Annotated in this window: 44 protein-coding genes, 1 tRNA gene and 2 pseudogenes (1 of these 47 running past the window's edge); 23 read left to right on the forward strand and 24 right to left on the reverse strand. The window is 73.3% G+C overall.

Annotation, left to right across the window (positions count from 1 at the left end; genetic code table 11):
• A pseudogene (locus tag ABD901_RS37370) lies at positions 1-278 on the reverse strand (sensor histidine kinase); the annotation flags it as partial.
• Between the two features lie 182 nt (positions 279-460).
• Between ABD901_RS37370 and ABD901_RS37375 the strand changes: the two are divergent.
• The 5 genes from ABD901_RS37375 (at position 461) to ABD901_RS37395 (ending at position 5,060) form a co-directional block, all read left to right on the forward strand.
• Complete coding sequence (locus tag ABD901_RS37375) at positions 461-2,080, forward strand: FAD-dependent monooxygenase (protein ID WP_345134534.1); 1,620 nt, start codon at positions 461-463, stop codon at positions 2,078-2,080.
• A 20-nt stretch (positions 2,081-2,100) separates the two neighbouring features.
• Complete coding sequence (locus ABD901_RS37380) at positions 2,101-2,709, forward strand: CG0192-related protein (RefSeq protein ID WP_345134536.1); 609 nt, start codon at positions 2,101-2,103, stop codon at positions 2,707-2,709.
• 61 nt (positions 2,710-2,770) lie between these two features.
• Positions 2,771-3,934 (forward strand): sensor histidine kinase, encoded by a 1,164-nt coding sequence (locus tag ABD901_RS37385; RefSeq protein WP_345134538.1) that lies wholly within the window; start codon positions 2,771-2,773, stop codon positions 3,932-3,934.
• Complete coding sequence (locus ABD901_RS37390) at positions 3,931-4,554, forward strand: response regulator transcription factor (RefSeq protein WP_345134540.1); 624 nt, start codon at positions 3,931-3,933, stop codon at positions 4,552-4,554. The genes ABD901_RS37385 and ABD901_RS37390 overlap by 4 nt, the downstream gene beginning before the upstream one ends.
• Complete coding sequence (locus ABD901_RS37395; protein ID WP_345134542.1) at positions 4,551-5,060, forward strand: carbohydrate-binding protein; 510 nt, start codon at positions 4,551-4,553, stop codon at positions 5,058-5,060. The genes ABD901_RS37390 and ABD901_RS37395 overlap by 4 nt, the downstream gene beginning before the upstream one ends.
• 4 nt (positions 5,061-5,064) lie before the next feature.
• Here the strand turns inward: ABD901_RS37395 and ABD901_RS37400 are convergent, their stop codons facing one another.
• The 3 genes from ABD901_RS37400 to ABD901_RS37410 all read right to left on the reverse strand — a co-directional run bounded on the left by ABD901_RS37400 (position 5,065) and on the right by ABD901_RS37410 (position 8,425).
• Entirely contained in the window at positions 5,065-6,435 is a 1,371-nt protein-coding gene (locus tag ABD901_RS37400; RefSeq protein ID WP_345134544.1) for a DUF1996 domain-containing protein, read from the reverse strand.
• Positions 6,436-6,539: 104 nt separating this feature from the next.
• Positions 6,540-8,009: a multicopper oxidase family protein gene (locus tag ABD901_RS37405; protein WP_345134546.1), complete on the reverse strand. Its 1,470-nt coding sequence runs from the start codon at positions 8,007-8,009 to the stop codon at positions 6,540-6,542.
• On the reverse strand, positions 8,006-8,425 hold the full coding sequence (locus tag ABD901_RS37410; protein ID WP_345134548.1) for a hypothetical protein: 420 nt from the start codon (positions 8,423-8,425) through the stop codon (positions 8,006-8,008). The genes ABD901_RS37405 and ABD901_RS37410 overlap by 4 nt, the downstream gene beginning before the upstream one ends.
• 134 nt (positions 8,426-8,559) lie before the next feature.
• Between ABD901_RS37410 and ABD901_RS37415 the strand changes: the two genes are divergently transcribed.
• The 5 genes from ABD901_RS37415 to ABD901_RS37435 all read left to right on the forward strand — a co-directional run bounded on the left by ABD901_RS37415 (position 8,560) and on the right by ABD901_RS37435 (position 14,041).
• Positions 8,560-9,768 carry a sensor histidine kinase gene (locus tag ABD901_RS37415; protein ID WP_345134550.1) on the forward strand — a complete coding sequence of 403 codons (1,209 nt, stop codon included), beginning with the start codon at positions 8,560-8,562 and terminating at the stop codon, positions 9,766-9,768.
• The gene (locus tag ABD901_RS37420; RefSeq protein ID WP_345134552.1) at positions 9,765-10,106 is read left to right on the forward strand and encodes a hypothetical protein; all 342 of its coding nucleotides are present in this window, start codon (positions 9,765-9,767) and stop codon (positions 10,104-10,106) included. Before ABD901_RS37415 ends, ABD901_RS37420 begins: the two co-directional genes overlap by 4 nt.
• Complete coding sequence (locus ABD901_RS37425) at positions 10,103-10,756, forward strand: response regulator (RefSeq protein WP_345134554.1); 654 nt, start codon at positions 10,103-10,105, stop codon at positions 10,754-10,756. The genes ABD901_RS37420 and ABD901_RS37425 overlap by 4 nt, the downstream gene beginning before the upstream one ends.
• Positions 10,757-11,203: 447 nt before the next feature.
• Positions 11,204-12,661 (forward strand): DUF1996 domain-containing protein, encoded by a 1,458-nt coding sequence (locus ABD901_RS37430; protein WP_345134557.1) that lies wholly within the window; start codon positions 11,204-11,206, stop codon positions 12,659-12,661.
• A 60-nt stretch (positions 12,662-12,721) separates the two neighbouring features.
• Positions 12,722-14,041: a ferredoxin reductase family protein gene (locus ABD901_RS37435; protein ID WP_345134559.1), complete on the forward strand. Its 1,320-nt coding sequence runs from the start codon at positions 12,722-12,724 to the stop codon at positions 14,039-14,041.
• Between the two features lie 52 nt (positions 14,042-14,093).
• On the opposite strand, the gene ABD901_RS37440 is transcribed toward ABD901_RS37435, so the two are convergent.
• Positions 14,094-15,116, reverse strand: a complete 1,023-nt coding sequence (locus ABD901_RS37440) for a DUF4331 family protein (RefSeq protein WP_345134561.1) — start codon at positions 15,114-15,116, stop codon at positions 14,094-14,096.
• A 228-nt stretch (positions 15,117-15,344) separates the two neighbouring features.
• Here ABD901_RS37440 and ABD901_RS37445 point away from each other — a divergent pair, with 228 nt between their 5' ends.
• On the forward strand, positions 15,345-18,143 hold the full coding sequence (locus ABD901_RS37445) for an AAA family ATPase (RefSeq protein ID WP_345134563.1): 2,799 nt from the start codon (positions 15,345-15,347) through the stop codon (positions 18,141-18,143).
• A gap of 50 nt (positions 18,144-18,193) precedes the next feature.
• On the opposite strand, the gene ABD901_RS37450 is transcribed toward ABD901_RS37445, so the two are convergent.
• From ABD901_RS37450 to ABD901_RS37460, 3 genes are all read right to left on the reverse strand, one after another.
• Positions 18,194-21,637, reverse strand: coding sequence for an ATP-binding cassette domain-containing protein (locus tag ABD901_RS37450; RefSeq protein ID WP_345134565.1), 3,444 nt, complete (start codon positions 21,635-21,637; stop codon positions 18,194-18,196).
• Positions 21,638-21,715: 78 nt separating this feature from the next.
• Positions 21,716-22,507, reverse strand: a complete 792-nt coding sequence (locus ABD901_RS37455; RefSeq protein ID WP_345134567.1) for an SMP-30/gluconolactonase/LRE family protein — start codon at positions 22,505-22,507, stop codon at positions 21,716-21,718.
• Positions 22,504-25,704: an AfsR/SARP family transcriptional regulator gene (locus ABD901_RS37460; RefSeq protein ID WP_345134569.1), complete on the reverse strand. Its 3,201-nt coding sequence runs from the start codon at positions 25,702-25,704 to the stop codon at positions 22,504-22,506. Before ABD901_RS37460 ends, ABD901_RS37455 begins: the two co-directional genes overlap by 4 nt.
• A 60-nt stretch (positions 25,705-25,764) precedes the next feature.
• On the opposite strand from ABD901_RS37460, the gene ABD901_RS37465 reads away from it, so the two are divergent.
• The 3 genes and pseudogenes from ABD901_RS37465 to ABD901_RS37475 all read left to right on the forward strand — a co-directional run bounded on the left by ABD901_RS37465 (position 25,765) and on the right by ABD901_RS37475 (position 27,828).
• Entirely contained in the window at positions 25,765-26,319 is a 555-nt protein-coding gene (locus ABD901_RS37465) for a GNAT family N-acetyltransferase (protein WP_345134571.1), read from the forward strand.
• Positions 26,320-26,362: 43 nt separating this feature from the next.
• Positions 26,363-27,158: pseudogene (locus ABD901_RS37470) on the forward strand (alpha/beta fold hydrolase); the annotation flags it as partial.
• 217 nt (positions 27,159-27,375) lie between these two features.
• Entirely contained in the window at positions 27,376-27,828 is a 453-nt protein-coding gene (locus ABD901_RS37475) for a hypothetical protein (protein ID WP_345134575.1), read from the forward strand.
• On the opposite strand, the gene ABD901_RS37480 is transcribed toward ABD901_RS37475, so the two are convergent.
• On the reverse strand, positions 27,825-28,193 hold the full coding sequence (locus ABD901_RS37480) for a hypothetical protein (RefSeq protein WP_345134577.1): 369 nt from the start codon (positions 28,191-28,193) through the stop codon (positions 27,825-27,827). The two genes, ABD901_RS37475 and ABD901_RS37480, sit on opposite strands and share 4 nt — an antisense overlap.
• A 133-nt stretch (positions 28,194-28,326) precedes the next feature.
• On the opposite strand from ABD901_RS37480, the gene ABD901_RS37485 reads away from it, so the two are divergent.
• Together ABD901_RS37485 and ABD901_RS37490 are read left to right on the forward strand one after the other, a co-directional pair.
• Positions 28,327-28,779, forward strand: a complete 453-nt coding sequence (locus tag ABD901_RS37485; protein ID WP_345134579.1) for a MarR family winged helix-turn-helix transcriptional regulator — start codon at positions 28,327-28,329, stop codon at positions 28,777-28,779.
• Positions 28,763-29,545 carry an SDR family NAD(P)-dependent oxidoreductase gene (locus ABD901_RS37490; RefSeq protein WP_345134582.1) on the forward strand — a complete coding sequence of 261 codons (783 nt, stop codon included), beginning with the start codon at positions 28,763-28,765 and terminating at the stop codon, positions 29,543-29,545. Before ABD901_RS37485 ends, ABD901_RS37490 begins: the two co-directional genes overlap by 17 nt.
• Positions 29,546-29,569: 24 nt before the next feature.
• Here ABD901_RS37490 and ABD901_RS37495 read toward each other — a convergent pair whose 3' ends face one another.
• Positions 29,570-31,354, reverse strand: coding sequence for a galactose-binding domain-containing protein (locus ABD901_RS37495; protein WP_345134584.1), 1,785 nt, complete (start codon positions 31,352-31,354; stop codon positions 29,570-29,572).
• A gap of 273 nt (positions 31,355-31,627) precedes the next feature.
• Here ABD901_RS37495 and ABD901_RS37500 point away from each other — a divergent pair, with 273 nt between their 5' ends.
• Positions 31,628-32,992, forward strand: a complete 1,365-nt coding sequence (locus tag ABD901_RS37500) for a M1 family metallopeptidase (RefSeq protein ID WP_345134586.1) — start codon at positions 31,628-31,630, stop codon at positions 32,990-32,992.
• Between the two features lie 31 nt (positions 32,993-33,023).
• A tRNA-Sec gene (locus tag ABD901_RS37505) sits at positions 33,024-33,119 on the forward strand.
• Positions 33,120-33,350: 231 nt separating this feature from the next.
• Here ABD901_RS37505 and ABD901_RS37510 read toward each other — a convergent pair.
• The 3 genes from ABD901_RS37510 to ABD901_RS37520 all read right to left on the reverse strand — a co-directional run bounded on the left by ABD901_RS37510 (position 33,351) and on the right by ABD901_RS37520 (position 36,006).
• Complete coding sequence (locus tag ABD901_RS37510; RefSeq protein WP_345134588.1) at positions 33,351-34,244, reverse strand: S41 family peptidase; 894 nt, start codon at positions 34,242-34,244, stop codon at positions 33,351-33,353.
• A 386-nt stretch (positions 34,245-34,630) separates the two neighbouring features.
• Positions 34,631-35,137 (reverse strand): barstar family protein, encoded by a 507-nt coding sequence (locus ABD901_RS37515; RefSeq protein WP_345134775.1) that lies wholly within the window; start codon positions 35,135-35,137, stop codon positions 34,631-34,633.
• Positions 35,138-35,358: 221 nt separating this feature from the next.
• Positions 35,359-36,006, reverse strand: coding sequence for a class I SAM-dependent methyltransferase (locus tag ABD901_RS37520; RefSeq protein WP_345134590.1), 648 nt, complete (start codon positions 36,004-36,006; stop codon positions 35,359-35,361).
• Positions 36,007-36,219: 213 nt separating this feature from the next.
• Here ABD901_RS37520 and ABD901_RS37525 point away from each other — a divergent pair, with 213 nt between their 5' ends.
• The 4 genes from ABD901_RS37525 (at position 36,220) to ABD901_RS37540 (ending at position 40,725) form a co-directional block, all read left to right on the forward strand.
• Positions 36,220-36,495, forward strand: coding sequence for a hypothetical protein (locus ABD901_RS37525; RefSeq protein ID WP_345134592.1), 276 nt, complete (start codon positions 36,220-36,222; stop codon positions 36,493-36,495).
• A 577-nt stretch (positions 36,496-37,072) separates the two neighbouring features.
• Positions 37,073-37,498 carry a hypothetical protein gene (locus tag ABD901_RS37530; RefSeq protein WP_345134594.1) on the forward strand — a complete coding sequence of 142 codons (426 nt, stop codon included), beginning with the start codon at positions 37,073-37,075 and terminating at the stop codon, positions 37,496-37,498.
• Positions 37,499-37,629: 131 nt separating this feature from the next.
• Entirely contained in the window at positions 37,630-40,023 is a 2,394-nt protein-coding gene (locus ABD901_RS37535) for a tetratricopeptide repeat protein (protein ID WP_345134596.1), read from the forward strand.
• Positions 40,024-40,518: 495 nt separating this feature from the next.
• The gene (locus ABD901_RS37540) at positions 40,519-40,725 is read left to right on the forward strand and encodes a hypothetical protein (protein ID WP_345134598.1); all 207 of its coding nucleotides are present in this window, start codon (positions 40,519-40,521) and stop codon (positions 40,723-40,725) included.
• Positions 40,726-40,752: 27 nt separating this feature from the next.
• Here ABD901_RS37540 and ABD901_RS37545 read toward each other — a convergent pair whose 3' ends face one another.
• The 9 genes from ABD901_RS37545 to ABD901_RS37585 form a co-directional block, all read right to left on the reverse strand.
• Entirely contained in the window at positions 40,753-41,091 is a 339-nt protein-coding gene (locus tag ABD901_RS37545; RefSeq protein WP_345134600.1) for a hypothetical protein, read from the reverse strand.
• A 39-nt stretch (positions 41,092-41,130) separates the two neighbouring features.
• Positions 41,131-42,561, reverse strand: a complete 1,431-nt coding sequence (locus tag ABD901_RS37550; RefSeq protein WP_345134602.1) for an Hsp70 family protein — start codon at positions 42,559-42,561, stop codon at positions 41,131-41,133.
• A gap of 168 nt (positions 42,562-42,729) precedes the next feature.
• Positions 42,730-45,657 (reverse strand): hypothetical protein, encoded by a 2,928-nt coding sequence (locus ABD901_RS37555; protein WP_345134604.1) that lies wholly within the window; start codon positions 45,655-45,657, stop codon positions 42,730-42,732.
• A 28-nt stretch (positions 45,658-45,685) separates the two neighbouring features.
• Positions 45,686-48,517 carry a hypothetical protein gene (locus tag ABD901_RS37560; protein WP_345134606.1) on the reverse strand — a complete coding sequence of 944 codons (2,832 nt, stop codon included), beginning with the start codon at positions 48,515-48,517 and terminating at the stop codon, positions 45,686-45,688.
• 48 nt (positions 48,518-48,565) lie between these two features.
• Positions 48,566-49,147, reverse strand: coding sequence for a hypothetical protein (locus tag ABD901_RS37565; RefSeq protein WP_345134608.1), 582 nt, complete (start codon positions 49,145-49,147; stop codon positions 48,566-48,568).
• A 40-nt stretch (positions 49,148-49,187) separates the two neighbouring features.
• Positions 49,188-50,171: a hypothetical protein gene (locus ABD901_RS37570; protein WP_345134611.1), complete on the reverse strand. Its 984-nt coding sequence runs from the start codon at positions 50,169-50,171 to the stop codon at positions 49,188-49,190.
• 120 nt (positions 50,172-50,291) lie between these two features.
• Positions 50,292-52,019 carry a selenocysteine-specific translation elongation factor gene (gene selB, locus ABD901_RS37575; protein WP_345134614.1) on the reverse strand — a complete coding sequence of 576 codons (1,728 nt, stop codon included), beginning with the start codon at positions 52,017-52,019 and terminating at the stop codon, positions 50,292-50,294.
• Between the two features lie 4 nt (positions 52,020-52,023).
• Complete coding sequence (selA, locus tag ABD901_RS37580; RefSeq protein WP_345134616.1) at positions 52,024-53,298, reverse strand: L-seryl-tRNA(Sec) selenium transferase; 1,275 nt, start codon at positions 53,296-53,298, stop codon at positions 52,024-52,026.
• A gap of 117 nt (positions 53,299-53,415) precedes the next feature.
• Positions 53,416-53,652, reverse strand: a complete 237-nt coding sequence (locus ABD901_RS37585) for a S1 RNA-binding domain-containing protein (protein WP_345134619.1) — start codon at positions 53,650-53,652, stop codon at positions 53,416-53,418.
• Positions 53,653-53,964: 312 nt separating this feature from the next.
• Between ABD901_RS37585 and ABD901_RS37590 the strand changes: the two genes are divergently transcribed.
• Positions 53,965-55,242, forward strand: coding sequence for a condensation domain-containing protein (locus ABD901_RS37590; protein ID WP_345134621.1), 1,278 nt, complete (start codon positions 53,965-53,967; stop codon positions 55,240-55,242).
• A 3-nt stretch (positions 55,243-55,245) separates the two neighbouring features.
• Here ABD901_RS37590 and ABD901_RS37595 read toward each other — a convergent pair whose 3' ends face one another.
• Entirely contained in the window at positions 55,246-57,561 is a 2,316-nt protein-coding gene (locus tag ABD901_RS37595; RefSeq protein WP_345134623.1) for a putative bifunctional diguanylate cyclase/phosphodiesterase, read from the reverse strand.
• A gap of 85 nt (positions 57,562-57,646) precedes the next feature.
• A protein-coding gene (locus tag ABD901_RS37600) for a hypothetical protein (RefSeq protein WP_345134625.1) crosses the window boundary here: on the reverse strand, positions 57,647-57,671 show its final stretch. Its footprint extends 1,031 nt past the window's final position; only the last 25 of its 1,056 coding nucleotides appear in the window; the start codon falls outside the window, past its right edge; the stop codon is at positions 57,647-57,649.

Below are 57,671 nucleotides of genomic sequence, written 5' to 3' on the forward strand. Positions count from 1 at the left end.
GCGAGGGCGAGGCCGAGCTTCGGCGGCGGCTCGACCGGCACCACGGGCGCGGGCGCGGCGACGACCGCGCCGACCGCCACGACCAGCCCGGCGACGGCGGCCGGCGCGGGCGCGCGGCGGCGCAGCAGGGCGATCGCGGTGGCGGCGGCGCCGCAGGCCAGGCCCGGCAGCCAGGACAGGCCGCCCCAGCTCTCGGCGAGCGCGAACGCGGTGCCGCCGAGCAGCACCGCCGCGCCGGCCGCGAGCGCCCCGTCGACCGTCCGATCCATCCCCGTCACGTGCCCAAGGCTACGAAACGCGAGGTCGGCCCGAACCGGCCGAAAGTAGGGGCCGTTGCATGGAACGCGGCACCCGTTTGGGTTAGCGGCCATCGGGTCGAGCGGCGCGACCGTCGGGCGAACGGCTGTTCACCTCGATCACCAGCAGGAACAACAATCTGCAAAGGATCGGTGAACACAACGTGATCGAGGTCGGTGTGGCTGCGACGGTACTGCGCACTCCCGTGCTGGTGGTAGGTGCCGGCCCGGTGGGCGCGGTCCTGGCCCTCGAGCTCGCCCAGCACGGGGTGCCGTGCCTGGTCGTCGAGGAGGGCGGCGCGCCGGCCGGCCACGATGCGCTCGACCACCTCGGCGGGCGCAGCATGGAGCTGCTGCGCCGCCTGGGGCTGGCCGCGGCGATCCGCCGGGCCGGCGTGGACGCCGACGAGGCCACCGACGTGGTGTGGAGCCGCCGGCTCGACCGCCCGCCCGTCCTCGTTGCGCAGCGGCCCTCCGTCAACCAGCTGCGGCAGCGGTACGCCACCGTCAACGACGGCAGCGCACCCGCCGAGCAGCACCAGGCCGTCTTCGGCGGCCACCTCGCGCAGCAGTTGCGCACCGCGCTGCGCGCCTCGCCGCTGGTCGACCTGCGGGAGGGCTGGACGTGCACCCAGCTGCGCATCGACGGCGACGGCGCCCTGGCGACGCTGCTCGACGGGCGCGACGGCGCCGTGGCCACCGTCGCCGCGCGGTACGTTGCCGGGTGCGACGGCGCGCACAGCACCGTGCGGGCCGGCGCCGACATCGGGCTGGACGGGCTGGGCGCGCCCGTGGCGTACCGTGCGATCTCCTTCCGCAGCAACGACCTGGCGCTGCGCTCCCGCGGCCCCGGCCTGTCCACGCTCGTCGTGGGCCCCCTGACGCTGGTGTCTCGCGACGAACGTGACGCCTGGGTCGCGCACCTCGCCGTCCGGCCCGGGGACCGCGGCGACCCGGCCGCCCTGCTGCGCGGGCTGCACGGCACCGGCAACGGCGCCGCGCCGCCGGAGGTGCTCGGCGTCGAGGACTGGGACGACGGCCTCGAGGTCGCCCTGGTGTACCGCCGCGGCCCCGTCTTCCTGGCGGGCGAGGCCGCGCACCGGTTCCATCCGGCCGGCGACACCTCCGACACGGGCATCGCCGACGCCGTCGACCTGGGCTGGAAGCTCGCCGCCGTGCACCACGGCTGGGGCGGCCCGGCGCTGCTGGACAGCTACGAGGCGGAGCGGCGCCCGCGCGCGCTCATGGACCGCGAGCTGCTGTCGAGGGTGCTGGAGACGCGGCGCCGCTTCGGCCGCCTCGCCGCCGCCGGCGCGCCGCAGGACTACCTGGCCGGCGTGCTGCGCCAGGAGCTGCACCTGGCCGACGACGTCGGGATCGGCTTCGGCGGCCGCTACGCCACCTCGCCGGTCGTATGGCACGAGCGCGGCACCCCGCCGAGCCTGCACGGGCAGCGCATCACGCCGAGCACCTGGCCCGGCGGCCGCCCGCCCGCGGTGCGCCTGGCCGACGGCGGCCAGCTCTTCGACCGCCTCGGACCGCAGCTCACCCTGGTCGACCTGACCGACGACGGCGCCGGCGCCCCGATGTGCGCGGCGGCGCGGGCGCGCGGCGTGCCGGTGGTGCACCTGCCGCTGTCCGACCCGGCGGTGCGCGCCTGCTGGGGCCGCCGCCTGGTCCTGGTCCGCCCCGACCAGCACGTCGCCTGGCGCGACGACACCCCGCCGGAGGACTGGGACGCGGTCCTGGACCTGGTCCGCGGCGCCGGTCCGGCAACGCGGTAGCGCGCCGGTACCATCTCGGCATGGCGCTGCTGTACCGTGCGGATCTCACTCCCGGCAAGCTCGACCTCATCGCCGGGTGGCTGCCCGGCCGCCCCTGGTATCGCGGGCCCGCGGCGCCGCAGCCGGAGCGGGTGTCCGCGTTCCGCTTCGACGACCCGGCCGGCGAGGTCGGCGTGGAGACCATCCTCGTGCGCGCCGAGCCCGACGGCCCGGTGTACCAGATCCCGCTGACCTACCGCGACACGCCGCTGCCCGGCGCCGAGGCCTGGCTGCTGGGCACGTCGGAGCACTCGGTGCTCGGCACCCGCTGGATCTACGACGCGGCCGGCGACCCGGTCTACGCCGCCGTGCTCGCCGCGGCGATCCTGGCCGGCGGCACCGAGGCCGCCGAGGAGATCTCCACCGACGAGGGCCTGGTCTCGCGCACGCCGGCGATGTCGGTGCGCGGCACCGGGACGCCCGGCGCGGACGTGCCCGCCGTGACCGCGGTCGCCGCCGTCAAGGACGCCGACCCGACCGTGATCACCACCGACTCCCTGACGCTGGCGCTGGCCCGCGTCCTCGACGGGGCACTCCCGGCCGGTCCCGCGTTGCTCTGGGGCGAACGGGCCTTGGCCGCGGTGGTCTGAATCGGGACGTATAAATAGTTCGGCACATATAAAAAGTCGCGAAACTCGGTACAGTCCGTGCATGACCGTCGACCGGGCGGTGGCCCCCGCCGCCCTCGGGCGGGCCGTGCTGCTCGGCCGGGGCGTCGCGACGCTCGCCGCCGCCGGCACCGGGCTGCGGCTCGCCGATGATCCCCGGCCGCCGCTGCTCGCCGCGGGCATCGCCGCCGCGAGCGCGGCCGCCGGGCTCGCCGTGCTGGCCCGCAACCCGTACGTGGTGCGCCACCCGGCGCCGCTGCTCGCCGCCGACGGGCTGCTCGTGCTCGCGGTGCTGGCCGCCGACCCCGGCATCGCGTACTTCTGCGCCGCCGTCGGCGCCGCGGCCCTCGCCGGGGTCGTGCTCGGCCGGGCCGGCATCGCCGTCGGCGCCGTGTACGCCGCGCTCGGGTACGCCGTCGCCGCCCGCGTGCTGGCGCTGAGCACCGCGCACGCCGAGTTCGTGCTCGCGTTCCCGATCGGGTGCGTGCTCGCCGCGGCCGGCGCATCCGTCGCCACCGAGGCCCTCGCCCGGCACGTCGAGCTGTCGGTGTCGGTGGTCGCCTCCGCGCAGCGCGCCGCGGCGGCCGGCGAACGCGCCCGGCTGGCCCGCGAGCTGCACGACTCGGTCGCCAAGACGCTGCGCGGGGTGTCGTTCGCCGCGCTCGCCCTGCCGCAGAGCCTGCGCCGCCACCCCGACCTCGCCGAGCGCCTCGCCGGCACCGTCTGCGAGGGCGCCGCGGCCGCCGCCCGCGAGGCCCGCGACCTGCTCGACGGGCTGCGCGCCGACGAGCCCGACCGGCCCTTCGGCGACGTCGTCGCCGAGCTGTGCGCCCGCTGGGAGCGGGCCACCGGCGTGCCGGTCCGCCTCGACGCGGCGCGGGTCGAGCCGCCGACCGCGGTGCGGTACGAGCTGGCCCGCATCCTGCAGGAGGCGCTGCGCAACGCCGCCGCGCACGCCGGCGCCTCCGCCGTGTCCGTGCGCCTCGCCGTGACGCCCGCGGGCCGGGTGCGCCTGCGCGTCGCCGACGACGGCCGCGGCTTCGCGGTGCCGGCCGAGCCGTCCGCCCTGCGCGCGCGGCACCACTACGGCATCCTCGGCATGCGCGAGCGCGCCCGCGCCGCCGGCGGTTCGCTGCGCGTGCGGTCAAGCCCCGGCAGTGGTACCTCGATCGAAGCGGAAATCCCGGCCACGGCGGCGCCCGCATGATCGGCGTGCTGGTCGTCGACGACAACCCGATCGTCCGCGCCGCGCTGCGCGGCTACCTCGAGGGCACGCCGGACGTCGAGGTGCTCGGCGAGGCCGCCGACGGGCTCGAGGCCATCGCCGAGGCGCGCCGCCACGCCCCCGCGGTGACGCTGCTGGACCATCGGATGCCGGTCGCCGACGGGCTGTCCGTCCTGGGCGACCTCGCCCGGCTGACCTCGGTGCTGGTGCTCACCAGCGACCCCGACCCGGCCCTCGTCGCGCGGATGCTGCACGGCGGCGCCCGCGGGTACCTCATCCACGGCGCCTTCACCCCCGGCGAGCTGCACCGGGCGGTCATCGCCGTCGCGGCCGGCTACGGCTGGCTCTCACCCGCCGCCGTGGCCGTCGCCACCGCCACCATGCGCGCCCGGCCGGCGATGCGGCCGCGCCCGCGGTACGGGCTGACCCGCCGCGAGCAGGACGTGCTCGACCTGCTGGCCGAGGGGCTGTCCAACGCCGCGATCGCGCACCGGCTGCTGCTGACGGAGAAGACGGTCAAGAACCACCTGCACCGCGCGTACGCCAAGCTGCGCGTCACCAACCGCACCGAGGCGCTGCTGCGCTGGACCGGCCGCTCGTGAACCGCCGGTGGCTCGGCTGGGCGGCGCTCGGCCTCGCGGTCGCCGCGACCGTCGCGTTTGTACCGCCGCTGCTGTTGCCTGGTGAAGGGGGATCCGCCGGCCTTTCCCCCGCCCCGCCTTCGCCTTCGGCGTTCTGGGTGAGCCTGCACGCCGCCGACGAGGCCAACCTGCGCAGCGGCGCGCGCGCCATCGACTGCGCCTCCTGCGACGGCGGCCGGCGGGTCGGGTACATCGGCGGCCCGAACACGCTGGCGATCCGCGTCGCCGGCGTCCCCACCGCCGGCGAGCGGACCCTCCTCATCGTGTACGAGACCCAGGACCCACGAACCCTGAAGGTCGCCGTCGGCGACGGCCCCGTGCACGCCTTGTCGCTGGCCGGGGCCGGCGACTACCTCATACCCGCTCGCACCTCCCTCACCGTCTTCGTGCCCGCCGGCACGAGCTGGATCCGCTTCTTCAACGACGCAGGTGACGCTCCCGACATCAACCGCATCGAACTACGCTGATGCCCTAGAAGGTGCCGGCGGTGTTGCACTTGGCCTTCTGGACGATGCAGTTCTTGACCCGGTGCCCCTGCGCCGCGTTGTCCCAGGCGAGGACCGCGTCGCCGTGGAACGACGACGCCATGCCCGACGAGAGCGTGAAGCCGTCCGCGGTACCGCTGGTGGGGTAGGCGAGCAGGAACGAGACAGACGGGATGGCGACCGGGTACGCGCCGCCGCACGCGCCGTTGTACGTGTACGCGACGTGCGACTTGTGGTCGGGGCTGTCCAGGTGCGTGCCGTCCCAGCAGTCCGGGAACACCAGCTGGAACATGAGCGTCGCGCCGGGCGCGCACAGCGGCCAGTTGCCGTCGGCGCTCCGGCCGGTCTCGCCGCCCGGCCCGGCGCAGTAGAACTGGTTGACCGAGCCCGCCGGCGTCGCCTGCTGCAGCCTCGCGTCGCCGGCGATCATCCGGAAGCCCTGCGGGAACGGCACCGTGCCCGTCGGGTCCGTCAGCCGCGAGCCGTAGTACACGACGACGGCCTTCGGCTCGACCGCCACGCCGTGCTCGTACAGCGTCGGCACCCAGTACGCCGACAGGTCCGGCGCCGGCGCGCAGCTCGTGCCGGCGTTGGCGAGCAGGGTGTCGGTCGTGGTGGCGGCGTTGGTGCTGTGGTTGCCGATGAACGAGTGCATGTGCGAGGCGCCGGGCAGCCCTGGGAAGACGATCGGGTCGTCCTTGAACGAGTGGCTGTAGGTGCAGGAGGCATTGAACTCCGAGACCCGCACGGTGCCCGCGGGCGCCGGGTCCATGGGCATCGCACGGAACTCGGCCAGCTGCGCGTTCCACTTCACCGGGTCGACGTCGACCCAGCCGGCCGCTGTGTTTCCCCCCGCCCCGAAGGAGAACCAGTTGATGTTGACGAAGTCCCGGCCTCCCGTGGTGTTGCGCATGACCGCATAGACGGTCTGCGCGCCCGTCGGGCGGCTCGCGGAGGCGGTGGCGCTCAGCGTGGTCCAGGACTGCCAGCCGCCGGTCGGTGCGATGGTGGCCTGGGCCAGCAGCGGCCCGGTGAGCGAGCCGGTGCGCAGCTCGACGGTGCCGGTGCCGCCGGTGCCGGCGGAGGCGACGCGGAAGCCGACGCTGAGCGGGCCGGCGGGGCCGAGGTCGACCCCGTCGTAGCGCAGCCAGTCGCCGTCGGCGAGGTACCCGACGTCCTGCCCGCCGCCGGCGTCGACAGTGGTCTCGACCTGTGCGCCGGACTGCGCGGCGAACGCCTCCGCCTGCACGGTCACCGGTGTTGCGGCATCGGCGTCGGTCGCCATGGCGGCGGCGACGGCCAGCAGTGTGGCCGCCGCGACGCCGGCGGCGGCCACGGGGCCTCTGACGTTTGGCACGAGGATCTCCTTACGTGCTGCGTGCGCGAACGATGGCGGGGCGCGCACACGGTACGGTCGATCCACTGAACCGAAAGTCCCTGGTCGAGGTCCCAATTTCCGGGTTATTGCTCCACGGTGAAGTCGCCCATCATCGCCATGTCCTCGTGCTCCAGGTTGTGGCAGTGCAGCATGAACGTCCCCGTGTAGTCGGTGAAGCGCACCGCGATCTCGAGCGCCTCGGCCGCGCGCAGGTCGACGGTGTCCTTCCATCCGCCGTCGTACGGTCCCGGCTCCTGCGCGTTGCGCGAGACCACCCGGAAGTGGTTGAGGTGCAGGTGCACCGGATGGTGGAAGTCCGTGACGAACCGCCACCGCTCCACCTCCCCGAGCTTCGGCCGGGCGAGCGCCCGCCCCGGTCGGTACTCCAGGTCGTTGATCCGCCAGGTGCCGTCCCGCGCCTCGGAGAACTTGAACGAGCGCGTGCGCACCGGCTCGGGCAGCGTCGTCGCCGCGGCGCTCAGCCGATCGGGCACCGCCGAGTCGTCGCCGCGCTCACCTCCGGTGACGTCGAAGCGCATGACGTCACCGCCGTCGCGGTCGACGAGCTTGACGCGGGTCCCCGGCTTGTACCGCCCGAAGTCCACGACCACGTCGAACCGCTCGGCCGGCGCGATCTGCAGCGTGTCGTGCCGGACCGGCCGCTCCAGCAGCCCGCCGTCGCTGCCGATCTGCACGAACGCGTCCCCGCCCGGCGGCTGCGGGTCCAGCCGCAGCCGGTACCGCCGCGCGTTGGACGCGTTGAGCACCCGCAGCCGGTAGCGGGCCGGGTCGACCTCGTGCACCGGCCAGGGCAAACCGTTGACGAGCACGACGTCGCCGAGCACGCCGCTCATGTACGCCTTGTCCCCCGCCGGATACCGGAAGGACCCGTCGGCCTCGAAGGCCCGGTCGGTGATCATCAACGGCAGCTCCCGCTCCCCCCGTGGCAGCGGCAGCGCGTCCTCCTCGTCGTCGCGCACGAGGTGGAAGCCGGCGAGGCCGCGGTACACGTTGGGGCCGGTGAAGCCCATCCGGTGGTCGTGATACCACAGCGTCGCCGCGCGCTGGAGCATCGGATAGTTGTAGGTGCGGCTGCCGTTGCTCACGTCGCCCGTCATCGCGGCCATGTCGTGCCCGGCCATGTCGTGGTGCGTCTGGCCCTCCGGCATGATGAGGTCGATCGGGTAGCCGTCGCTCTTGGCCGGCGTGTGGCCGCCGTGCAAATGCACCACGACGGGCTCGGGCAACTGGTTGCGGTGGGTCACGGCCGTCGGCCGGCCCGAGCGGGAGACCACGGTCGGGCCCGGGAAGCTGCCGTTGTACGTCCAGGCGCGGGTCGTCAGCCCCGGCAGGATGTGCAGGTCGGCCTCGCGCTGGACGATCTCCTCGCCCTGCAGCACCGGCGGGATCGCGAGCCGCGCCTGGAACTTCGGCGGCAGCGGTGCCCGGCTGCGCAACAGCCGGCCCGTTGCCTTCGGCGTGAGGATCGACCACCCGAGGCCCGCGGCGACCAGCCCGGCCGCGCCCACCCCCAGCACGGCGCGGCGCTTCATGCCGTTGCTCCTACTTTTTCGGCCGGTGCCCCTGCCTTTGCTGTTCGGGCCGGGAGTGGTGTTCGCCACAGCTCGGTCGCCATCTGGGTCAGGCCGACCGCCATCAGCACGCCGATGGGCACGTGCAGCTCGAGGATTCGGAACACGCCCAGCACCCCCTGCAGTGCGAGCGCGAACGGCACCGCGATGCCGTGGCGCAGCACGGAGGCCCCACGCTCGCGCCGCCCCGGCAGGAAGACCAGGACGAGCTGGACCAGCGCCAGCACCACCATCGTGAAGCCGGTGATCATGTGCCACTGCAGCACCGGGTAGTGCCCGCTCAGGAAGCTGCCGGCCAGCAGCACCTGCACCGCGGCGAGCACCGCGAGTGCCGCGCTGCTCCCCCGCAGCGCCATGTGGACCGTTCGTGCGTTCATGGACGGCAATGCTTCGCCGCCGGACGGCTCGCGTCGTCAGACCTGGGTCGAGACCTTGTACGACCGTGACCGTACGCCACGGATACCACCCTGGGCCGACGCGCCTGCGCCCCCGATCGCCTAACGTCAAGACCATGAACAGGCAAGCGTGGCGAGATGTCGGCCTGGCCGTGGCGGTCGCCCTGGTGGCCGTGGCCAGCGCCGCGACCGCCCCGGCGGCCCGGACGCCGCTGGACGCGCGCGGCATCGCGTTCCTCGTCGCCGCCGGCCTGGTGCTCGTCGCCCGCCGCCGGTTCCCGCGCCTTGTGCTGCTCGCCGCCGCCGCGTGCCTGCTGGCCTACCTGCTCCTCGGCTACCCCGGCGTCGGCCCCGCCGTGCCGGTCCTCATCGCCATCTACGGCACGGTCCGCATCGGCGAGCGCCGCACCGCCGTCGCCACGATCGCCACGATCCTCATCGGCGGCGTGGCGGGCGAGGTGTTCGGCAACGGCGCGCCCCCGCCGGACGTGTTCCAGCGCTGGTTCCTGCTGATCGGCTGGATGGTCGCCGCCGCGGTGCTCGCCGAGGTCACCCGCGCCCGCCTCGCCTACCTGGAGCAGGTCGAGCAGCGCGCCGAGGAGGCCGAGCGCACCCGCGAGGAGACGGCCCGCCGCCGCGCCGACGAGGAGCGCCTGCGCATCGCCCGCGAGCTGCACGACTCCCTGACGCACAGCATCAGCATCATCAAGGTCCAGGCCGGCGTTGCCGTGCACCTGGCGCACAAGCGCGGCGACGCGGTCCCGGAGGCCCTGATCGCCATCCAGGATGCCAGCGGCGACGCGATGCGCGAGCTGCGCAACACGCTGGAGGTGCTGCGCAGCGACCCACCGGCGCCCCCTCCCGCCTCGGCCACCGAATACCGCGCGACTCCTGCCGACGGCAACGGGACCACCATCGGCAACGGCGCGAGCGGCCTGCAGCACCTCGACCGCCTCGTCGAGGGCGCGCGGCTGACGGGCCTGCCGGTCACGGTCCGGATCGCCGGCCGCCGCCCACCGCAGCTGCCGGAGGCGGTCGACGGCACCGCCTACCGGATCGTCCAGGAGGCCCTCACCAACGTCTCCCGCCACGCGGGCCCGGCCACGGCGACGGTCTGCATCGAGTACGGCCCCGATTGCCTGACGCTGCGCATCGAGGACGACGGCCGCGCCGGCCGCGGCGCCCCGCCCCCCGTCCCGGGCGTCGGCCTGACCGGCATGCGCGAGCGCGTAACGTCCGTCGGCGGCACGCTGACCGCGGCCCCTCGCCCCGACGGCGGCTTCTCCGTCCACGCACAGCTCCCCCTGGCCACGGTGCGCACATGACGCCGGCCCTTGCTCCCGACCGCCGCACCTCGCCCGCTCGCGGCGCCGCGCCCCGGACGCCACACGACGCGCGCTCACCGCACGACGCGCGGTCGGCGCACGACGAGCGGTCGGCGACTTGTGCGGCCCCGACGCCGGCCGTCGCGGTGGACCGCACCCGCTTCCGCTACGGGTCCTCGGTCCGCACCTCCGCCGCCGCTCACCGCGACGCCCCTCGGGCTGCGCGCGATACGCGGCCGGCGACCGGCGCGGACCTGACGCCGCCCGGTGCGGTGGATCGCACTCGTTTCCGCTTCGGGTTTTCGGTGTCGCACGGGTTGTGGGTGATGGCGGCGTGATCAGGGTGTTGCTCGTCGACGACCAGGCGCTGATCCGCGCCGGGTTCCGGGCGCTGCTGAGCGCCGAGGAGGACGTCGAGGTCGTGGCTGAGGGCTCTGACGGCGCGCAGGCGATCGAGCTGGCCCTCGAGCACCGGCCCGACGTCGCGCTCATCGACATCCAGATGCCCGGCGTCGACGGCATTGAGGCGACCCGCCGCATCGCCGGCGACCCCGCCCTCGACGGCGTGCACGTGGTGATCCTGACGAACTACGGCCTGGACGAATATGTCTACGCCGCCCTGCGCGCCGGCGCCGCCGGCTTCCTCGTCAAGGACACCGAGCCCGCCGACCTGATCTACGGCGTCCGCGTCGCCGCCCGCGGCGACGCCCTGCTGTCCCCGGCGATCACCCGCCGCCTGATCGGCGAGTTCGTCGCCCGCCCACCGCGCGGCCCACTGCACGGCGCCGTGAACGCCCTGACCAACCGCGAGCGCGAGGTCGTCGCCCTCGCCGCGCGCGGCCTCTCCAACGACGAGATCGCCGCGCGCATGGTCATCAGCCTGGCCACCGCCAAGACCCACATCAGCCGCGCCATGACGAAGCTCCACGCCCGCGACCGCGCCCAGCTCGTCGTCTTCGCCTACGAGTCCGGCCTGGTCACCGTCTAAAGCCCGCACGGGCAGAGCTCGGCGCCCGCCACCCGAGGCCGGCGTCGCGACCCGCGCGTCCTCCGTCTCGCTCGGCGGCTTCACGCCTCGCGCACCGTGGGCTAGGGCCGACCGGCCAGGGTCCCGCGGCCCAACCGCTCGCCCACGCTCCGTGCGCCGCGGGCGAGGGAGGCGGCACATCCGGCCCGGCCGATGCGCCAACGCGGACTGCAGATGCTGGGGCCGGGTGCCTGATCCTGCGGAATGTCACCGAACGAATCCGGTTCGATTTTAAGCCAAACTTAATCCGGAAAAACGTAATCGAATGGGGTCGCAGACCCGACCAGCGGCACTCGAAGAGTGCTTTTCTAAGTCTTCCTTTGCGTCTTGAACTAAGGCTCTGACCTGCCGTAACTTGCTGACCGCACCGATTACACGACGTCAGCCCAGGACGGCGGAGACAGACGTATGCGCAACGATTCCCCCAACCCGCGCAAAAGGCGCCGGGCCCGGAACATCATCATCGGCGCCGCCGTCGTCGCGGCGGTCGGCGCGAGCATGGCCTACCTCGCGACGGCGAACGCCGACGAGGCCGCGCCCGGCAAGATCGAGGCGGAGAACTGGCAGGCCCAGCACGGGGCGCGGACCGAGAACACGGCCGACAGCGGCGGTGGCAAGAACGTCGGGTGGCTCGCCGACGGCGACTGGATGCAGTACAACAACGTGACCATCGGCGCCCAGCTGAGCGCCCGGATCGCGGCGAACAACCGGGCCGGCGGCTCGATCGAGCTGCACCTCGGCTCGCCGGCGGGCGCGCTCGTGGCGACGTTCCCGGTCGCGTACACCGGCGGCTGGCAGAAGTGGACGACCGTCACCGCCACCGCGGCGAGCGTCCCGTCCGGCCCGCAGACCCTGGTCGCCGTGATGAAGAGCGGCCAGAAGAGCGACTTCGTGAATGTCAACTGGTTCGCGCTCGGCTCCGGCACGCGCCCGCCGGCGACCGCCACGGTCGCGCCGCCCGCGCCGAGCAGCGCCGCCCCGACCGGAGGCGTCTCGCCCACCGCCTCGGCCCCGGCCGCCGGCTGGGTCGATGTCGATCAGGCCAAGTGGCAGGCGGAGCTGGCCGCGTTCAACCAGCTCAAGCAGCTGCCGGTGCCCGCGGGCACCACCCGGGTCGCCGAGTTCCACACCGACTGTTCGGTGTCGAACGAGGCCAAGGACGACCCGATCGTGCTGCCCGGCCTGCCCGGCGCGTCCCACATGCACACGTTCTTCGGGCCGACCGTCGACGCCGCCACCAAGCCGGCCGACCTCTTCGCCCGCAAGACCACCTGCAACGCACCGGGCGACAACAGCGCCTACTGGGTGCCCCAGCTGCTCAAGGACGGGCAGCCGGTCAAGATCAAGAGCTTCCGCGTGTACTACGGGTCGCGTCTTCCCGACCCGTCGGCGACGGTACCTTTCCCGCCCGGCCTCGTCATGGTCCACGGCGACGCCAAGCGCCAGGTCGCCACGCAGAAGGGCGCCCCGGGACAGTTCTGGTGTGCCGGCAGCGCCGAGGTCGGCCGCAGCGCCGACGGCAACTGGCCGGTCTGCGCCCCCGGCGGCAACCTCATCTTTCAGCTGACCTTCCAGGACTGCTGGGACGGCAAGCACATCGACTCGCCGGACCACAAGTCGCACATGGGCGGCGCGAAGGACGGCAAGTGCCAGGGCGACTACCCGGTCGCCATCCCGAACCTGTCCTTCATGGTGAACTACGAGTCCCTCGGCGGCGACGGTCTCGCACTGTCGTCGGGGATGGCCTCATCGATGCACGGCGACTTCGTCAACGCCTGGAAGCCGGAGAACCTCGGCCCCCTGGTGAAGGTCTGCCTCGACGCGAAGGCGAAGTGCGGCATCACCCCGTCCTTCACCGGCGGCTGATCCTCGTCCCTCCGAACGGCCCCGCCCCCGGTGGCGGGGCCGTTCCTCGTTCCCATTGGGGTGCTTGTGCGTACCGCGGCGAAGCTCTTTGCGGCGTCCAGCCTGGCCGTCACCACCGTGCTGTGGGCGGCCGGCCTGCCCACGTCCGCCCCCGGCCTGGCCGCCGCCGGCCGCCTCGCGGCGCTGTGGTCCACCGACCTGCTGCTGCTGCAGGTGCTCGGCATGGCCCGGATCCCGTGGCTCGAACGCGCCTTCGGCCAGGACTCCCTCGGCCGCTGGCATCGCTGGACGGGTACCGCCTCCTTCGCTCTGTTGCTCGCCCATGTCGCCCTGGCCCTGGTCGCGTACGCCGAGCGCACCGGCACCGACCCGGCGCGGCAGATGTGGGCGTTCCTGACGGTGTACCGCGGCATGGTCCCCGCGACCCTGGGGCTGCTCGCCGTCGTGCTGGTGACGGCGACGTCGGTGCGCCCGATCCGCCGGCGACTGCGCTACGCCACGTGGCACCTGCTGCACCTGTACGCGTACGCCGGCATCGCCCTCGCGATCCCGCACGAGCTGTGGCTGGGCAGCGACTTCGGCACCCCGTTGGCGTCGGCGTTCTGGTGGGCCATGTACGGCGCCGCCGCCGGCTCCACCGTCGTGTTCCGCCTCGGCATGCCGGTCTGGCGCACCCTTCGCCACCGCCTGCGCGTCGACCGGGTCGTCCAGGAGGCGCCCGGCCTGGTCTCGGTCTACCTGCGCGGCCGCCGCCTGGACCGCCTCCCGGCCCGCGCCGGCCAGTTCTTCGTCTGGCGCTTCCTGGACGGCGAGGGCGGCTGGCGCGGCAACCCGTACTCCCTCTCCGGCCCGCCCCGCGCCGACCGCCTCCGCATCACCGTGAAGACGGTCGGCGAGGCCACGGCCCGGGTCGCCGCACTGCGCCCGGGCACGAAGGTGGTCATCGAGGGACCGTACGGCCGGATGACCGCCGACACCTACCGCGGCGGCTCGGTCACCATGTTCGGCTGCGGCGTCGGCGTCACCCCGTTGCTGGCACTGTTGTGGGACCTGCCGTACGGCCAGGGCAAGGCGACCCTGGTGTACCGCACCCGCCACCCGCAGGACGTGGCGTTCCTGCCCGAACTGGAGTGGCTGGCCCGGGAGCGCGGCGTCCGCCTGGTCCCGCTCGTCGGCCCGCGCGCAGCCCCCGGCTCGTGGCTACCGGTGGTGTACGCCGACTACGACGACATCGCGGCGCTGCGCTCCCTGGCCCCGGACCTGGAGGACCACGACGTCTACGTCTGCGGCCCCGACCCGTGGACCGACGCCGTCCTGCGCGCCGCCCGCCGCGTCGGCGTCCCCGCCCCGCGCCTGCACCGCGAGCGCTTCGCCTGGTGAGGCGCGGGGCTGGGAGAGGACGAACAGGCCGACGATGGCGTGCGGATTGCCCCTACGCTGGAACGACGTACGGGAAGCCCTTGTCGCGCAGACTCGCGGATACCGAAGGCTTGAGCCCCGACGCGATCGCCGTCCCGGCGACCATCGACAGCATGACCTCGGGTGCATTGTCGGCGAGTGTGCGGCCGTTGCGCGTGGCGAAGCCATAGCTCGCCGGCGTACCGACGATGTAGGGCAGGACATCAGGGAACAGCTGCCGCGCCACGGTCTGGCCGTAGCCCTGCGGGTCGTCGCTGGTCCCACCGGCCCGCACCACGGCCGCGACCCGGTCGGCGATCGCGTCACCGTCCGCCGCATAGTCTTCGGACGGGTGCCGCGTGTTCGCCGGATACGTGAACCGGGTGTCGTCGGGCCAGAAGATAGGCCACATCATCGGATGTCCCGCGCGGTTGATCTGCCGCCAGCCGCCCGCGTCGGTGGCGAGCTTGGTCGCGCACCAGACGCCGATACGGGTGCCGGGCCTCAGCTGCGGGTGCTGGTGGGGTACCTCGAGCACGATCGATTCGACCGTGGTCCCGGTGAAGCTGTTCTGGGCCTGCTCCGGGTACCACTGCGACAGGTCAACGGCGGTGCCTTCCTTCACCGCCCCGTTGACCTTGAACAGCAGCGACAGGTCGATGTAGAACGAGTCGGCGATTCGGCCCGCCCACAGGCGCGTGTCGCCGCCGGCGGATGCCTCGCCGGTGCGGCCCCGCAGCACCAGGTCGCCGACCGCGGTGTCGTCACCGGCATCGTCGCCGGTCAGCGCGTGGAGCTCGAGGGTCTGCCGGCCATCGGCATCGGGTTCGCCGAAGCTCACGCGGTAGGTCAGGGCCTCGGTGTCGGCTCCGTCGAGGTGCACCTTGAATTCGTAGCGGGCCTCGGGGTGGAAACCGGGCTGCACGTCGGGCCCGGTGATCGTGGAATTGACGTTCATGACGAACACGGTGCTGGCGTCGCCCGGGAAGACGTACAGGTCGTCGATGTAGAGGCGGCCGTTCTGGCGCGCCAGTGGAGTGTCGAGGTGGTGTGACATCGCGCTCTGTCCTTACGTTGCGTTGCGATCGGGCCTGGCGTCGAGTCTTCAACGGGCGAAGTCCGAGCCGCGAGCGTCGGATGGCGGCGATCTGCGTGTACGTCACTTGACGTACACGCAGATCCGCGCGACCAGACAACGGCTGCCGGGGTAGGCGTGTTACGTTCCAAATGAGCGCTGCGGTCTTGCGCGGGATCGGTGCTGTCCTCACCACGAAGGGTGAGCCAGATGTCAGCTGAACCGGGTGGGGGTCTGCGACCTGGGCCGGCGGCGGCGCACCGCCTGGTCGGGCGTGATAGCGAACTTGCCGTGATCGGCGGCTTCCTGGACCGGTCGGCGACCGTCGGCACGGCGATGCTGCTGGTCGGTGAGCCCGGGGTCGGCAAGACGGCGTTGCTCACGACGGCCTCGGCGCTTGCGCAGTCGCGCGGCTTCACCGTGGTGCAGGCCGGCGGAACCGAGGTGGAGGCCGGCAGCTTCTCGGGGCTGGCCGCGGCGGTCGTGCCGCTGATGGCGCACGCCGATCGGCTCACTGCGACCCAGCACAGGACCGTGTCGGTGGCCTGCGGTCTGCGGGACGGCCGGCTTCCGCAGCCGACTCGGGTCGCACAGGCGGTGCTGACGCTGCTGGGGACGGCGTCGACCGACCATCCCGTCGTGATCATCGTGGACGACGTGCAATGGCTCGACGCATACAGCGCCGAGGTGCTCAGTTTTGTCGCCGGCCGGCTCGGGGGAAGCCACGTCGGCCTGCTCGCGGCCTCCCGAACCTCCCCGGCGGGACCGTTGCGCTGGGCCGGAATGTCCCGTCACGATGTCACCGTCCTCGATGCCGGCGCATCCGACACGCTGCTGCGCTCACGCTTCCCGACGCTGGCGCCACGGGTACGCCGGCGGTTGCTCGAGGTGGCCGAAGGCAACCCCCTGGCGCTGCTCGAGCTGCCGCCCGCGTTGACCAGGGACCAGAGAGCCGCCCTGCAAGACCTCCCTGCGGTCCTTCCCCTCAGCGAGCGGCTGCAGGCCGTATTCGCCTCCCGCATCTCCCGCCTCCCTTCCGAGACACGGGAGCTGCTGTTGCTGGCAGCCCTTGATGCCACCGCCGACCTGCGTGTCCTGCGGAGCGCCGCTGGTGCGCCCGTGCTCGACGACCTCGCCCCCGCGGAGCGGGAGCGGCTGCTGCACGTGGACGAGGAGCAGCACCGTGTCACGTTCCGGCACCCGCTGACGCGGTCGGCCGTCGTCGAGATGTCCACCGCAGCGCAGCGGCGCGTGGCTCACTGCACACTGGCGGTGGCACTGGCAGGCCGGCCGGAGCATCGCGCCCGGCATCTTGCCGCATCCGTCGATCAGCCTGACGAGGATGTCGCCGCGCTGCTGGAGCACTGCGCACGCCAGATGATCCAGCGCAACGACGCGGCCGGCGCGGTCGCCGCGCTGACTCGAGCGGCGGACCTGAGTCCCGCACCGGGCGAACGCAGCCGCCGGATGGCCGCCGCGGCGCAGACGGCGGCCCGCGGATCGTGGCAGCTGACCGCGGTGGCGCAATTGCTCTTTCACGCCCAAGATGCCGACCTGGAGCCGGCCGCCGCGCTGCACGTCGCCGCGGCGGCCGCCATCGCGATGGCCAACGGGGACTACGACATCGACACCATTCACCGGCTTCTGGTGGCGGCCATCGAAGCCAACGCGGGTACGTACGACTCATCCGACGAAGGACTGATGGCGGCGATCGACACCCTCTCGGTGTTGTGCCTGTTCGGCGGACGTCCGCAGCTGTGGGAGCCGTTCTTCACGACCCTTGGCCGGTTGACGCCGGCAGTCCCGCGCGGCCTGCGTCTGCAAGCCGGCGCTCAGGCGGACCCGGCGCACATCGGGCTGCCGGTGCTGGCCGAGCTCGACGCGGCGATCGCGGAAATGCGCGACCGATCCGAGCCGGAGGATCTGCTGCGCATCCCGGCAGCTGCCGTCTACGCCGACCGCCTCGCCGGATGCCGCGACATTCTGCGCCACCAGATAGCCGGGGGCGACGAAGGACGAGCGCCCGCCCGGGCGACGATGGCCCGGCTGATGCTATGGCCGGACGCATTCGGCAGCGGTAGATGGGACGAAGCCGACAGGCTCGCCGCGGACGCCCTCGCGACATGCACCGCCACCGGCGCGTCGGCCTACGCCCAAATCTGCACGTACGATCTCGCGCTGCTTGCGGCCGCTCGCGGCGACACCGGCACCACCGACAGCCTGACCACGCAACTGACGCAGTGGGCAACTCCCCGCGGCTCCCGGCTGGGTCTCGTTTTCGCGTGGCACGCTCGTGCGCTCGCGGCGAACGGCGAAGGTGACTTCGAAACGGCGTACCAGAATGCGGCCGCGATCAGCCCGGCGGGAACCCTGGCCGCGTACGAAGCCACCGCGCTGTGGGTGTGCCTGGACGTCGTGGAGTCCGCGGTCCATACCAACCGCCAGCAGGCCGCCCAGGCCCATGTCGCCGCCATGCACGCCCACGGCCTCCCTGCCATCTCACCCCGCCTGGCGATGATTACATACGGCTGCGCCGCGATAGCCGCCGTTGCCGACGACGAGGCGATTCGCCTGGCTGACCGGGCCCTCGCCGTGCCCGGCGCCGAACGCTGGCCCTTCGATCGCGCCCGGGTCGCCCTGGCCTGCGCAGAACGGCTTCACGAGGGGGGTGCCGGCCCGCAGGCACATCGCCACCTCGAAGCGGCGCTGGCGACCTTCGAGCAGCTCGATGCACACCCGTGGGCGCAACGCACCACCCAGGCCCTGCGGATCATGGGCGTACCGTGCGTCTCGGGCGACGCAGAGGTGCCCCGGGCGAACGATGTACTCACCGCCCAGGAGCTCCAGATCGCCGAACTCGCCGCCGCCGGCTACAGCAACAAGCAGATCGGGGCGCGGCTGCATCTGTCGCACCGGACCGTGAGCACCCATCTGTACCGGCTGTTTCCCAAGCTCGGCGTCACGAGCCGGGCCGCACTTCGTGACGCGTTGACCGCAGGCCGGCGCTGAGGGGGTACGCCGGCGCCGGGTCTGTGGCCCGGCGCCGGCGCGTGGGGCGGTCAGCCGGCCAGGTGGCCCCAGCTCGACTCGAGCTCGCGCCAGGTGCCCTGGGCCGCGGCGCGCCCGGCCTGCAGGACGACCACGCGGTCGGCCTGGGTCAGGGCGGCGCGCTTCGATGTGGAGCCGATGACCGTGACGCCATGCTCGCGCAGGGCGCGCCACAGGGCCAGCTCCGTCGTCACGTCCAGCGCCGATGACACGTCGTCGGCGATGAGCAGCTCCGTGCGCGGGGCCAGGGCGCGGGCCAGGGCGAGGCGCTGGAGCTGGCCGCCGGACAGGCGCGTGCCCTTGTGGCCGATGAGCAGGCCGAGGCCCGCGCCGGCCGCGGTCAGGTCGTGCTCCAGCTGGGCGGTGGAGACGGCGCTGTCTGCGTCGACCTCGTGGCCCAGGGAGATGTTGTCGGCGACCGTGCCGGACAGCACGCGCGGCAGCTGCGCGACGTAGCCGATCTGGTTGGGGCGCAGGAACATCTCCGGCTCGGTGACCGGCTCGCCGTTCCACCGGAGCTTGCCGGTGTGGTGGACGATGCCGGCCAGGGCGCGCAGCAGCGACGACTTGCCCGAGCCGACCGGGCCGACGACCAGGACCAGCTGGCCCCGCTCGACGGACAGGTCGAGGTCCTGGACCGCGACGGTGCCGTCCTCGTGTACCGCGGCGAAGCCGTTCAACTCGAGGCGGCGCAGCGGGTGCCGCGGCGCGGTCGGCGGTGCGGGCGCGGTGCCGGCCGAGAGGTCGACGCCGGGGACCGCCGCCGCGTACTCGGCCACGCCCGCCATCTCCACCGTCCGGCGGGTCCAGACGCGGGCCGACGGCAGCTGCGAGATGAGCGACGCCGTCGTCCACGCGAACCAGCGCGCCGAGCCCAGGGTGGACACGGCGACGAGGGCCGCGCCGGCGGTGAGGCGGCCGGACAGCAGTAGCGCCCAGGCGCCGATCGGCAGCAGGCCGCTGGCCAGGGCCGGGGTGGAGCGGGCCCAGACCTGGACCGCGATCTCGCGGCGCAGGAAGTCGCTGCGGATGCGGTCGAGGCGGGCCAGGTGGCCCAGGACCGGTGTGGTGGCGCCGGCCAGCTTCACGGTGCGCGCCGCGGACAGCGACGAGACGAGCGCGGTGGCGAACGCCGCCCGGGCCGCGACCGTCTTCTGCGCCGAGCGCTTCAGCGACGGGCCGAACAGGGTCGCGGCGAGGCCGGAGAGCACGATCGTGGCCGCCATGAACAGCGCGGGCACGAACGAGCCGGAGACCACCGTCATCGAGACCAGCACGAACACGCAGATCCACTGGTCGATGAGGTTGTCGGCGAGCACGACGACGCGCTCGGTGTCGCCGCCCTGCGACACGACCTCGGCCGGGGTGTGCTTGCTGACCCGGCGGGCGCCGGTCTGGCCGTGCACGAGCCGCAGGCCGATGCGCAGCAGCTGGCGGACCCACCACTCCGGGAAGAACTTGCCGGTGTAGTACGGCAGGGCCATCGGCACCAGCAGCGCCGCCGCGATGGCCAGGGCCGGCCACAGCGTCTCGCCGGCGCCGTCGACGAGGTCCGCCCACAGCCACGGCAGCACCGAGCCGTCCAGCCCGACGAGGGTCATCAGGGCGAACATGACGACGGACACGATGCCGAAGCGCCAGTCGTTGGTCGCCAGCTTGAAGATGTTCCACATCGTGCGGGCCTTGGGCACCGCGGGCAGCGCCGGCGGGTCGGCCTTGACCGTGGCGCTGGTGACCACCGGCCGCGCCGAGGCGAGCGCGGGCGCCAGGGCGATCGGGGGCGCCGGCGCGGTCGAGGCCGCGGACTTGGCGAGCAGCTCGGCGAAGCGGGCCGACTCGGCGAGCGGGCCGGCCTCCACCACGGCGCCGTCGGCGAGGACGACGACCTCGTCGCACTGCTGTACCGAGGAGAGCCGGTGCGCGACGATGATGCCGATCCGCCCGGCGAGCAGGCGCGCGGTCGCCCGCTGCACCTGCGCCTCGGTCACCGGGTCCAGCCGCGCCGTCGCCTCGTCGAGGATGACGACCTGCGGGTCGCGGACCACGATCCGGGCGAACGCGACGAGCTGCTCCTGGCCGGCGGACAGCACGTGGCCGCCGTCGCCGAGGCGCGTGTCGATGCCGTCGGGCAGGTCGGCGACCCACCTGGTCAGGCCGAGCTCCTCGACGGCGCGGGCGGCGGCGTCGAGCAGTTGCGGGTCGAACAGCGCGATGTTCTCGGCGAGCGTGCCGGCGAGGATCTCGGTGCGCTGCGGCACGACGGCGATCCAGCGCCGCAGTGCCTCCACGTCGATGTCGAGCACGTCGGCGCCGCCGAGGAAGACGGTGCCGCGCGGCACTTCGACGGCGCGGGTGAGCACCTTGGCGAGTGTGGACTTGCCGGAGCCGGTGCGCCCGATGAGGGCATAGGAACGGCCCCGGGCGAACGTGAGGCTCACGTCGCGCAGGGCCGGTTTGCGGGCCGTCTCGGAGTACCTGAAGGTGAGATCGCGTACCTCGAGATCGCCGGCGGCCGGGGCTTGCCCGCCGACCGGTTCCTGTTTGGAGTCGCGCAGCAGCTGCACGCGGGCCCAGGCGCCGAGCGCGTACTGCAGCTCGGGCACCATCCGGCTGGTGTGCTCGACGGTCGCGCCGAAGCCCAGCGCGAGCAGCCAGACGGCGCTGAGCCGCGCAACGTCGATGCCGCCGGTGGCGAGGCCCCAGACGCCGCCGAGCACGACGACGGCGATGCCGAACCGGACGAAGCCGGACGCGACGGAGGTCACGGCGGCGGAGCGGACCCACACCTTGCGGCCCCGCGCGAGCGTGGTGGCGGCGCGGCGGGCGTAGAGGCGCAGCACATAGGGGCGGGCGAGCGAGGTGCGCACGTCGTCCTGGCCGTGGACGCTCTCCTCCATGACGGCGGCGAGGTCGGACCAGGCCTCCTCCTCGCGCATGCGCGCGTCGGCGATCTTCGCGGTCGGCTTGCGCAGCGCGAACGTGAGCACGACGGTGATGACGATCATCGCGACGCCGGCCGGCCACCACACGAACAGCGTGGTCGCCACGGACAGCACGGTGTAGCAGGCCGACTGCGCGATGCGCACGCCGGCGTTGCGCAGCTCGGAGGCGACCTGGTAGACGTCGCCGTCGATGCGGTCGAGCAGCTCGCCGACCGGCGTGGTCTCCAGCGTCGGCAGGTCCTGGCCGAAGGCGACGCGGCAGAGCCGCCGGCGCACGTCGGCGGCCCAGTCGGCGGTGAGCCGGGACATGATGAGCCCGACGCCGAGGTCGGTGAGCACGGCCGCGGCCAGGGCGGCCGCGAGCACCGCGAACATCGCCCACGAGCGGTGGATGAGCACGGATCCGCCGACGGCGGACGCCGTGGCCTGCCCCGCCGCGCCGAGCACGATGAGGAAGGCCACGAGCGCGGTCCGGCGCGGCGACGTGGCCCAGAGGTCACGGATCAGTCGCATGGTGTGGTCCCCCGGATGAGTTTGCTGCGACTCACCAGCGTGCTCCGGGACCCGGGTTTGGACAACGCATTTACGCCGCTAGAGAGTGACGGGGACCACTCGTCCGCTGCCGGGGGTCGGGCCCGCCGGGCCCCATCCGGCGGTGAGCATGTAGAGGGTCGAGCCGCCGACCACGCACGAGAAGCAGCCGTCCGCGGCCTCGACGACCCGGTCGACGTCGCCCGATGGCGAGACGCGGACGCAGCGTTTGCCGGGCACTTCGGCGTACCAGATGAAACCCTGATCGAGGCAGATGCCGTCGGGCGCGGAGTCCGGCACGCTCGCCAGCACGCGGCGGTCGGTCAGCTCGCCGCCGGGCGCGATGCGAAACGCGGTGAGCCGGGCGGCGTAGGACTCGGCGACGACGAGCTCGCCGCCGGGCGTGACCACCATCCCGTTGGGGAACATGAGGTCGCCGGCGACGCGGCGGGCCTCACCGTCGGGCGTGACCACCGCCACCAGGCCGGGCACGAACTGCCCGCCGGGGAAGTCGAAGCCGATGCTGTTGACGTAGGCGTTGCCCGCGGCGTCGACGGCGATCTCGTTCCACGGCGCGTCGGCGATCGGGCGCAGGTCGGCGAGCGTGGTGAGCGTGCCGTCGGGCTCCTGGCGCAGCAGCCGCCGCCCGCCGCCGTCGACGACGAGCAGCCGCCCGTCGGGCAGCCAGTCGAAGCACAGCGGGATCGTGTCGAGGCGCAGCATCACCTCGGCCTTGCCGTCCGGGTCGACGGCGAGGATCTCCCCGGCGCCCCAGTTGCCCAGCCACAGCCGCCCGTCGTGCCAGCGCGCCGACTCCGGGATGCCCAAACCGTCCATGAGTGTGTCAGTCATGCCGGTACGTCGCCGCCGCCTCCGGCGTTCTCGACATCCCCGGCGGAGAAATATTCGAGGATGTTCTCCATGGTCGCCTTTCGGCCGTGCTCGACCGCGGCGGCGGCGTCGGCGTCGGTCAGCGCCGCGCGGGCCCGCTCGGCGACCGCCGCCGCCCACGGGCGGGTCTGGTCGGGGCCGCCGCGCACGGTATCGGCGACGCTGCACAGCGTCAGCGCGCGGTAGGGGTCGCCGGCGAGCAGGGCGGCCTCGGCGCCGTCGTCGATCGCCGCGCCGGCCATGGCGGCGTCGAACGCGGCCCGCCCGTAGGCGATCGCGGTGCGCAGCCCCTCGGCCGCGGCAGCGTGCTCGCCGTCGTGCGCCAGGACCAGGGACCGGCCGCTGTGCAGCAGGCCGAGCATCTGCGACGAGACGCGGTTGCCGCCGACGAGCTCGAGAGCGCGGGCGAAGCGGATGCGGGCCTGTTCGATGTCGCCGGCGCGCAGGAAACGGTCGGCGAAGGCGTACTCGACGAAGGCGATGCTGTCGGGCACGCCGGCGCGCAGCGCGGTGCGGCGGGCCTCGGCGAAGACGGCGTCGGCGCGCTCGGCGTCGCCGACGAGCAGGTACTCCTGGCCCAGCCGCACCTCGGTCACCGGCCGGTCCTCGGTGGCGCCGAGCGCGCGGAGGTTGGTGAGGGCCTCCTCGTAGTACCCGATGGCCTCCCGGTGCCGGCCCTCGCGCCCGGCGACCTCGGCCAGCGCCGCCAGCGCGAACGACATGCCCCAGCGCTCGCCGATGCCGCGGAAGCGGTCCAGCGACGCGCGGAACGCGACCTCAGCCTCGCCGAACTTGGCGCCGACGTTGATCAGGGTGTGCCCGACGAGGAGCCGGCCGAGGCCCGCGATCCACGGGTCGGGGTCGTCGGACAGCGTGCCGATGCGCTCGAGCACGCCGCTGGTCGGGCCCTCCCGGTAGAGGAACGCCACGACCTGGAAGAGGCGGAACATGGGGTGCGCCCCGGTGTACCCCATCGCCTCCTGGAACCAGCTGTCCAGCATGTCGGTGTCGCCCAGCCCGTCGAAGCCGTTGACGGCGGCGACGCCGCACGCCATGGCGCGGGCCTCGCGGTCGGACGGGCCGGGCATCGACAGCGCGGCGACGGCCAGGGTGGCGCCCTCGACGCGGTGCCCGCCGAGCCACCAGTACCAGCCGACGACCGAGACGAGCCGCACCGCGAGCTCGGTGTCGCCGGCGGCGATGGCCCGGCGCAGCGCCCCGTGCAGGTTGTCGTGCTCGGCGTTGAGCTCGTCGAGCGCCTCCAGCTGCCGGTCGGTGCGCAGCAGGGGCTCGAGGCGCTCGGCGAGCGCCAGGAACCAGGCGCCGTGCCGGCGCCGGACCTCGTCGGTCTCGCCGTGTTCGTCGAGGCGTTCCAGGCCGTAGGCGCGGATGGTTTCCAGCATGCGGTACCGCAGATCGTCGCCGGCCAGCAGCAGCGACTTCTCGGCGAGCGTCGTGAGCAGCTCCTCCGGGTCGCCGAGGCGCCCGTCCGGGTCGCACACGGCGGCCGCCGACTCCGCGGTGGCGGCGCCCGGGAAGATCGCCAGCCGGCGCAGCATGGCGCGCTCGGGCTCGCCGAGCTGGTCCCAGCTCCAGTCGACGACGGCGCGCAGCGTCTGGTGCCGCGGCAGGGCGGTGCGGCTGCCCCGGGTCAGCAGCCGGAACCGGTCGTCGAGCCGGTCGGCGATCTGCGCCGGTGCGAGGGTGCGGCAGCGCGCGGCGGCGAGCTCGATCGCCAGCGGCATGCCGTCCAGCGCGCGGCAGATGCGCACCGCGGCGTCAACGGTGGCGGCGTCGAGGACGAGCCCCGGTCGTACCGCCGCGGCCCGGTCTCGAAACAAACGGACCGACGGGAACGTCTCGGCGTCGGCGGGCTCGGCGTCGACCGGCGGCAGGGACAGCGGCTCCACGCCGTAGAGCACCTCGCCGGTGATGCCCAGCGGCTCGCGGCTGGTCGCCAGGATGCGCAGGTGCGGCGACTCGCCCAGCAGCCGCTCGGCGAGCGCGGCGGCGGCGCCGATGACGTGCTCGCAGTTGTCGAGGATGAGCAGCAGCCGGCGGTGCGCGAGCGCGTTGGCCAGCCGCCGCGGCGCGTCGGCGGCGTCCGGATCGGGCCCCGCGCCGATCAGCCCCTGCTTCGGGCGCCCGGCCGGGTCGCGCAGCCCGAGCGCCGCCCACACGGCCTGCAGGACGTCGTCCGCGTCGGTGACCGGCGCCAGCTCGACCAGCCACACCCCGTCCGGGATCTGCTCACCGAGCGTGCGACCGGTCTCCACGGACAGGCGCGTCTTGCCCGCGCCGCCCGCCCCGACGAGCGTGACGAGCCGCCCGGCCCCGACGAGCCGCCGGACCGCACCGACCTCGGCGTCCCGCCCAACGAAGCTCGTCAGCGGCGCGCGCAGGTTGCCGGCGGCGGGCTCGCGGCGGTCCCGCTCGGCTTCGCCCCGCAATATCCCTAGGTGTACGTCCACAAGCTGCGCCGACGGGTCCGCGCCCAGCTCCTCGGCGAGGCGGCCCCGGCAGCGCTCGAACGCCGCAAGGGCCTCGGCTCCGCGCCCGGCGTCGGCGAGCGCGCGCATGAGCAGCCCGACGAGCCGCTCGCGCAGCGGATGGGCCGCGACCAGGGCCTCGAGCTCGGCGACGACCCGCTCCCCGATCCCCAGCTCGGCCTCGAGCCGGTCCTCGGTCGCGGCGAAACGCAGCTCGTCGAGGCGGGCCCGCCACGGCCGGGCGAACGCCGCGTCGTCGGCGTCGACCAGCGCCGGCCCGCGCCACAGCCCCTCGGCCGCCCGGAACAGCGCGACCGCGGCCGCCGGCTCGCTACTCTGGGCAGCCCGAGCCTGGCGGACCAGTTCCTCGAACCGCACGTGGTCCACGGCGGAGGGCTCGACGTCGAGCAGATACCCGGTGGGCCGCGCCTGCAGGACCCCTTCGGGCAGCGCCCGGCGCAGCCGCGAGACCAGCGACTGCAGCGCGTTACCGGCCCCCGACGGCGGGTGCTCGCCCCAGACCCCGTCGACCAGCCGCGCGGCGGGCACCACCCGCCCCGGCTCCAGCGCCAGCAGGGTGACCAGCACGCGCAGCCGCGTCCCGCCGACCTCGACGGGCGCGCCGTCGCCGGCGCGGACCTCGAGCGGTCCCAGCAGGCCGATCCACACGCCCCCGATTGTGCTCTCCCGTCGGTGCGGCACCTGCGGAGCTGGTCTAGGGTGCCGTTCGTGGTCCTGCAGCCGATCCACACGGAACGGCTCGTGCTCCGCGAGCCTACCGTTGCCGACGCCGCCGACGTCCTGCTGTTCCGCGGCGATGCGGAGGTCCAGCGGTACAACGACGAGCCGCTGCGCACGGTTGAGGAGTCGGAGGCGTTCATCGAGCACCTCCTGGCCGAAACCGCCGACCTGCGCCGGCACTGGGCGCTGGAGCTGCACAGCCGGGTGATCGGCCTGATGGGCCTGCACAGCTGGCAGCGCTGGCACCGGCGGGCCGAGCTCGGCTACGACATCGCCCGCGAGCACTGGGGCAACGGCTACGCCGCCGAGGCGGCACATTCGATCCTGCGCTACGGCTTCACCACGATGCGCCTGCACCGCATCCAGGCCCACACCATCGCCGACAACCACCGCTCGGTGCGCCTGCTCACGTCGCTCGGCTTCACCCGCGAGGGCACGATGCGGGACTTCTCCCTGGAACTCGACGGCCACTACCACGACAGCGCCGTCTTCGGCCTGCTCCGCCCGCAGTGGTCGGCCACCCTCATCCAGCGCGGTCCGTAGGCAACGGCGGAAAGTGTCGTACCCGGCGACTAGGGTCAGTTGCATGACGTACGCCGAGGTGAACGGGGTCTCCTTGTGGTACGAGGAGCATGGGGACGGCGAGCCGCTGGTGCTGTTGCACGGCGGGTTCTGGACGATCGAGCTGTTCGGCGGGTTCCTGACGGCGCTGGCGGAGCGAAGGCGGGTCATCGCCGTCGAGCTGCAGGGACACGGGCACACGGCGGACGTCGACCGGCCGTTGCGATACGAGACGATGGGCGACGACATCGCCGCGCTCATCCGCCACCTCGGCCTCGGCCGCACCGACGTGCTCGGCTACTCCCTCGGCGCGGGCACGGCCCTGCGGACCACGATCCAGCACCCGGACGCGGTGCGGCGCCTGATCGTGGTGTCGACCCCGGTGCGGCGCACGGGCTGGTTCCCGGAGGTGCTGGCCGGCATGGCCCAAATCGGGCCGGAGTCGGCGGAGGTCATGCGCGCCTCACCGCTCTACGCCGGCTACGAGCGGGTGGCCCCGCGGGTCGAGGACTGGCCGGTGCTGGCCACGAAGATGGGCGACCTGCTGCGCCGCGACTACGACTGGTCGGCGGAGGCCGCCCGCATCACCGCACCCACCATGCTGGTCTACGCCGACGCCGACTCCATCCCGCCGTCCCACATGGCCGAGTTCTACGCCCTGCTCGGGGGCGGGCTGCGCGACGCGGACTGGGACGGCTCGAAGCGCGGCCTCAACCGCCTCGCGATCCTGCCCGGCCACACGCACTACGACATCACGACGGCCCCGGCCCTTCCCGATCTGATCGAGGAGTTCCTCTCGACTTCCAGCTGACCCGCCGCCCGGGCCGCCGGCCGGTCGGGCAGCACCCAACGCGGCGCCGCACGTGCTCGACCAGCTGCCCGCCGCCTGGGCCGCGGACCGGCGAAGGAAGCACCAACGCGGCGGCGCACGTGCTCGAACGGGGGAAGCCGATCGTCCGGCGGCCAACGCGACGATCGGCAGCGCACGGCGGCCGCGGCGCCGATCAATTCCGGTTTCCGCAGGTAGACGATGCGGCGATGACCATTCGCCGTCTCATCGTCGCCCTCGCCGCGGCGTCCGTGACCGCCACCGGACTGGCCGCCTGCGGCCCGGACGGGACGTCGGCCCAGCACACGGGCTGGCTCGTCGCGGGCGCCTCGGCATCGCCGTCTTCCTCGGCATCGCCGTCGGCGTCGGCGTCGCAGGAGATGTCGCCGGTCCCCGCGGCCACTGCCACGGTGCCGACCGTCGCGCCGCCGAGTGTGCCGACTACGGGGCCGGCCGGGAAGAACCCCACTCCGGGGGCGCCGCACACTACCACCAAGCCGCCGGCGCCGAAGACCACGCCGCCCGCGCCGCCGGCCGGAAAGCCGGTCACGCCGGGGGCGTTCTGCTCACCGGAAGGGGCGATCGGGTACACATCGGCCGGCACGCTGATGCAGTGCATCCGCAAGCCCGGCGAAGCTCGCGCCCGCTGGCGCAAGCCCTAGCCGGCCGGGATCTTCGTGGAGTCGGGCGGTGCCGGCCGCAGGTAGCGATCCCAGATCTGTGCACGTCGGTACAGGCCGTCGCCGGCGGCGTCGAGCTGTGGGGTGTCGAAGCTGACCCAGTACTTGAGCTCGCCGGGGCGGGCCATGGCGTGCACCACCGGCTCCGGCGCGCCGACCGTGTCGATCACGCCGAGGAACTCGGCCTGCCAAGGGCCGTCCCACTCGGGGTCCTTGACGACCCGCACCCGGGTTCCGGCGGGTAGCGCGCCCGCGGGCCATTGCCGGCTCAGCGGGCGACCCAGCACGTGTTCGGCCGCTTCGCGATCTCGACGCGCTCGCGAGCCCTCCGGCGGTTCACTGTTCATCGGGGCGATGATCCTACGGTCCTCGCGTGGAGGACGAGGAATTTCGGCCGTCGGCCGCGCTCGTCGAGGCTGTTCCCGCGTCACATGAGGTACCGTTGCGGGAAACATAGCCGGCTATTCGAAGGAGGGCTCGGTGTCGTCGCCGGGCGATCATGCGCCGGTCGGGTATGCGCTGGCGCTCGTGGCCTTCGCGCACCGGGGGCGGATGCAGAGGCTGCTCGCCGAGCAGGGGTTGCACCTCGGGCAGGAACGCGTCGTGTTCGAGCTGGCGCAGACGCCGGGGATCTCGCAGACCTCGCTCGCCGCGCGGCTCGGGGTCGAGCAGCCGACCGTTGCGAAAGCCGTCGCGCGGATGGCGCGGCAGGGCCTCGTACGGGTCGAGCGGGAAGGGCGCGGCAGCCGGCTGTTCCTGACCGAGCGCGGGGCGGGGCTGCTCGACGGCGTCGTGGGCTGCTGGCGCGAGGTCGAGGACGTGATGGTTCGCGATCTCAGTGCGGACGAACGGGTGCAGCTACGGGGACTGCTGCGGCGGTGTGCCGACAACCTGACGGGGAAGGAGCCGGACGACGATGGATCTCGGGCTTGAAGGGCGCTGCGTGCTGGTGACGGGGGCCAGTTCGGGCATCGGGCGGGCGACCGCCGTCGCGTTCGGGGCGGCGGGGGCGCGGGTGGCGGTGGGGTACCACATCAATGAAACGGGAGCGGCGGAAACGGTCTCGGCGGTCGAGACGGGCGGAGGGACGGCCGCCGCGGTCCGGCTCGATCTCGGGGACGAGCGCTCAATCGCGGGCGCTGTCGAGCGCATCGGCGAGATGTGGGGGCCCGTCGACGTACTGGTGAACAATGCCGTTGCATGGCCGGGCTTCCCGGCGGCCGGGGAGACGTTCGAGACCGCGCCCGTCGAGAAGATGCGGGCCTCGCTGCGGGCCAACCTCGAGGGGCCCTACCTGCTGAGCCGGGCGGTGGTCGGCGGCATGCGCCGGCGCGGGTGGGGGCGGATCGCGCACGTGTCGACGGGGCTGGTCGAGGACGGGATGCCGGGCAGTGCCGCGTACGTCACCGCGAAGGCGGGGCTGCACGGGCTCAACCGGGTGATGTCGCGGGAGCTGGCGGCGGCCGGCATCCTGACCAACGTGGTCATGGCCGGGTTCGTGCCGGCCGGGAAGCCGATCCCGCCGGCGGTACAGCAACAGGCCGCCGACGCCGCGGCGATCCGGCGCGTCAGCGAGGCCGGCGAGGTCGCGGAGGTGATCGTGTTCCTGTGCTCGGCGCGCAACACCAATGTCACCGGGCAGGCCGTGCGGGCCGACGGGCATTTTCTCACGCCGATGCCGAAGGGCGCCGGGACCTGACGGGCCCGGCGCCCCCGTGGCGGGTCAGGTGCCGTAGACCTGGAACTCCCACAGCGAGTAGCCGTAGGCGGTGGCCCGCTGGGTGCCGTTCATGCGCACGTAGCGGCCCGAGCCGGTCACGTTGAGCGTCTGGTTGCCGCCCGTGCCCGTGGTGGTGCTGTAGATGGTGGTCCAGGTGGTGCCGTCGTTGGACGTCTGGACCTGGAAGGCGCGCGCGTAGGCGGCCTCCCAGTTCAGGTTCACCTTGCTGATGCTGTGCGTGGCGCCGAGGTCGACGCTCAGCCACTGCGGGTCGCTGAAGGCGCTCGACCAGCGGGTGCCGGTGTTGCCGTCGGTGGCGAGGGCCGCCCCGGTGCCGGCGTTCTCGGTCGACGACGCGGTGGTCGGGTGGCCCTGCGAGAGCAGGTTGGCGCCGCCGGTGCCGCCGCCCGGGGTGCCGGCGAGGCCGAACTCGTACAGCGAGTAGCCGTACGCGGTGGCCCGCTGCGTGCCGTACATGCGCACGTAGCGGCCGGAGCCGGTCACGTTGAGCGTCTGGTTGCCGCCGGTGCCGGTCGTGGTGCTGTAGATGCTCGTCCAGTTGGTGCCGTCGTTGGACGTCTGGATCTGGAAGGCCCTGGCGTAGGCGGCCTCCCAGTTCAGGTTGACGCTGGTGATGTTGTACGACTGGCCCAGGTCGACCTGCAGCCACTGCGGGTCGCTGAACGCGCTCGACCAGCGGGTGCCGGTGTTGCCGTCGGTGGCGTTGCCGGCGCCGAGGGTGGCGTTCTCGCTCGAGGAGGCCGTGGTCGGCTTGCCCTGGGCGATGTTGTTGCCGGGCGGGGGCGTGGTCGTGGTGCCGCCCTTCTTGTTGTACACGGCCACCCAGTCGATGTTCATCTGCGCGCCGGAGATGGTGCTGGCGTTGGGGCCGCCGCCGAACGCATCGGGGAAGCCGCCGCCCATCGCCAGGTCGTAGATGATGAAGAACGGGTGGTGCACGGCGTTGTTCCACGTCGTCGCGTCCACGCGGGTCGCGGGCAGCGTGAAGTAGTTGGCGCCGTCGAGGTACCAGCGGATCTCCTCCGGCGACTTGGACCGGTCGATCTCCACGGCGTAGGTGTGGTACCCGGTCTGGCAGCCCGCGCAGGCGCGCTCACCGCTGCCGAGGCCGGTCGACTCGTTGCACGGGCCGCCCGGGTTGGTACCGCAGTGCAGCGTCCCGAAGACCGAGCTGCGCCCGTTGATGTCCTCGAGGATGTCGACCTCGCCGCTGGTCGGCCACGGGGTGCCGCTGCGCAGCGTCGAGCCGAGCATCCAGAACGCCGGCCAGTACCCGGCGCCGTTGGCGGTCGTCACGTTGGGCTGCTGGATCGAGGACTCCATGCGCACCACGTCGCCCGCGTCGGCGCCGAACGTGGCCGCCTGCGTCTCGATGCGCCCGGAGGTCCAGCCCGCCCGCGGGTCGGTGCCCGAGTGCAGGGCGCGCAGCACCAGGTGCCCGCCGCCGTCCTGGAAGACGTTGGCGGTGCTGTTGGTCATGGTCTCGATCTCGCCGGTGCCGAAGCTGCTGCCCGGCCCGGTGTCGTACTTCCACGTGCCCGTGTTGACGCCGGTGCCCGCGGCCCCGTTGAACTCGTCGCTCCAGGTCAGCGTGAACCCGGGCGGCGGTGCGGGTGCTGCCGCGGCCGCGGCGACGGCGGCGCTGTCGCTGCCGGACGTGCCGGCGTAGGCGACCGCGGTCAGGCCGACCAGCGCCACCGTGGCAGCGGCGGTGATGGCGGCGGTCCACACGCGGCGGCGTGGACGCTCTTGATCGGGGTTGTGCATGGCTCTCCTCGTGGGGTGTGCGCCCGACCGGCCGCTCGGTTGGGGTGCCGACGGCGGATCGGCACGGCCCCGGGCGGGCGCTGTGAGAGTGAGATAGAGAGCGCTCTCTCAGTCGCACGCTACCCCCATCGCCCCCAGGGCCGTCAAGTGGGGAGAGCGATTTCCTGCCGGGATCGGCCCGGCTTCGGCGAGGGTCCGGCAGGGGTGGCCATTCATTGACATTCATCAGTGCCGCTCGGATCCTGACCGCACCCCCCACGAAGGGAATCCAGGATGAGCCACCGCATCCGGGCCGCGTTCACCGCCGCGGCCGCCACCGTCGTCACCGCCGTAGCCGTCGGGGCGTTCGCACCCGCCGCGCATGCCGCGGTCGACACGACCCGCACCCCGGGCCTGGCCAGCTACACAGTCACGCTCACCAGCAACAGCACCGGCGCCTCGTGGACCGGCCACGAGGCGGTCACGTTCACCAACACCTCACCCACCGCCTTGGCGGAGGTCTACCTGCGCCTGTGGGACAACTACCACGGCACGTGCCCGTCGAGCACTCCGATCACGGTCAGCAATTTCTCCGGGGGTACCGCGGAATCGCTCACCGTCGGGTGCACAGCGCTCAAGGTGACGCTGCCGGCGCCCCTGCCCCAGAACGCCTCCGCGTCCATCGGGTTCGACCTGAGCATCACGGTGCCGAGCGGCGCGGACCGGTTCGGCCGCGACGGGGCGTACAACTTCATCGGCAACGCCCTCCCGGTGCTCGCCGTGCGTGACGGCACGGGTTGGCACCTCGACCCGTACACGAACAACGGCGAGTCGTTCTACAGCCTCATCAGCGACTTCGACGTCACCCTGGACCACCCGACGTCGCTCGCCGTCCCCGCGACGGGCACGTCGACCGACACCCCCGGCGCCAGCGGCCGCACGTTGACCCACGCCGTCGCAGCGCAGGTCCGCGACTTCGCCTGGGCCGCCGGCCCGTTCACGAAGATCACGGGCGTCTCCGCGGCCGGTTACCGAGTCAACGTGTACCGCACGAGCTCCATCAGCTCGTCCAGCGCCCAGTCGATGCTCACCACGGCCGAGAACGCCTTGGACGCGCACTCGTCGCGCTTCGGCGCGTACCCGTACACCGAGGCCGACGTCGTGCTGGACAACAACTTCTGGTTCGGCGGCATGGAGTACCCGGGCTTCGTCCTGGACGTGGTCTCGAGCAACGCCCTGGCCCACGAGCTGGCGCACCAGTGGTTTTATGGGATCGTCGGCGACGACGAGTACACCACACCGTGGCTGGACGAGGCTTTCACCGACTACGCCACGGACCTGTACTTCAACCGCACCGGCACGAACTGCTGGAACTCGGTAACATGGCAGTCCTCGAGCGAGCGCCTGACCAGCTCGATGGCCTACTGGGACGCCCATTCCAGCCGCTACTCCACCGTCGTCTACGGCTACGGCAAATGCGCCCTGCACGACCTGCGCCGAACTTTGGGCACGACGACGATGACGAACCTGATGCACTCGTACGCCCAGTCCCACTGGTACGGCGTCTCCACCGTCCCCGACTTCAAGGCCGCCGCCCAGGCCGCCGCGGGCTCGACGAGCCTCGCGTCGTTCTGGACCACGCACCGCATCGACGGCTGACGGCCGGTCCGGTTGCATTAGTCTGTTCGGCGGAGGCGTGAGGGCGGCTGGTGCCCCTCCCGGTCTTCAAAACCGAGGTGGCCCGGCACCCGGGCCAGGCGGGTTCGATTCCCGTCCGTCTCCGCCACCTGCAAGGTCGCGCGAAAGCCGCGTGACCTGCGCATCTACGGCAAACGGAGCCTGGGACCCGATCGGGCCATCGAATCCCACTGAGCCATTCCGCGTAACGGTGGGTGACGTTGGGTAGTCGCCTGTCCACCGGCTTCGGTGACACGCCGAACCTGTAGGTTTCGGCGTCCATGCGGGGCTCGGGTCGACCCGAGCCCCGCGTTCGAGCGAACGCCGCCGACGCGGCCGCCTATGCGCCCGAGGTGGCCGAGATGGCCTTGAGTGCCGTGTCGAGTGCCTGGTCTGCCGGGACGGGTACATCGGGGACCACTCCGACGCCTTCCCAGTTGCTGCCGGTGACGCTGTTGATGGTCCGGGCGGTCGGCACGGTCACGAGGATGTGTTCGGTGACCGCGTAGCGGGCCGTCGGATGCGCGCCGCCACGTGTCGTCTCACCGACGACGACGGCCCGGCCGTGCGCCTGAAGGGTGTACGCCACGTCCTCGCCCCCGGAGAACGTAATCGCGCTGGTGAGCACGTAGACCGGGCGGTCGGCATAGCGCGGCGCGGGAAGGTGCGCGGTCGTCCAGAACTGGCGTGTGGCGCCGGTGGACCGCTCGTAGAAGTCGTTGAGGTGCACCTGGTCGTCGCGGAAGAAGTAGCTGCACCACATCGCGGCTCCCTCCGGTGCTCCGCCGGAGCATGCGCGCAGGTCCAGGACGAGCGCGGAGCTGTGGGCGACCAGTTGCATGGCCCCGCCGATCGCGCCGGCGCCTTCGACGGCGTACGCGATGCGCCGCAGGTCGATGAGCCCGACGTTCCCGTCCAAGTGCTCGACACGGCGGATCCCCTGGTTCTCCGCCCTGAGCAGCGCGAGGAACGCGGCCCGCCCCTCGTCCTCGTCCGCTGGATCCAGCGACTGCGGCTGGTCCGCCCACAGCAGCCGCAGATGCTTGTCCGGGCACACCTGCTGAAGGTCAGCGGTCACCGTCTCGCAGAGCACCGGCCCGTCCAGGTCGTCGTACTCGCCTGCCGCGAGACGGCGCCGGATCGCGGCGTCGATGTCCCCGACCTTCTCGGGAAAGACGTACCCTGCCTCGATGCGATCCAGGGCCTGTCCGATTATCTGTTCGTTTGTGAGCACGGCGGGCCATGGTAGACCGCAAGCAGCCTGATGACCGCCGAATTTTCGCGCAGGCCCAGGCGCCACGAGGTGTGGCCGTCGGCGCCCCCGCCCGCTGGGAACCTCCCATGAAGGCCAGGGCGCAGGCGTTATTGAGACCACGTGTTACCTAGATGGTGGGCTTGATCAGTCGCTTGTAGCAGCACAGCGCTGCGACGAGACCGAGGAAGGAAGGCCAGGTAGTTGCGGGGGTCGTGTTCGTAGCGGGGCCGAGCGTGCGGTAGCCGATCAGCCAGGGAAATTGGCCGCTCGATGACCATCGGTGCCGTCCCAGCCGCTGTGTTGGGCTTCACTTGAACTCGCCCAGATCAGTCTCGGGACGTGGGTGACACGTCCGGGCTAGACGATCATGCGATCGGAGGGTGTGGATCGCTGCCAGGCTGCCGGCGTGCATCGAGCCATTCGCGGTGGTTCCACAACACCGGCATAGCGCCCACTGGTTCGAACGCGATCTGCGGATCGTCGCTCTGGACCAGGCACAGCATCCGGTGGCCGATCAACGCCGCCGACCGGGCCTGCCCGGCAATGATGTCCAAGACCTCGGCGGCGCACCGAGGATCTGCCTCAGCAAAGGCGTGGTAGCCGTTGAAGGCGATAAGGAGACCGGTTGCTTCCCGTGTGGTGCCGTACCGGTAGGCGACGACATCCCGCAGGCAGTCGTTAAGCGCGTCGAGGTTGTGTCCGTAGTAGTCGGGAAAGTCCAGAGCGCTGGCAACCTCACGATGCATGTCTGCTTCCGTCGCCCAGCGTCGCGCGTCGAGATGCACGACCGTGTATCCATGGCCAGCCAGCCATTGAACGGCCTCATCGAAGACGCTGGGACGCCAGAACAGCGTCACGAACGTGTTGGCCATCAACCGGTAGTCAAGCCGCCGAGCATCAGCATCACGATCAAACGCGGTCACCGCCACACGATAGGCGAACCGGGCCGACACAACCTACCGATCTTGTCACCGAGGTCCTGATACCGATGTGTCACGGAGGTCCTGAGACCGGACAAAGACTACGGTCCGGCACCGCCACCCTGCAGAGCCGGCACCAGGTGTCGGCGAGCGTTGCTCGCCGCCGAACGGCGTCAGGTGGTGGGGCGAGCCTCGCCGCGGACCCAGTCGGGACCGTCGCGATGGATGGTGCATGACCAGCCCAACTGGCGCAGGTCGAGGGTCAGCTGGCCCGGATCCACGAAGTTCTTGACGATGCGGAACGTGGTGCCGTCGTTCAGGCGGCGTTCGACGATCTCATCGCGGCCCGGGACGTACGCCTCCTTGCCGCGCTCGCCCACATGCTCGTCGATGAACAGTACCCGCCCGTCGGCGGCGAGCAGGCCGCGCAGCGTCTGCCAGAACTGTGCCATCCGGTCGGTCGGGACGTGGGAGAGCCACGCCGAGAAGAACACCACGTCGAAACGGATGCCCGGCTGCCACGTGAAGATGTCGGCGACCTCGAAGGTGACGTTCGCCGAGCGGACCCGGTCGCGGGCGATCGCCAGAGCCTCGGGGGCGGCGTCGGTCGCGGTCAGGGTGGCGGCGTGGTGGGCCAGGGCCTCCGTCCACAGGCCGGTCCCGCAGGCGATCTCCAGGACGTGGCCGGCGGGGTGCATGTCCGCGACCAGGCGGGCGATGCGCGCTCGGGCCGCCGTGACGTCGCCGTATGCCGTCGCGTCGTACTCGGCTGCCCGGCGGCGGTAGTAGTCGACCTGGCCGGCCAGCACCTCGTCGATCATCCCGCCATCATGACACGGCACCGCGCCGAGGAGACGCCGAAGTACGGGCGCCTAGCCGGAACCATGACAAGTTCATGCAGTTCAGCGCGCAGGGTCGACAGGGGGTGTCGACGGCAACTCGACGACCACACCGCGCCGCGGTCGTTGGCATGCGCATCAACAGCCTATCGAGGTGGATAACCATGAGCGTCGCCACCGCGATACGCTGCTCGTATGCGCGCCATCGCCGCGGTCGCCATCAGTTTGGCGGTCTCTCTCGTCGGCGCAGCTCTGGTTGTCAATCTACGCGGCTTCACCGCCTGGTTCGCCCGAGAATCGGTGCGCCATTCCCCAAACAACCTGTTCAACCCGTGGGCCTCGCCGCCTGGCCCGCGGGAGGTCGCCGGACGGGTGCGGGACGCGATGGCGCTCGCCCGCATCGTCGGCCTCATCTTCGCCGGGGCCGGCCTGTTCATGCTCAACGACGCCTTTACCCTGCTGGATGGCTGACCCCGCTCACAATTCAAGCGGTGGCCGGACCTCGCGGCTAACACGGCCGCTGGCGCCGCCGCAGGCCACGGCAAATCGGCGGCAACAGCAACCCGGCGGACGCCTGTTGTCGCTGCCAGCGTTGCGCGGCGTCCGGTCTTCACACCGAGATGGCCCGGCATCCGGGCCACGCGGGTTCGATTCCTGTCCGTCTCCGCCACCCAGATCCGGACATTATCGTCGCATTCGACGGCGAGTTCGGTGTCGCTGACGGTCATGGTGACGGTTTGCCGGCGTGGGCGAGGCCGGGTGCGATCTTCTGCCCGGCGATCACGATCCGCCGCTGTTGCTGGCCCGCCGTTCGACCTGGACCGGGCCCGTCGCCAGCTGCGGTGCGGGACCGGCGCGCCGGGCGGACCGTAGCCGGGCAATCTCGGCCGGGTAGGGGTTTGTGCCGGGCGGCGCATCCGGAACGACCGATCCGAATGGTTGCCTGGTCTGTCGGCACGGACCGGAGTCATCGCCTGCTGGTGTGGTGACGGTGCGTGCAAGGGTGTGGTACTCATCGGCGGGAATGTCTTGCGAGTGGGAGTCCGACATGGATGCGGATCTGGTCAGGGCGGTCGTGCCGTACGTGACGGCAGCGGTCGCGGCGTACGGCACGGCGGTGGTGGACCGAGTCCGCGACGCGGCCGTGGACGCCACTGCGGATGCGACTGTAGGCATGGGGCGACGGTTGCTGCACCGCATCCTGCACCTCGACAGGCCGGACGAGGCCGCTGACTCGCCGGTTGGGGCGGCGGTGGCGGATCTGGCCGAGCAACCCGACGACCCGGATCGGGTGGCAGCATTGCGGGTGCAGTTGCGCAAGGCCATCCTCGCCGATCCGGCCCTGGCCGCCGACCTGGCCTCGCTGCTGCCGACCGGCCCGGCGGCGTCGGGAGAGCGGTCGGTGGCGGTGCAGCACAACAGCGGGATCGTGCAGACCGGCGACGGCGCACAGGCGTGGCAACGCCAGGGGTAGGCTCCCCCGGCCACGACTCGACCCCCGCCGGCCGAGGCCCGGTCGTGTGGGTGCCGGGGCAGCGTGCGGTCGGGGTCGGCCACAACGCAGGCGTCGTGCAGACCGGTCACGGCGCCCAGGCACAGGTGCGGGTGCAGCAGCTGGCCGGGGCGGTTACCCTGCGATCCCCGGCGGCGGTGCCTGCGCCGCCTGGTGGACTTATCGGGTTGCCCAAGCCGCCCACGCGCAGTTTCGTCGGCCGGGACGCCCAGCTCGATGAGCTGGACCGCCTGGTGCAAGCGGGGGCGGGGGTGGTGGCACAGGCGGTGCACGGCCTGGGCGGGGTCGGCAAGAGTGAGCTTGCGCTGCAGTACGCCCACCGGCACCGGGGCCGGTACCAGGTGGTGTGGTGGGTGCTGGCCGACAGCCCCGAGGCGGTGGAGGCCGGGCTGGCGGAGCTGGCGGTGCGACTGCATCCGGACCTGGGCGCGGTTGGCACCGGGCAGGCCGACGCGGCCGGATGGGCGACTACATGGCTGGGTTGCCGTGACGGATGGCTGCTGGTCCTGGACAACGTCGAGGCCCGCGCCGATGTCGAGGCGCTGCTCAGCAACGCCGCAACAGGGCATGTGCTGATCACGACACGGCGGGACGTCGGCTGGCAGGACATCACCGACGGCTGTTTGCGCCTGGACGTGCTCACACTCCCCGATGCAGTCGCGTTGCTGCTGCGCCTTAGCGGCCAGACTGACACCGCCACCGCTGGGGTGCTGGCTAGGGAGCTGGGCTGTCTGCCGCTGGCGTTGCAGCAGGCCGGGGCCTATCTGCGCCAGACCCGCACCCGGATCGGCGAGTATCTGCAGCGGATGCGCAGCGACCCGGGCGCGGTGCTGGCCACGGTCGCCATCGGTGACGACGCGCAGCGTGCCGTGGCCCGGACTTGGTCGGTCACCATGGACGCCATCACTGCCCTCGATCCGCTCGCGCTGCGGCTGCTGCGGCTGCTGGCCTGCTACGCCCCCGAGGACCTGCCCCGCGACGTGCTCGCGCTGGTCGGAACCCCGGCCGCGGTTGATGCGGCGCTTGGAGTGCTGGTCTCCTACAACATGATCACGCTTACCGGCGAGGCGATCACCACACACCGGCTCGTGCAGGCCGTCACCCGCAGCCAAATGCCGCACCCCGCAGCCCAGACCCCCACCGGCACCGACCCAGCCCGCGCCCCGTCGCCCCCACCGCAACCCGGCACCGCCGACGACGATGCACGGGCGGACATCCTGCGCGCTGCCATCGATCTGCTGTGCCAGGCCGTGCCACCCGCCAATCCGGAGAAGGACGTGGCCGGATGGCCACGCTGGACGGTGCTGAGCCCGCACGTGACCGCTCTGGCCGAGCAATGCCCCGACCAGATCGGTGAACTCGACCTGGCCTGGCTGCTCGGCCAGCACGCGACCTTCGAAGACTCGCAGGGCCGCTACCGACAGGCGTTGCCGCACAAGCAGCGGGCACTGGCTATCACCGAGACCGCTCTCGGCCCCGACCACCCCGACACCGCACTCAGACTGGACAACCTCGCGGTCAGCCTGCGGGCGTTGGGCCGGGCCGACGAGGCCGAAGCGCTGCGGCGGCGGGCGCTGGCCATCACCGAGACCACCCTCGGCCCCGACCACCCCGACACCGCACTCAGACTGGACAACCTCGCGGTCACCCTGCGGGCGTTGGGCCGGGCCTACGAAGCCGAACCCCTGCAACGACGCGCGCTGGCCATCACCGAGACCACCCTCGGCCCCGACCACCCCGACACCGCGACCAGACTGGCCAACCTCGCGGCCAGCCTGTGGGCGTTGGGCCGGGCCTACGAGGCCGAACCACTAGAGCGGCGGGCGCTGGCCATCACCGAGACCACCCTCGGCCCCGACCACCCCAGCACCGCGCTCAGACTGGACAACCTGGCGGTCACCCTGCGAGACCTGGGTCGGGCCGACGAAGCCGAACCCCTGCAACGACGCGCGCTGGCCATCACCGAGACCACCCTCGGCCCCGACCACCCCGACACCGCGACCAGACTGGCCAATCTCGCGGCCAGCCTGCGGGACCTGGGACGGGCCGACGAAGCCGAACCCCTACTACGACGCGCGCTGACCATCACCGAGACCACCGTCGGCCCCGACCACCCCGACACCGCCGCCAAACTGAACAACCTCGCGGTCACCCTGCGAGACCTGGGCCGGGTCGACGAAGCCGAACCCCTGCAACGACGCGCGCTGGCCATCACCGAGACCACCCTCGGCCCCGACCACCCCGACACCGCGACCAGACTGGCCAATCTCGCGGTCAGCCTGTGGGACCTGGGACGGGCCGACGAAGCCGAACCCCTGCAACGACGCGCGCTGACCATCACCGAGACCACCCTCGGCCCCGACCACCCCGACACCGCACTCAGACTGGACAACCTCGCGGTCACCCTGCGGGACCTGGGCCGGGCCGAGGAAGCCGAACCCTTGGAGCATCGGGCCGCGGCGATCCGGAACCGACGCCACCGGTGATACCAAGTACGGCTGAGAAGTAAAGCGGCCGACGGCACCGAACCGCACAACATCAGGCTGCAGCACCAACACAGGCGTCGAACGGGAGCTCGCAGCGGCATCAGACCAACACTTCACACTGAGGGGCTGCGGTGCCCGACGGCCGTCGGGAGCGATTGCAGGTCAACGGCGAAGGCGGCCCACTCATGAATCGACGGTGACAGGGGCACGCCGAGCTGCCGGCCCAGCGCGTCGACAGGCTCTGGCAGACTCGGCGGACATGTGGAACGCGCGGCGAGTGTGGGGCATCGGGGCGGCGGTCGGCGTCGTGCTGGCCGTGTGCGTCGGCGCGGTCGTGTGCGTCGGCGCGGTCGTGTACGCCGTCACGCGGCCCTCGACCGCGTACCCCGAGTGCTTCCAGCGCGCCGCCTTCGACCGGGTGGTGGAGCGGCTCGGGCCGCCGGCGACCGGTCCAGACCTGTTCGACCCGATCGACGCGCCGGACAGGATCGGCTCGTGCAAGATCTCCGGGTCGTACGCGGTGAACGGCGGCTACATCTTCTACGCCGAAGACTCCGGCGGCCGGTCTCCCCTCGGCTTCAACGACTTCGGCTGGGCTACTTCCCCGACGGCCCGAGCGACGACCTCGGCAACGGCGCCTGGGAGGGGCCTCAGTTCCAGGCGATCGACGCGCCCTGGTACTCCTGGACGGCGAGCTGGTAGAAGGCCCGGCGTAGCCGAGGTCATCACTTACGACACGGCGCGCCGAACTCGGCGGTTGTGCCGGGCGTACGGCACGGCCAGGCCCACCACGAACACGACGGCGGCGAACGGTACACCCCACAGGATGTCGTACGGGTTGCTGCTCCCTCTGCGCCAGAAGCCTTCGGCAACGAACAGCGTTCCGAAGATCTGCGAGCCGTTCGCGAGCATCTGCAGCCACTCGATTCCCCGCGGGTTGTTCGGTGGTCGCCTGAACCACGGCAGGCGTGCGAAGGGGTTTGCCGCGGCGAGTTTCGCGCTGACGAGCAGCCAGAGCATCGTGCTGATGACGTACATGGCGCCGGCGAGGTACCACCACACGTTCATGCCGTCATGGTGACACGGCTGTGCACGCAGGTGACGTGCTCAGCCGGCCTGCGGTGTGACCGGGGTCAGCCGGGCGGTCCACGCGTCGACGAGCGATTGGTAGTTCAGCGACCACGTGGTGATCTTGCCCTGGACCACATTGTCCTCGTCGGTCCACTCGATGGTGAACAGGGCCTGGGCCGTGCTGTACATGACGTACCGGCCGAGGGGCCGGCCGTCGCGGACCAGCTGCCCGTGGTTCACGATCGTGTAGCCGGCGGGTGTGAACGTCGCCGCCACCGCCAGCGCGACCGCGGCGATCGGCCGCCAACGCCGGCGCCGAGGCGCTGCTACGGGCTGTATCTGCGGTACGGGGACGGGCCCTGGAACCGGCTCGACTGCCGGCGGCGGGTCGGCCGCGACAACGCCGAGGATGCTGCCCTGCGCCACCACGAGCTCCGGCTGTTCCAGCACCGTCGGCGCGATGCCGAGACGCCGGTGCAGCAACGTGGCGGCCAGCGGGATCCGGCTCGACCCACCGACCAGGAACACGCCGGCGGTTCGGCCGGTGCCGCCGCAGCGGCGCACCACCCGTTCGGTGACTTCGACCGTGCGCTCGAGGATCGGCTGGGCCAGGCGCTCGAACTCTTCCCGCCCGACGTGGACATCCACACCGGCGAGGGGGATGTGCAGGGCCGCACGCCCGGCCCGGGACAGCTGCTCCTTCGCGGCGCGCACATCGTCCCAGAGGGTGAGCCGTTGCCGGCGTTCCTCGGTGCCGGGTGAGTGCAGCAGCCGGTGCCAGGGCTCGCGCGCCTCGGCGGGCAGGCCGCGGCCCACGTGCTCGACGAGGGCCGCGTCGAGGTCGACGCCGCCGACATCGGTAAGGCCGTCGCTGTCGAGGACCCGCCAGTCGTTGCCCTCGCGCACGAGGACGCTGACGTCGAATGTGCCGCCGCCCAAGTCGTACACCACCAGCGTCTGCCCGTCGGGGACGCGATGGCCGAGGACGTCGGCGAAGTACCGTCCGGCGGCCACCGCCTCCTCGCACAGCGTGACACCGGTAAGTCCGGCCCGCCCGGCGGCGTCGAGCAGCACGTGGCGGCGGGTAGCGCCCCATCCGGTCGGGTGCGTCAGCACGACATGCGCCACCGGCCCGCCGGCGACCCGCCCGGCCTCCTGCCCGACGCGCCGCAGTACCGCGCCGATCAGCTCGTCGAGCCGGTACTCCCCGGCGCCCAGCAGTACCGTCGGCTCGTCGATGCGCCGCTTCGGGTTGGGCTCGAACCCGGCGGGATCGATCCGGGCCGTCCGGTCGGCGTCGCGCCCGACGAGGATCTCCCCGTCCGGTCCCGCGTACACCCCGGAGGCCAGCAGCGGCCCCGAGTCGAACAGCAACGGCCGCACCCGCCCGCCGGCGTCGCGCAGCGCGGCGACGGTGTGTGAGGTGCCGAAGTCGATGCCGACGACCGGCACATCGAATGGAGACACAGGGTGCGACGCTACCGATTCGAACCGCGAACCGCCATCAGGCTACTGACCCACGTCGGATCCGCTTCCAGGGAAGCTCGTTGTTCCGGCGGCCCGCTCGCATAGGCCGGCAGTGCCTCATTCGAGCTCGAAATGAGCCAGCGCAGACCCGGCCGCACAACACGAGTCTCATGAGACGCCCGGACGGGCTTTGCGGCGGGACGCTCGCAGCCGGATGGCCAGCTGGGCGGCCACGGCGATGACGGCCAGCGCGGCACCGGCGGCCAGTACCATCCACAGTGGATCCAGCGACGGGAGTGGCGCGTCGATGGACAGGGACGGCAGGAACAGGCCGACCGTCGCCCACGCGACGAGCGCGGCCAGCAGGCCCGCGACGACGCCGGCGGCCACAATGCCGAGGGCGGTGGCGGCGTCGGCCCGCGCGGTCACCCGGCGCGGCACGCCCTGGGTGCGCAGGGTGCCGTAGGCGTCGGTGGAGGCCGCCGCGACCACCACGGTCCCGGCGGCGCCGAGCAACGCGGCCAGGGCGCCGGCGACGAGGAAGAACCGCAGGGCGAGCGGCGCGCCGCGGCGGCCCCGGGCGGCGCGTTCGTCGGAGACCGTGTGGCGGGAGACGACGGTGAGGCCGTGCGCGGCCAAGTCGCTCTCCACCGTGGCCGGCGCGCCCGCGGCGAGCCACACCTGGCCCTCGTCGACCGCGCCGGAGTCGGTGGAGAGCAGGTCGGCGCGCTCCAGGTCGACCAGGGCGCCGCGCTGGCCGACGCCGGGCACGGCGCGCAAGGGGGCGGCCACGGCGGCGGTCGCCGCGAAACCGTCGAACAAGCCGAACGCGCCGTCGGGCGGCAGCGGGCCGGTCGACAGTACCGGCATCGGGACGGTGAGGTCGAGGGGGCGGACGGTACCGGCGTTGCTGCGGCCGGTGCTGGGCAGCGTCAGCGCGAGCCCGTCGGCGGTGGCGACGGCCTTCGCGGCGGGGGCGGCCTCCCAGTGCCGGGCCAGGTCGACCGGGGTGCCGTCGGCGTCCAAGCGGTGCACGGTCAGCCGGCAGTCCGGGCCGACGGCCGTCGTGATGCCGACCTTCAGCGCCACGAGCCGGCAGCCGGCGGCGCAGGACGGGTCGTGGGCCTCGTAGGTGTGCCGGCCGGCGACGAGGGCGCCGAACCCGAGAGCCACCGCCGGGCCGCCGCTGTCCGGCGCGAGCACGGCGTACAGGGTCGTTGCCACAGTGGTGGGGTCGCCCAGGGTCAGCTCGACGTGGAGCGTCGTGCCGCGCAGGCGTATCGTCTCGGACTCCGGCACGGCCTGCAGGCGCGCGGCCAGGTCGTGCAGCGGCAACGCGGCGTAGTCGGGGTGCCAGATCGCGACCGCGGGCAGCCGTGCCGAGTCGACGGCGAGCGCGGGAGGGGCGCCCTCGGACATGGCGGGCACCGGTACTGCTGCCATCGCGAACTTCCCGTCGGGATCCACGGCACGGGTCGCCGCCAGCAGTGCGGACCGGGTGGTGTCGCGCACGGTCAGCACCGTCGGGGCGCCGGCGGCCAGGTCGGCGCCGCGGTCCACGGTCGCGGCGGACACGTCCGTCGCGGTTGCCGCGAAGCCCAGCAGACCGAAAGCCACAACGAGCAGCGCCAGCAGCCGCCGGCCGGTCGGCTGGCGGGCCAGCCGGGTCGCGCTCAGGGCGGTGACCAGCCGTCCGCGGTGCAGCGCCAGGCCGGCGATCCGGGCGGCGAGCGGTCCGACCAGCCGCGCGGCGAGCAGGCCGACGGCCAGCATGACCAGCGGCGGGGCGAGCAGCGCGACGCCGGACAGCGTGCCGCCGCGAGCCTGCACCTGGGCGACGGAGACCACGGCGAGCACCACCACGAGAATCTCGAGGGTGAGCGAGCGCCAGTGGCCGGACCGCCGGTCGGTCTCGCGCAGCAGGTCGGCGACGGGGCGGCCGGCCGAGCGCAGCTGGGCGGCGACGGCGACCACGAGCGCGCCGGCCGCGGTCACGGCGGCCGCGGCGAGCATGAGCGGGTCGGCGTACCGTCCACTGAGGACGGCCACCGTCAGGTAGCCGATCGGCGCGCCGACCAGCACCGCCAGCGCGGTCTCGGCGGCGGCGAACCAGCCGCGGCGCGCCCCGGTCACGCCGCGCAGCGCGACGACGCCGAGCTCCTGGCGGCGGGCGCGGGCCGCGGCGGCGGCCGCGAAGACGACCAGCGCCCAGCTGAGCGCGGCCAGCGGCAACGCGGCCACCGGAGCGGTGGCGCGGGCCTGCGCCACGTCGGCTTCGATCTCGGCGAGCAGGTCGGGCAGGCGGGTGCCCAGCGCAGGGCTGCCGTCCTGCTGCACACCTGCGGCGGCCAGCCAGGCGCGCAGCGCCGGCAGCGAAGCGACGGTGATGCCGTCCGGCCCGAAGTACGCGGCAATGTGCTGTTCCTCGTCGGGGTGGTCGATGGCGTTGAGCGTGGCCCGGGAGACGTAGAACGGCACACCTCCCTTGTCGTCGCCCGCAGCGTCGGCGACGGTGCCGCACCAGTACGGCTCGGTGCTGTCGCGGGCCCGCACGATGCCGACGACGGTGAGCCGGGCCGGGTCGCCGGAGGGCCGGTAGATCTTCTCGCCGCCGATGTACGCCCCGGCGTTCAGGTCGAGCGCGTCGCCGAGGCGCACGCCGTGGCCGGTCGCGGCGCGCTCGTTGACCACCACCTCCATGGCGCCCATCAGGCAGCGGCCGGCCACGACGACGACGTGGTCGCAGAGGTCCTGGCGGTAGCCGACCCGCCGGGAGTCCGCGGGCGGGACCTTCTCCGGCCCGGCCGGGATCATCGTGATCTCGGCGCTGAACACCTGGGTGAGGCCGGGACCGGCCAGGCGGGGCGTCGCCGACTGCTCGAACCCGACGTCCAGGCGGGGCACGGTCGCGCCGAGCTCGACCGTGCGCTCGACCGTCGATGCGGCGGCGAGGTGCCCGGCGACGATCTGCTCCTCGACGGTGCCCAGGTAGGCCGGGCTGGCCACGGCGGCCGCGGTGGCCAGTGCCGCCAGGATCAGGGTCAGCACGAACTGCCCGCGCCGGCCCCGCACCATGTCCCACAGCAGCCCGATCATGCCGCCTCCTCGCTCCGCGGTGAACCGGTCATACCTTTGTCCGGGCGGTGAGCAGGGCCACGGCGGCGAAGCAGAGCGCGGCGGCCGCCGCGCCGGCCGCGAGCGGTACCGCTGCGGGACCGGTCGGCGGCGGCAGCACGGACCAGCCGTCGGCGAACGGGTCCACGGGTGCGGCGGCGAGCAGGCGCGCGACCACCGCGGACAGCAGCCCGATCAGCACCGCGGCGACGGCCGGCGCCGTCGCCGCCACGAACCCGGCGGCCCGCACCACCCGGGCCGGCGCGCCCTGGACGCGAAGCGCCAGCAGCTGCGCATCGGTGTCCGGGCGCTGCGTGGCACCGGCGACACCGAACGCGCCGGCCGCGAGCAGCAGCGCCAGCGCCCCGGCCAGCAGACCGTAGCGCAGAGCCGCGGCCGGACCGTAGCCGTCCAGCCGGCGGTGCGCGGCCGCCGTGGAGTCCTCGGCGACGACCCGCAGCCCGGCGGCGCGCAGGTCGTCCACAATGGACTGCGGCGCGTGCGGGGCCAGCCACACCTGCTGGCGGTCGCCGGGAACCGCGGTGCCGGCCAGCCGGGCGGCGTACTCGAGGTCGACGATCGTGCCGTCCGCGCCCACCCGCGGGAGCACCGCGTACGGGCTCGGCGAGATGGGCACCACCGCCTCGCCGAACGGTCTGACGGTCGCGAGGTTGTGCTCGTCACCGACGGCGACGAAACGCCCGGTGACGAGCGCGGGCAGGGGCACCGGGGTGTCCACGACGTACACCTTCGGGTCGGTCGAGGCGGCCTTCCCCGGCGGGAGCGCGGTCAGCACGAGCGCGCCGTCGGGGTGGGTCGGGCTGACCGACGGCACGGTGTCGCCGAGCGAGGTGCGCCAGCGGGCGGGGTCGCCGAAGACGCCGCCGGGCACGGCAACGGCGCCGTCGGCGCTGAGCTGCCTGATCGTCACGGTCGTGCGGACACCGGCGAGTTCGACGGTGGTCATCCGGCATCCGCGCCGGCACTGCGGCACGTCCACCGTGGACGTTCCGGCCGGGAAGACGGCGGTGACTTTTTCGCCGGTACCGGCGGCCACGAGCCCGACCACGACGGACACGCCGGGTGCATCGGCGGTGGCGTCGAGCCGCAGAGCCGTGCCGGTCACGGTCAGCGGCGCCGGCGCGGGCGGGTGCAGCCGGGCCGCGGCGGCCGGACTGATGCCGGCGACGGCGGCAAGGCGGGCCGAGTCGACGGCGAGCACGGGCCGGCCGTCCGGCCCCACGCTCTGCACGACCGCCATGGCGCGGGTCCCGGTCTGGTCGGCGGCGCGCACCGCGGCGAGCAACCGCTCCTGGTCGCCGGTGTCGACGGTGAGCACTCGCTCGGCCCCGACGGCGATCGTGGCCCGGTCGGCCCGGGCCTCGTCGGCGGCGACCCAGTCCTGCACGGCGACGGCGAACAGGCACGAGCCGGCGGCGAGCAGCGGCACGAGCCGGTGCACGGCGCCGCGCCGCGCGAGCAGCAGCACGCCGATCCCGGTGCCGAGCCGGCTGTCGCTGTCGCTCGTCACGGCCGCGGCGTGCCCGGCCCGGGCGGCGAGCGGCAGCAGCAGCCGGGACAGCAGGACCGCGGTGGCCAGCGCGAGCAGCACCGGCACGAACGCCTCGAGGCCGAACCCGGCGTCCGGTCTCCCGTGCAGGCTGACCGCCTGGAACACCGCCGCGCCGGCCAGCGCGAGCGCGGCGATGTCGAGCGTGGCACCGCCGCGCGGCGAGCCGTGCGGGGTGCCGGACTGCAGCAGTCGCTGCACCGGGGTGCTGATGGTGCGCCAGTCGGCGATGATGATCGCGCCGAGCCCGCCGGCGGCGACCGACCCGACGGCCAGGGGCGGGTACCGCCACGCGAACCCGCCGAGCGCAATGCCCGCCAGCAGCGGCAGGGCGCCCTCCCCGGCGACGAGGATGAGCATCCGCGAGCGCGCTGTGCCGTGCAGCGCCATGCGGGCGACGTCGAACCGGCGCGCCTCGGCCGCGTAGCGCGCGGTGACCGTGAACGCCAGCAGCGCGACCACCAACAGCTCAGCGGTGGCGAGCTGCACCCCGCGCCGCACCGCCCGCCCGTCGTCGGCCAGGTGCGTATACAGCTCGGCGGCGCCGGACGAGTACGCGAACTGCTGGCGGTGCAGCCGGTCCAGGGTGGCGTCCATGCGGCCGGGATCGGCGAACAGCCCTGCGGGCAGCAGCGCGTCGAGCCTCGCGTCGGCGAAGCCGCTGCCGGCCAGGACGGTCTCGGCGGTGCCGTAGAGCGCGGTGCCGCCCTGTCCGGACCAGTACCAGTCGATGGGGTCGCGGGCCCGGTACGTGCCGACGACGGTGAGCGCGAGCGGGTCCGTGCCGGGCCCGACGGCGTAGCGGGCCCGGTCGCCGACCGTCACACCGAGCGGCAGCTGCTCGCTGACGACGACCTCGCCGCGGGCGGCCGGGCAGCGCCCGGTGACGAGGACGGCTTCACAGAAGTCGTCGCGGTACCGCAGGTCGCCCGCCACCTGCCGGGTGCCGAGGAAGAGCGTGCCGGAGCGCCGCAGCCCCACGGCGACCCGCTCCGCCGGCAGCTCCAGCCCGACGCTGTCGCGGAACCGCTGCAGCGCCGCCGCCGCGACAGCGGGGCGGTCGTCGCCGCCGCTGGTGACCCGGCCCTGCACGCTCAGCGTCCGCTGCGCCGGGGTGGCCTCACGGACCAGGGCGGCCGCGCTGTCCCGGGCCGCCGCGGCGGAATACCCCGGCGCCCACGCAATCGCCGCCATGGCCAGGGCCGCGAGCAGGCCCAGGGCGAGCGACGAGACCCGCCGCGCCCGCACCGCGTCCCAGATCAGCTCCAGCACCGGCCAAGGGTACGACGAATCGGCGCAACGCAACGACCCGCTTGGATCTCAGTCGCAGCGCTCCTTGACGAACGACTCGCGTGACACGATCTTGGAGTGATCGAAGTCGACCGTGGCCAGCACCTGGCCCGCCCCGATCTTGGGCAGGTCATCCGTGGTGAAGGTGACCGTGGGCGCACTGGAACCTTCCGGGCCACCGTCCGATGAGTCGAGGTTGTAGTGGTGCCCGGGTTCGATCGACGTCAACGGTACGACCGTGAAGCTGCCCGGGCCGGTGCCGACGACCTCCTCCTCGTTGGAGGTGATCTCCCAGCCGGGTCGCGCCGCGCCGAGCAGCTCCACCTCGGCGTCCTGAACCTGGTCCGGCAGCGTGACTGTGACCGACCACTTGTGCAGCGAATCGTCCATGGTGTCCTCATCGAGGTATACATCGACGACGACTGTTGGTCGTCCGCAGACGGCGACGACCGCCGTCGGCCGGCCATCGATCACGGCCAAGGCCGCATACTGCACGGGATCCGGACCAAAGGGTGCAAGGTAACAGGCACCCAGCGATATCCCCACTGTGAGTACCGCACCCGCCACAGCGAGCGAACGCATCATGGCGGAATCCTCGGTGATCGGCATCACGCACCGATCACGCGCAGGCGTCAATGCGAATAGCCGAACCTCAGGCATGCACGGCGGCGAGCTCCACGGTCTGCCTGCGGGCGGCCGTGGCCGTCGCGGCCGCTCCCACCAGGGCGAGTACCACGACTGCGCCGAACGCGACCAGGGTCGGCGCGTCGGGATGCAGCACGGACTGGCCGCGCTTGGCCTGCCAGGTCAGCACGGCGAACACGCCGGCGTAGCCGAACACGGCGGCCCCGACCAGACGGGCACGGACCCGCTCGGCGCGCAGCCACGGACGCCGGGTCGCGAGCACGTTCAGGATCGCGGTCACCGCCAGCAGCACCTGGATCGCGTGCAGACCGACGAAGTGCGGCACGCGGAGATCACCGCCGGTCGTGCTCCAGTTCGTCAGCGCCATACCGTGCCCGTCCGGGTCGCCGATGCCGTGCGCGCCGACCAGGGACACGGTGTGCCCGTTCGCGTCGACCTCCGTGCGCGGCGCCGACCCGGCGGACGTGCTGAGCCAGAGCGCCACGACCATGCTGGCGAACGCGAGCCCGAGCCCGGCGCGCAGCGCACGGGCGAGGGCGCGGTCGCCGGTCCGCTGGATCAGCAGGAGAATCGCGATCACCAGCGTGGCCAGCATCAACGGCATGATGCCGAAGGAGAACACCGTCTGCACGGTCCGGGCCACGTCATCGGTGTCCTGGTTGAAGTGGCTGAACGTTCCGTGCGCCGCGGCCCAGGCCACCGCACCGACGTCCAGCACCCCGGCGAGCGCGAACCCGGTCCCGACCCACCACCCGACACGCCGCCCCTTCGTCAGCCGGGTGAGCAGCCATGCCAACGTCAGGCTGTAGACGCCCATGGCCACACCGAACTTCATCGGCTTCGCCCACACGGGCTCGCCGAGCAACAACCGATCATCGGCGAACACTGCCACCGCGGAGAAGACCGCCAACCCGAACATGAGCGCCGCGTGCAGCACCAGCGGCCGGTGCCAGCCACGCACCGCGTGGACAAACCTCGTGAGAACGTTCATCGGACGCTCCAGCTACGGACGAATGGATGCCCTCTCAGCCTCGGCGAACCGCTCGCCCGTAACCATCCGGCCGTCCCCCGGACGCGATCGGGGGCTATCCCCCGGTCGTTCGGCCACCACCTAGGGGCAGTGGTGGCGGCCGTCGGGAAGGCGTCGGGTGGCGCCGCGACGATGCAGCAGTTCCAGCAGTGGTACCGCAACCCGCCGCGTCGTCCCGAGAGCCCCTCTCGCCTCGCTCACGGTGAAGGGCTGGGGCAGCTTGGCGAGGCGCTCCGCGGCGGCCTCGGGAGCGCTCGGGAGCAGGACGATGCCGTCGGCGATGCGCAGGAGCTGGCCGGCCTTCACGGCGGCGCCGATCTCCTTGGGCCCGAGGCCCAGTGCGGCCAGGCGGTCGGCCTCCGGTGCGGCGAACGGGGTGGCGGCCAGGCCGGCGCGCACGGCGTCGATGGCCCGCTGCAGGCGGTCGGGCAGGCGGGCACCGCTGGCGACGCGTCCATTGTGGACGGCCATGGACGACGGCAGGAGGCGCTCCACGATGGCGCGGTCGGGCAGGCCGAGGCGCGCGCGGAGAGCGTCGAGCGGCGGGTCGGGGTCGACGGGGTGCGCCTCGGCGTGCGCGCGGACCTCCTCGACCAGGCGAACACGCAGCTCGGCTACGTAGGAAGGGTCGAGCAGCCAGCCGGGGGCCGGCGGGTCGATGCCCATGCGGCGCAGCTCGTCGGCGTGGACGATGCGGCGGCGGCGCAGCTCGTCGGCGTACGACGGGCGGCCGTCCATCGTGGACAGCTCCGCGGCCCGGGTGGCGGCCGCGCCGCGGCGGCGCAATGGTGGCGGTGAGACGTCGAGGACGATGACGCCGCCGGGCACGCGGTGGCGGCCGGGGTCGCGCAGCAGGGCGCGGTCGCCGGCGTGCAGCGGCAGGGTGCGGTCCAGGCGCAGGCGGGCGGTGTCGGCGCCCAGCGGGCGCACCCGGGCCGGCACCGCCGCCGATCCGATGTGCAGCATCACCGTGGCCGGGAGGTCCGCGACGGGGTCGCCGTGCACGCGCACGTCGATGAGGTCGGTGGAGACGAAACGGCCGGGCTCGACGAGCGCGTCGCCGCGGGCGGCGGCGGTGCGCTCGACGCCGCGCAGGTTGACGGCCACGCGGGCGACGGCGTCCACGGTGGACACCGGCTCGCCCAGGGAATGCAGGCCGCGCACGCGGACCGGGGCGCCGGCGAGCTCGAGCTCGGCGCCCGTGGCCAGGCGGCCGGCGCCGAGGGTGCCCGTCACCACGGTACCGCTGCCGCGAATGGTGAAGGAGCGGTCGATCCACAGCCGGACCGGCGCGTGCGGGTCGGGCGGCGGCAGGGCGGCGCCGAGGCGGTCGAGGGCGGCGCGCAGGTCGTCGAGGCCGGCGCCGGTCACCGCGCTCACGGCGACGGCCTCGACGTTGCCGGCGCAGGTCTTCGCCAGCTGCTCGAGGGCCTGCCGGGTGGCCGGGGCGGGGTCGGCGAGGTCGGCGCGGCTGACGACGAGCAGGGCGTGGCGCACGCCGAGCGCGTCGAGGGCGGCGAGGTGCTCGGCCGACTGCGGCATCCAGCCCTCGTCGGCGGCGACGACGAGCATCGCGGCCGGCACCGGGCCGACGCCGGCGAGCATGTTGGGCACGAACCGCTCATGGCCGGGCACGTCCACGAACGCGACCGTGGCGCCGGACGGCAGGCGCGTCCAGGCGAAGCCGAGGTCGATCGTCATGCCGCGGCGGCGCTCCTCGGCCCAGCGGTCGGGCTCCATGCCGGTCAGCGCGCGCACGAGCGTGGACTTGCCGTGGTCCACGTGGCCGGCGGTGGCGACAACCCACATGCGACTAGTGCCCGGCCGCGCGCAGGATCGCGGCGGCGACCGCCTGGTCGTCGTCCTCGGGGACGCAGCGCAGGTCGAGCAGGAGCCGGCCCTGCTCGACGCGGCCAACGACCGGCGGGTCGCCGAGGCGCAGCGGCGCTGCGAGGTCCGGCGGCAGCGCGAGGGCCGCGGAGGGCAGCTCGACGTCGGGCGCGCCGCCGCCGCCGACCACGGCGACGGTGTCGACCACCTCGGCGGGCACGGCGCCGCCGAGGGCACCGTGGACCGCCTCGGCCCGACGCCGCAGCCGCGCGGCCGGTGCCCGCAGTGCCCGCCGGGTCGGGGTCTCGCCGGCCAGGAGCGTCGCCTCCAGCGCGGCGAGGGTGAGCTTGTCGACCCGCAGGGCGCGCGCGAGAGGGTGGCGGCGCAGGGCCTCGACCAGGTCCGCCCGTCCGAGCAGCAGCCCGGCCTGCGGGCCGCCGAGCAGCTTGTCGCCGCTGGCCGTGACGAGGTCGGCGCCGTCACACAGTACCGTCGCGGCATCCGGCTCATCGGGCAACAGGGGGTCGGCGTCCAGCAGGCCGGACCCGATGTCGACGACGAGCGGCGCGGGCAGGGCGGCCAGCTCGCGCACCGGCACGGCTGCGACGAACCCGCGCTGGTAGAAGTTCGACGGGTGGACCTTGAGCAGGAAGCCGGTCTGCGGGCCGATGGCGTCGCGGTAGTCGGCGAGCGAGGTGCGGTTGGTGGTGCCGACCTCGCGCAGGCGGGCGCCGGTCGACACGAGCAGGTCGGGCAGGCGGAAGCCGTCGCCGATCTCGACGAGCTCGCCGCGGCTGACGACGATCTCCTTGCCGGCGGCCAGGCCGGTCGCGGCGAGCAGCAGCGCCGCCGCGCCGTTGTTCAGCACGTGCACGGCCTGTGCAGCGGGAACGGCCTCGCCCAGCGCCCGTAGGGCGGTGCGGCCGCGGCGGGCCCGGCGGCCGGTCTCGAGGTCCAGCTCGACGTCGGTGTGCCCGGCGGCGGCGACGATCGCCTGGACGGCGGCGGCCGGCAGCGCGGCCCGTCCGAGGTTGGTGTGCAGCACCACGCCGGTGGCGTTGAGCACGGGGCGCAGGCCGCCGGGGCCGGACAGGCGGCGCCGGGCCGACTCGGCGACGTCGGCGGCGGGCAGCTCGCCGCGGCGGACGCGGTCGAGCTCCTCGCGGACGACGGCGCGGGCGCGGTCGCGCTGGAAGCCGGACAGGCGCGGGTCGGCGAGGACGGTATCGGTGCGCGGCACCGCGCGTCGCTGATCCACTCCTGCACCGTAGCAGCGCAACGGCTACGAGCCGGCCGTCAATGGGTAACAGCCCCGCGGGCGCATGGTGCGTAACGCGTGGCCCCGGTCGCGCGCCCGGAGCCACACATCACCGCACTAGACCGGCTCGAACGCGATGCGCCGGTTGGCGCCGTCGAGCTCCCGCACGCGCACGGGCAGCGTGCTGCCGACGGCCGGGCGGGCCTGCGTCCGCAGGAGCCCGGGAATGTCGCCGTGGACGGTCACGAACGCGCCGAACGGCACGAGCTTGGTGACCAGGCCGTCGACGACGTCGCCGACGGTGTGCCGGGCGACGAAGTCGTCCCAGGCGTCGATGTTCTCGGAGCGGGTCATGCACATCACCTCCCTTCTTCGCAGACTCCGCTGAGGTGTCGCGATGGGAGGGGCGGGCCGCGGGCCCGCGGGCCGATCAAGCCTTGGCCGGGCGCAACTTCCACTCACGGCGCATGGCCGACCCGGCAGTCATGGCGCAATCGTACAACCGGCGCATGGCGGCGGGGAACACCCTTCCGTACGCTACGACGAACGCCGATGCGCCCTGCTGCGACCCGCCACGTTGTGCAGGCCGCCTCTGCCCGCCGTGCGCCGATGCCGGCCGGGTCGGGAGGTCGTGCACTGCCGTCACGATGGATGGGAGGGCCGGCGATGCATGCTGCGCCGGATCGGATCAGCGTCGGATTTCAGGGCGACGGCGCGGGCGAGGGCCCGCTGTCGTGGGGCCAGCTGGAGAACTGGTCGGCGATCGTCAAACAAGGAACGTGGATACCGCTCGGCGGCGTCAAGGCCTTGGCCGAGGGCACGACCGTGGACGAGGTCGTGGCCGAGCTGCGGTACCTCATGACCCGCTACGAACCCATGCGCACCCGCCTGCGCTTCGCCGCCGACGGCACGCCGACGCAGGTCGTGCACGCCGCCGGCGAGATCGACCTGCAGATCGTCGACGCCGGCGCCGCGGACCCGGCGCGGGTCGCCGAGGAGCTGTGCGAGGCGTGGAGCGGTAAGCAGCTCGACTTCGCCACCGAGTGGCCGCTGCGGATGGCGGTCGTGCGCCAGGGCGAGCGGCTGTCCCACATGGCCGTGCTGGTCTCGCACCTGGTGACCGACGCCGCCGGTGCGATGACGATGCTGGCCGAGGTCGCCGAGCGCACGAGCACGCCGGTGCCGGGGCCGCAGCCGCTCGCCCAGGCGCAGTGGCAGGCGTCGCCGGCGGGGCAGCGCCACGACGCGGCGGCCCGCCGCTACTGGGAGGGCATCCTGCAGACCGTGGCGCCCGAGCGGTTCCCGCGGCCGGCGGCGGTGGAGTCGCCGCGGTACTGGCACGGCGAGTTCACCTCCCCCGCGCTGGGCCTGGCCGCGCGGCGCTGGGCGGCCGAGACCGGTGCGGACACCACGACGGTGCTGCTGGCGGCGTATGCGGGCGCGCTGACCCGGGTCACCGGCGTCGACCCGGTGGTGATCCGCCCGATCGTGAGCAACCGGTTCCGGCCGGGCCTGGCCGGCGTGGTGTGCACGCTCGCACAGGCGGGGCTGCTCAGCGTCCCGGCGGCGGGGTTGCGGTTCCCGGAGCTGCTGGAGCGGACGCGGCGGGTGACGATGGCGGCGTACAAGTACGCCTACTTCCACCACACGCAGATGGAGCGGCTGCGGGACCGGGTCAACGCCGAGCGCGGCGTGGAGATCGAGCTCGGCTGCTACTTCAACGACCGTCGCGGCCCGGGCCGCGACGAGGCGCCGATCGAGCCGGGCGAGTCGGCGCTGCGCTGGGTCGCCGCGCAGGACGCCCCGTCGTTCGAGCCGCTGTTCGTCCACGTCGACGACGCGCCCGGCACGCTGCGGCTGAGCCTGTACCTCGACGCCGCGCACTTCTCCCCCGCCGCCGCCGAGGAGCTCATGGCCGGGATGGAGCGCCTGGTGGCCGGCTGAGCGTCAGCCGGCCACGACCGCCCGGTCGCCGGGGCCGAGGACGCCCGGCGGGGCGACCTCGGCCAGTGGGCCGGAGGCGCCGTAGCGGTGGCCCTGGCCGTAACGGCAGCCGAGGGCGGCCATCGTCGCGGCCTGCCCCTCGGTCTCGATGCCCTCGGCGACGACGGTGACGCCCATGCCGGTGCAGATCTGCACGATCGAGCGGCAGATCGCCTCGCTGCGCCCGCCGTCGGCGCGCGTGAACGAGCGGTCCAGCTTCACCTCGTCGACCGGCATCGCGTGCAGCTGGGCGAGGGCGTTGTAGCCGGTGCCGAAGTCGTCGAGGGCGAAGCGCACGCCGAAGCGGCCGAGGCGGGAAACGGCGCCGGCGGCGGCGCCGAGGTCGGGCAGCGGCGCGGTCTCGGTGAGCTCCAGCAGCAGCCGGTGCGGCGCCAGGCCGTGGCGGCGCACGGCGGCGCGGACGGTCTCCTCGTGCTCGGGGCGGCCCAGGCGGGCGGCGGAGGTGTTGACGTGCACGGCGATGCTGGCCCACGGGCCGCGGAACGCGGCGGCGTCGCGGCAGGCGCGGTCGAGCACGAAGTCGTCGACGAGGCGGATCAGGCCGATGGACTCGGCGGTGGCGATGAAGATGTCGGCGGAGACCGGGCCGAGGCTCGGATGGGTCCAGCGGGCGAGGGCCTCGACGGCGACGACGGTCTCGTCGTCGAACCGCACGATCGGCTGGTAGTGCACGTCGAGGCCACTGCCGTCGCGCAGGGTGGCGGCGAGCGCCTCGGCGAGGTCGGAGCTGCCGGTGCCGTCCGGGAGATCCACGCGGTACCGCACCAGGGTCCCCTTGCCCCGGCGTTTCCCGGCGTACATGGCGGCGTCGGCGCGGCGCAGCATCGCGTCGGCGGAGATCACCGGCCCGTGCTCGCCGGCCTGGACGAGCCCGATGCTCACGCCGACGCCGACGCTGTGCCCGTCGATCTGGAACGGCCGGCCGACCTCGGCCATGATCCGCTCGGCCGGCTCACCGGGGTCGCCGGTGCCCTCGAGCAGGATCGCGAACTCGTCGCCGCCGACCCGCGCGACGGTGTCGCTGTCGCGGACGGCGGCGCGCAGGCGCTCGGCGACCTGGCGCAGCAGCCGGTCGCCGGTGTGGTGACCGAAACGGTCGTTGACGGCCTTGAAGTCGTCGAGGTCGCAGAAGAGCACGGCGAGCGGGCGGCCGTCACGGTGGTGCAGCGCCAAGGCGTGCTCGAGCCGGTCGTGGAACAGCACCCGGTTGGACAGGCCGGTCAGGGCGTCGTGGAAGGCCTGGTGGGTGAGGCGGGCCTGGCTCTCCGAGACCCGGTCGAGCAGCACCGCGTTCTCCACCAGGGTCACCGCCTGCCGGATGATCAGCAGCGAGATGACGGCCGTCTCCACTGCGATCTCCACGCCGTCGACGCGGGTGCCGCGCACCAGCTGCGCGATGAACAGCACGCCGGTGAAGGCGACCGGGACGTACGGCAGCATGAGATGCATCCAGCGCGCGTGCCGGCGCGGCGCGGGCGGCACGCCCGTCTGCGGCCGGACGAGCGCGGCGACGGCGACGAGGGCCTGCCCGGCGATGAACCCGGCGTCGGCCAGCGGCGGCATGCTGTCCGCGCCCTTGGAGACGAGGTACGCGAACGCGCTGTCGGACAGCGACAGGCACAGCAGCCCGGCGCCGAGCAGCGTGAGCTGGCCGCGCCCGGCCGGCGCCGACACGGTCAGCAGCAGGATGATCAGGACGGTCAGGACCAGGTCGGTGACCGGGTAGGCGATGGCGACGGCGAACGCGAACGGCGTCGGCGCGCCGGCCTCGACGACCGAGCCGAGCGTGGTGGCCCAGGTGAGCACGAACAGGGCGCCGACGACTATCAGCCCGTCGAGCACCATCACCAGCTGCCCGGGGCGCCGCCGCGGCGCTCCGCTGGGCGGGCGGGCGGCGGCCAGTGAGATGATCGCCGGCAGCGCGAAGACGGGCAGGGTCAGGTAGCCGGCGTCGGCCAGGGACGGCGAGGGCAGGGCGACGTCACGGAAGAGCTGGGACCAGCTCCAGATCGACTGCCCGATGGTCCAGCCGGCCGTGCCCGCGCCCATCCACAGCCGCCACCGCCGCTGTGCGCCGGTGTGCCGCGGCGCGGTGAGCCAGCAGGCCAGGGTCGCGGCCACGCCCGCGCAGAACTGCCCGAGGTCGTCGACGAACTGCGACCACCACGGGGACAGCAGGCCCGAGCCGCCCAGGGCGACGACCGCGGCCACCGAGACGGCCGCGACGACGAGCGGCTTCGATGCAGATCCGCGCGGCAACCGAATCCATCCTCACCCGAGGTGATCAGGACGACACGCCGGATACGGTACCGCACCCGCCTGCGCGCGCGCCGCAACTCCTGTGTCAAAGCGGGAGCCAGTCGGCGGAG

The sequence above is a fragment of the Dactylosporangium darangshiense genome (assembly GCF_039537565.1).
GTDB classification, from domain to species: Bacteria; Actinomycetota; Actinomycetes; order Mycobacteriales; family Micromonosporaceae; genus Dactylosporangium; species Dactylosporangium darangshiense.

Bases quoted from the DNA above. Each gene is read 5' to 3' on its own strand.
- ABD901_RS37380 (WP_345134536.1), top strand. From the start codon at position 2,101: ATGGCGCTGCTGTACCGTGCGGATCTCACTCCCGGCAAGCTCGACCTC.
- ABD901_RS37385 (WP_345134538.1), top strand. From the start codon at position 2,771: ATGACCGTCGACCGGGCGGTGGCCCCCGCCGCCCTCGGGCGGGCCGTG.
- ABD901_RS37390 (WP_345134540.1), top strand. From the start codon at position 3,931: ATGATCGGCGTGCTGGTCGTCGACGACAACCCGATCGTCCGCGCCGCG.
- ABD901_RS37405 (WP_345134546.1), bottom strand. From the start codon at position 8,009: ATGAAGCGCCGCGCCGTGCTGGGGGTGGGCGCGGCCGGGCTGGTCGCC.
- ABD901_RS37410 (WP_345134548.1), bottom strand. From the start codon at position 8,425: ATGAACGCACGAACGGTCCACATGGCGCTGCGGGGGAGCAGCGCGGCA.
- ABD901_RS37415 (WP_345134550.1), top strand. From the start codon at position 8,560: ATGAACAGGCAAGCGTGGCGAGATGTCGGCCTGGCCGTGGCGGTCGCC.
- ABD901_RS37420 (WP_345134552.1), top strand. From the start codon at position 9,765: ATGACGCCGGCCCTTGCTCCCGACCGCCGCACCTCGCCCGCTCGCGGC.
- ABD901_RS37430 (WP_345134557.1), top strand. From the start codon at position 11,204: ATGCGCAACGATTCCCCCAACCCGCGCAAAAGGCGCCGGGCCCGGAAC.
- ABD901_RS37440 (WP_345134561.1), bottom strand. From the start codon at position 15,116: ATGTCACACCACCTCGACACTCCACTGGCGCGCCAGAACGGCCGCCTC.
- ABD901_RS37445 (WP_345134563.1), top strand. From the start codon at position 15,345: ATGTCAGCTGAACCGGGTGGGGGTCTGCGACCTGGGCCGGCGGCGGCG.
- ABD901_RS37450 (WP_345134565.1), bottom strand. From the start codon at position 21,637: ATGCGACTGATCCGTGACCTCTGGGCCACGTCGCCGCGCCGGACCGCG.
- ABD901_RS37455 (WP_345134567.1), bottom strand. From the start codon at position 22,507: ATGACTGACACACTCATGGACGGTTTGGGCATCCCGGAGTCGGCGCGC.
- ABD901_RS37475 (WP_345134575.1), top strand. From the start codon at position 27,376: ATGACCATTCGCCGTCTCATCGTCGCCCTCGCCGCGGCGTCCGTGACC.
- ABD901_RS37480 (WP_345134577.1), bottom strand. From the start codon at position 28,193: ATGAACAGTGAACCGCCGGAGGGCTCGCGAGCGCGTCGAGATCGCGAA.
- ABD901_RS37490 (WP_345134582.1), top strand. From the start codon at position 28,763: ATGGATCTCGGGCTTGAAGGGCGCTGCGTGCTGGTGACGGGGGCCAGT.
- ABD901_RS37495 (WP_345134584.1), bottom strand. From the start codon at position 31,354: ATGCACAACCCCGATCAAGAGCGTCCACGCCGCCGCGTGTGGACCGCC.
- ABD901_RS37500 (WP_345134586.1), top strand. From the start codon at position 31,628: ATGAGCCACCGCATCCGGGCCGCGTTCACCGCCGCGGCCGCCACCGTC.
- ABD901_RS37515 (WP_345134775.1), bottom strand. From the start codon at position 35,137: ATGGCCAACACGTTCGTGACGCTGTTCTGGCGTCCCAGCGTCTTCGAT.
- ABD901_RS37520 (WP_345134590.1), bottom strand. From the start codon at position 36,006: ATGATCGACGAGGTGCTGGCCGGCCAGGTCGACTACTACCGCCGCCGG.
- ABD901_RS37525 (WP_345134592.1), top strand. From the start codon at position 36,220: ATGCGCGCCATCGCCGCGGTCGCCATCAGTTTGGCGGTCTCTCTCGTC.
- ABD901_RS37530 (WP_345134594.1), top strand. From the start codon at position 37,073: ATGGATGCGGATCTGGTCAGGGCGGTCGTGCCGTACGTGACGGCAGCG.
- ABD901_RS37545 (WP_345134600.1), bottom strand. From the start codon at position 41,091: ATGAACGTGTGGTGGTACCTCGCCGGCGCCATGTACGTCATCAGCACG.
- ABD901_RS37555 (WP_345134604.1), bottom strand. From the start codon at position 45,657: ATGATCGGGCTGCTGTGGGACATGGTGCGGGGCCGGCGCGGGCAGTTC.
- ABD901_RS37570 (WP_345134611.1), bottom strand. From the start codon at position 50,171: ATGAACGTTCTCACGAGGTTTGTCCACGCGGTGCGTGGCTGGCACCGG.
- selB (WP_345134614.1), bottom strand. From the start codon at position 52,019: ATGTGGGTTGTCGCCACCGCCGGCCACGTGGACCACGGCAAGTCCACG.
- ABD901_RS37585 (WP_345134619.1), bottom strand. From the start codon at position 53,652: ATGACCCGCTCCGAGAACATCGACGCCTGGGACGACTTCGTCGCCCGG.
- ABD901_RS37590 (WP_345134621.1), top strand. From the start codon at position 53,965: ATGCATGCTGCGCCGGATCGGATCAGCGTCGGATTTCAGGGCGACGGC.